Origin of the sequence: Tractidigestivibacter sp. (assembly GCF_050946515.1) — a bacterium.
Classification (GTDB): domain Bacteria; phylum Actinomycetota; class Coriobacteriia; order Coriobacteriales; family Atopobiaceae; genus Tractidigestivibacter.
In genome coordinates, this window is record NZ_JBMNUX010000014.1 from 1 (window position 1) to 57,671 (window position 57,671).

Annotated in this window: 50 protein-coding genes and 6 tRNA genes (1 of these 56 running past the window's edge); 36 read left to right on the forward strand and 20 right to left on the reverse strand. The window is 55.1% G+C overall.

Features of this window, described 5'->3' with window-relative positions; translation table 11 throughout:
* From ACOYJL_RS08465 to ACOYJL_RS08475, 3 genes are all read right to left on the reverse strand, one after another.
* A tRNA-Lys gene (locus tag ACOYJL_RS08465) sits at window positions 1-76 on the reverse strand.
* A 47-nt stretch (window positions 77-123) separates the two neighbouring features.
* Complete coding sequence (locus tag ACOYJL_RS08470; protein WP_433569848.1) at window positions 124-1,389, reverse strand: aminopeptidase; 1,266 nt, start codon at window positions 1,387-1,389, stop codon at window positions 124-126.
* Between the two features lie 103 nt (window positions 1,390-1,492).
* Window positions 1,493-1,567, reverse strand: a tRNA-Gly gene (locus ACOYJL_RS08475).
* A 368-nt stretch (window positions 1,568-1,935) separates the two neighbouring features.
* Between ACOYJL_RS08475 and ACOYJL_RS08480 the strand changes: the two genes are divergently transcribed.
* Window positions 1,936-5,286: a VaFE repeat-containing surface-anchored protein gene (locus tag ACOYJL_RS08480; protein ID WP_433569797.1), complete on the forward strand. Its 3,351-nt coding sequence runs from the start codon at window positions 1,936-1,938 to the stop codon at window positions 5,284-5,286.
* Window positions 5,287-5,351: 65 nt separating this feature from the next.
* On the opposite strand, the gene ACOYJL_RS08485 is transcribed toward ACOYJL_RS08480, so the two are convergent.
* Window positions 5,352-8,228 carry a M28 family peptidase gene (locus ACOYJL_RS08485; RefSeq protein WP_433569798.1) on the reverse strand — a complete coding sequence of 959 codons (2,877 nt, stop codon included), beginning with the start codon at window positions 8,226-8,228 and terminating at the stop codon, window positions 5,352-5,354.
* Between the two features lie 232 nt (window positions 8,229-8,460).
* Here ACOYJL_RS08485 and ACOYJL_RS08490 point away from each other — a divergent pair, with 232 nt between their 5' ends.
* Together ACOYJL_RS08490 and ACOYJL_RS08495 are read left to right on the forward strand one after the other, a co-directional pair.
* Window positions 8,461-9,474, forward strand: a complete 1,014-nt coding sequence (locus ACOYJL_RS08490; protein WP_433569799.1) for a helix-turn-helix transcriptional regulator — start codon at window positions 8,461-8,463, stop codon at window positions 9,472-9,474.
* A 271-nt stretch (window positions 9,475-9,745) separates the two neighbouring features.
* Window positions 9,746-10,429: a helix-turn-helix transcriptional regulator gene (locus tag ACOYJL_RS08495; protein WP_433569800.1), complete on the forward strand. Its 684-nt coding sequence runs from the start codon at window positions 9,746-9,748 to the stop codon at window positions 10,427-10,429.
* An 8-nt stretch (window positions 10,430-10,437) separates the two neighbouring features.
* Here ACOYJL_RS08495 and ACOYJL_RS08500 read toward each other — a convergent pair whose 3' ends face one another.
* Window positions 10,438-13,413, reverse strand: coding sequence for a helicase C-terminal domain-containing protein (locus ACOYJL_RS08500; protein ID WP_433569801.1), 2,976 nt, complete (start codon window positions 13,411-13,413; stop codon window positions 10,438-10,440).
* Window positions 13,414-14,385: a D-alanine--D-alanine ligase family protein gene (locus tag ACOYJL_RS08505; RefSeq protein ID WP_433569802.1), complete on the reverse strand. Its 972-nt coding sequence runs from the start codon at window positions 14,383-14,385 to the stop codon at window positions 13,414-13,416.
* A 105-nt stretch (window positions 14,386-14,490) separates the two neighbouring features.
* Between ACOYJL_RS08505 and rlmN the strand changes: the two genes are divergently transcribed.
* A complete protein-coding gene (gene rlmN / locus ACOYJL_RS08510) occupies window positions 14,491-15,555 on the forward strand; it encodes a 23S rRNA (adenine(2503)-C(2))-methyltransferase RlmN (RefSeq protein WP_433569803.1) in 1,065 nt (354 codons plus the stop codon).
* 99 nt (window positions 15,556-15,654) lie between these two features.
* On the opposite strand, the gene ACOYJL_RS08515 is transcribed toward rlmN, so the two are convergent.
* The 9 genes from ACOYJL_RS08515 to rpmH form a co-directional block, all read right to left on the reverse strand.
* Window positions 15,655-15,900, reverse strand: coding sequence for a hypothetical protein (locus ACOYJL_RS08515; protein WP_433569804.1), 246 nt, complete (start codon window positions 15,898-15,900; stop codon window positions 15,655-15,657).
* 3 nt (window positions 15,901-15,903) lie between these two features.
* A complete protein-coding gene (locus ACOYJL_RS08520) occupies window positions 15,904-16,716 on the reverse strand; it encodes a ParB/RepB/Spo0J family partition protein (protein WP_433569849.1) in 813 nt (270 codons plus the stop codon).
* Between the two features lie 31 nt (window positions 16,717-16,747).
* A complete protein-coding gene (locus tag ACOYJL_RS08525; RefSeq protein WP_433569805.1) occupies window positions 16,748-17,548 on the reverse strand; it encodes a ParA family protein in 801 nt (266 codons plus the stop codon).
* A gap of 640 nt (window positions 17,549-18,188) precedes the next feature.
* Complete coding sequence (gene rsmG / locus ACOYJL_RS08530) at window positions 18,189-18,941, reverse strand: 16S rRNA (guanine(527)-N(7))-methyltransferase RsmG (RefSeq protein WP_433569806.1); 753 nt, start codon at window positions 18,939-18,941, stop codon at window positions 18,189-18,191.
* Window positions 18,942-19,045: 104 nt separating this feature from the next.
* On the reverse strand, window positions 19,046-19,648 hold the full coding sequence (locus tag ACOYJL_RS08535; protein ID WP_433569807.1) for a protein jag: 603 nt from the start codon (window positions 19,646-19,648) through the stop codon (window positions 19,046-19,048).
* A gap of 115 nt (window positions 19,649-19,763) precedes the next feature.
* Window positions 19,764-20,525, reverse strand: a complete 762-nt coding sequence (locus ACOYJL_RS08540; RefSeq protein WP_433569808.1) for a YidC/Oxa1 family membrane protein insertase — start codon at window positions 20,523-20,525, stop codon at window positions 19,764-19,766.
* 20 nt (window positions 20,526-20,545) lie between these two features.
* Window positions 20,546-20,779 (reverse strand): membrane protein insertion efficiency factor YidD, encoded by a 234-nt coding sequence (gene yidD / locus ACOYJL_RS08545; protein WP_433569809.1) that lies wholly within the window; start codon window positions 20,777-20,779, stop codon window positions 20,546-20,548.
* 3 nt (window positions 20,780-20,782) lie between these two features.
* Window positions 20,783-21,103, reverse strand: a complete 321-nt coding sequence (gene rnpA, locus ACOYJL_RS08550; protein ID WP_433569810.1) for a ribonuclease P protein component — start codon at window positions 21,101-21,103, stop codon at window positions 20,783-20,785.
* Window positions 21,104-21,115: 12 nt separating this feature from the next.
* Window positions 21,116-21,250, reverse strand: a complete 135-nt coding sequence (gene rpmH / locus ACOYJL_RS08555; protein WP_433569811.1) for a 50S ribosomal protein L34 — start codon at window positions 21,248-21,250, stop codon at window positions 21,116-21,118.
* A gap of 355 nt (window positions 21,251-21,605) precedes the next feature.
* Between rpmH and ACOYJL_RS08560 the strand changes: the two genes are divergently transcribed.
* The 7 genes from ACOYJL_RS08560 to gyrA all read left to right on the forward strand — a co-directional run bounded on the left by ACOYJL_RS08560 (window position 21,606) and on the right by gyrA (window position 32,164).
* Window positions 21,606-22,610, forward strand: a complete 1,005-nt coding sequence (locus ACOYJL_RS08560; protein ID WP_433569812.1) for an ATP-binding protein — start codon at window positions 21,606-21,608, stop codon at window positions 22,608-22,610.
* A 117-nt stretch (window positions 22,611-22,727) separates the two neighbouring features.
* Window positions 22,728-24,275 carry a DnaA ATPase domain-containing protein gene (locus tag ACOYJL_RS08565; RefSeq protein ID WP_433569813.1) on the forward strand — a complete coding sequence of 516 codons (1,548 nt, stop codon included), beginning with the start codon at window positions 22,728-22,730 and terminating at the stop codon, window positions 24,273-24,275.
* Window positions 24,276-24,520: 245 nt separating this feature from the next.
* Window positions 24,521-25,618, forward strand: coding sequence for a DNA polymerase III subunit beta (dnaN, locus tag ACOYJL_RS08570; protein WP_433569814.1), 1,098 nt, complete (start codon window positions 24,521-24,523; stop codon window positions 25,616-25,618).
* A 1-nt stretch (window position 25,619) separates the two neighbouring features.
* On the forward strand, window positions 25,620-26,708 hold the full coding sequence (gene recF / locus ACOYJL_RS08575; protein WP_433569815.1) for a DNA replication/repair protein RecF: 1,089 nt from the start codon (window positions 25,620-25,622) through the stop codon (window positions 26,706-26,708).
* Window positions 26,701-27,204 (forward strand): hypothetical protein, encoded by a 504-nt coding sequence (locus tag ACOYJL_RS08580; RefSeq protein ID WP_433569816.1) that lies wholly within the window; start codon window positions 26,701-26,703, stop codon window positions 27,202-27,204. Before recF ends, ACOYJL_RS08580 begins: the two co-directional genes overlap by 8 nt.
* A 140-nt stretch (window positions 27,205-27,344) precedes the next feature.
* On the forward strand, window positions 27,345-29,312 hold the full coding sequence (gene gyrB / locus ACOYJL_RS08585) for a DNA topoisomerase (ATP-hydrolyzing) subunit B (RefSeq protein WP_433569817.1): 1,968 nt from the start codon (window positions 27,345-27,347) through the stop codon (window positions 29,310-29,312).
* 56 nt (window positions 29,313-29,368) lie between these two features.
* Window positions 29,369-32,164, forward strand: a complete 2,796-nt coding sequence (gyrA, locus tag ACOYJL_RS08590) for a DNA gyrase subunit A (RefSeq protein ID WP_433569818.1) — start codon at window positions 29,369-29,371, stop codon at window positions 32,162-32,164.
* Between the two features lie 163 nt (window positions 32,165-32,327).
* Here gyrA and ACOYJL_RS08595 read toward each other — a convergent pair whose 3' ends face one another.
* Window positions 32,328-32,858 (reverse strand): bifunctional nuclease family protein, encoded by a 531-nt coding sequence (locus ACOYJL_RS08595; RefSeq protein ID WP_433569819.1) that lies wholly within the window; start codon window positions 32,856-32,858, stop codon window positions 32,328-32,330.
* A gap of 218 nt (window positions 32,859-33,076) precedes the next feature.
* On the opposite strand from ACOYJL_RS08595, the gene ACOYJL_RS08600 reads away from it, so the two are divergent.
* The 6 genes from ACOYJL_RS08600 (at window position 33,077) to typA (ending at window position 37,187) form a co-directional block, all read left to right on the forward strand.
* A tRNA-Ile gene (locus tag ACOYJL_RS08600) sits at window positions 33,077-33,153 on the forward strand.
* 99 nt (window positions 33,154-33,252) lie between these two features.
* Complete coding sequence (locus tag ACOYJL_RS08605) at window positions 33,253-33,744, forward strand: flavodoxin family protein (RefSeq protein ID WP_433569820.1); 492 nt, start codon at window positions 33,253-33,255, stop codon at window positions 33,742-33,744.
* A 44-nt stretch (window positions 33,745-33,788) separates the two neighbouring features.
* A tRNA-Ala gene (locus tag ACOYJL_RS08610) sits at window positions 33,789-33,864 on the forward strand.
* Window positions 33,865-33,982: 118 nt separating this feature from the next.
* Window positions 33,983-34,561 carry an RNA 2',3'-cyclic phosphodiesterase gene (thpR, locus tag ACOYJL_RS08615; protein ID WP_433569850.1) on the forward strand — a complete coding sequence of 193 codons (579 nt, stop codon included), beginning with the start codon at window positions 33,983-33,985 and terminating at the stop codon, window positions 34,559-34,561.
* A 157-nt stretch (window positions 34,562-34,718) separates the two neighbouring features.
* On the forward strand, window positions 34,719-35,123 hold the full coding sequence (locus ACOYJL_RS08620; RefSeq protein WP_433569821.1) for a hypothetical protein: 405 nt from the start codon (window positions 34,719-34,721) through the stop codon (window positions 35,121-35,123).
* A 225-nt stretch (window positions 35,124-35,348) separates the two neighbouring features.
* On the forward strand, window positions 35,349-37,187 hold the full coding sequence (gene typA, locus ACOYJL_RS08625) for a translational GTPase TypA (protein WP_433569822.1): 1,839 nt from the start codon (window positions 35,349-35,351) through the stop codon (window positions 37,185-37,187).
* Between the two features lie 291 nt (window positions 37,188-37,478).
* Here the strand turns inward: typA and ACOYJL_RS08630 are convergent, their stop codons facing one another.
* A complete protein-coding gene (locus tag ACOYJL_RS08630; RefSeq protein ID WP_433569823.1) occupies window positions 37,479-38,219 on the reverse strand; it encodes a trimeric intracellular cation channel family protein in 741 nt (246 codons plus the stop codon).
* Window positions 38,220-38,379: 160 nt separating this feature from the next.
* On the opposite strand from ACOYJL_RS08630, the gene ACOYJL_RS08635 reads away from it, so the two are divergent.
* The 13 genes from ACOYJL_RS08635 to ACOYJL_RS08695 all read left to right on the forward strand — a co-directional run bounded on the left by ACOYJL_RS08635 (window position 38,380) and on the right by ACOYJL_RS08695 (window position 49,712).
* A tRNA-Ser gene (locus tag ACOYJL_RS08635) sits at window positions 38,380-38,470 on the forward strand.
* Window positions 38,471-38,515: 45 nt separating this feature from the next.
* A tRNA-Ser gene (locus ACOYJL_RS08640) sits at window positions 38,516-38,606 on the forward strand.
* Window positions 38,607-38,803: 197 nt separating this feature from the next.
* Window positions 38,804-40,018, forward strand: a complete 1,215-nt coding sequence (locus tag ACOYJL_RS08645) for a DUF4013 domain-containing protein (protein ID WP_433569851.1) — start codon at window positions 38,804-38,806, stop codon at window positions 40,016-40,018.
* 516 nt (window positions 40,019-40,534) lie between these two features.
* On the forward strand, window positions 40,535-40,828 hold the full coding sequence (rpsF, locus tag ACOYJL_RS08650; protein WP_433569824.1) for a 30S ribosomal protein S6: 294 nt from the start codon (window positions 40,535-40,537) through the stop codon (window positions 40,826-40,828).
* Between the two features lie 46 nt (window positions 40,829-40,874).
* On the forward strand, window positions 40,875-41,372 hold the full coding sequence (locus ACOYJL_RS08655) for a single-stranded DNA-binding protein (RefSeq protein WP_433569825.1): 498 nt from the start codon (window positions 40,875-40,877) through the stop codon (window positions 41,370-41,372).
* Window positions 41,373-41,421: 49 nt separating this feature from the next.
* Complete coding sequence (rpsR, locus tag ACOYJL_RS08660; RefSeq protein ID WP_433569826.1) at window positions 41,422-41,697, forward strand: 30S ribosomal protein S18; 276 nt, start codon at window positions 41,422-41,424, stop codon at window positions 41,695-41,697.
* 35 nt (window positions 41,698-41,732) lie between these two features.
* Window positions 41,733-42,815, forward strand: coding sequence for a DUF2232 domain-containing protein (locus ACOYJL_RS08665; RefSeq protein WP_433569827.1), 1,083 nt, complete (start codon window positions 41,733-41,735; stop codon window positions 42,813-42,815).
* Window positions 42,816-42,838: 23 nt separating this feature from the next.
* Window positions 42,839-43,366: a 50S ribosomal protein L9 gene (gene rplI / locus ACOYJL_RS08670; RefSeq protein ID WP_433569828.1), complete on the forward strand. Its 528-nt coding sequence runs from the start codon at window positions 42,839-42,841 to the stop codon at window positions 43,364-43,366.
* 509 nt (window positions 43,367-43,875) lie between these two features.
* On the forward strand, window positions 43,876-45,234 hold the full coding sequence (dnaB, locus tag ACOYJL_RS08675) for a replicative DNA helicase (RefSeq protein WP_433569852.1): 1,359 nt from the start codon (window positions 43,876-43,878) through the stop codon (window positions 45,232-45,234).
* Between the two features lie 142 nt (window positions 45,235-45,376).
* On the forward strand, window positions 45,377-46,657 hold the full coding sequence (locus ACOYJL_RS08680; protein WP_433569829.1) for an adenylosuccinate synthase: 1,281 nt from the start codon (window positions 45,377-45,379) through the stop codon (window positions 46,655-46,657).
* A 60-nt stretch (window positions 46,658-46,717) separates the two neighbouring features.
* Window positions 46,718-48,013, forward strand: a complete 1,296-nt coding sequence (purD, locus tag ACOYJL_RS08685) for a phosphoribosylamine--glycine ligase (protein WP_433569830.1) — start codon at window positions 46,718-46,720, stop codon at window positions 48,011-48,013.
* Window positions 48,014-48,163: 150 nt separating this feature from the next.
* Complete coding sequence (locus tag ACOYJL_RS08690) at window positions 48,164-48,886, forward strand: NUDIX domain-containing protein (protein WP_433569853.1); 723 nt, start codon at window positions 48,164-48,166, stop codon at window positions 48,884-48,886.
* Entirely contained in the window at window positions 48,879-49,712 is an 834-nt protein-coding gene (locus ACOYJL_RS08695) for a hypothetical protein (protein WP_433569831.1), read from the forward strand. Before ACOYJL_RS08690 ends, ACOYJL_RS08695 begins: the two co-directional genes overlap by 8 nt.
* A gap of 115 nt (window positions 49,713-49,827) precedes the next feature.
* Here ACOYJL_RS08695 and ACOYJL_RS08700 read toward each other — a convergent pair whose 3' ends face one another.
* A complete protein-coding gene (locus ACOYJL_RS08700) occupies window positions 49,828-50,718 on the reverse strand; it encodes a pyridoxamine kinase (RefSeq protein WP_433569832.1) in 891 nt (296 codons plus the stop codon).
* A gap of 206 nt (window positions 50,719-50,924) precedes the next feature.
* Here ACOYJL_RS08700 and purE point away from each other — a divergent pair, with 206 nt between their 5' ends.
* The 6 genes from purE (at window position 50,925) to purN (ending at window position 56,174) form a co-directional block, all read left to right on the forward strand.
* Window positions 50,925-51,392: a 5-(carboxyamino)imidazole ribonucleotide mutase gene (purE, locus tag ACOYJL_RS08705; RefSeq protein ID WP_433569833.1), complete on the forward strand. Its 468-nt coding sequence runs from the start codon at window positions 50,925-50,927 to the stop codon at window positions 51,390-51,392.
* 71 nt (window positions 51,393-51,463) lie between these two features.
* Complete coding sequence (locus ACOYJL_RS08710) at window positions 51,464-51,913, forward strand: GatB/YqeY domain-containing protein (protein ID WP_433569834.1); 450 nt, start codon at window positions 51,464-51,466, stop codon at window positions 51,911-51,913.
* Between the two features lie 53 nt (window positions 51,914-51,966).
* Entirely contained in the window at window positions 51,967-52,938 is a 972-nt protein-coding gene (srtB, locus tag ACOYJL_RS08715; RefSeq protein WP_433569835.1) for a class B sortase, read from the forward strand.
* Window positions 52,935-54,485, forward strand: a complete 1,551-nt coding sequence (gene purF, locus ACOYJL_RS08720) for an amidophosphoribosyltransferase (protein ID WP_433569836.1) — start codon at window positions 52,935-52,937, stop codon at window positions 54,483-54,485. Before srtB ends, purF begins: the two co-directional genes overlap by 4 nt.
* Window position 54,486: 1 nt before the next feature.
* Window positions 54,487-55,557 carry a phosphoribosylformylglycinamidine cyclo-ligase gene (gene purM / locus ACOYJL_RS08725; protein WP_433569854.1) on the forward strand — a complete coding sequence of 357 codons (1,071 nt, stop codon included), beginning with the start codon at window positions 54,487-54,489 and terminating at the stop codon, window positions 55,555-55,557.
* Window positions 55,554-56,174 (forward strand): phosphoribosylglycinamide formyltransferase, encoded by a 621-nt coding sequence (gene purN / locus ACOYJL_RS08730; RefSeq protein WP_433569837.1) that lies wholly within the window; start codon window positions 55,554-55,556, stop codon window positions 56,172-56,174. Before purM ends, purN begins: the two co-directional genes overlap by 4 nt.
* 615 nt (window positions 56,175-56,789) lie before the next feature.
* On the opposite strand, the gene ACOYJL_RS08735 is transcribed toward purN, so the two are convergent.
* Together ACOYJL_RS08735 and rlmD are read right to left on the reverse strand one after the other, a co-directional pair.
* A complete protein-coding gene (locus ACOYJL_RS08735; RefSeq protein WP_433569838.1) occupies window positions 56,790-57,611 on the reverse strand; it encodes a class I SAM-dependent methyltransferase in 822 nt (273 codons plus the stop codon).
* A gap of 13 nt (window positions 57,612-57,624) precedes the next feature.
* Window positions 57,625-57,671, reverse strand: the 3' portion of a protein-coding gene (gene rlmD / locus ACOYJL_RS08740; protein ID WP_433569839.1) for a 23S rRNA (uracil(1939)-C(5))-methyltransferase RlmD. The gene runs 1,126 nt beyond the window's last position; 47 of the gene's 1,173 nt are visible here — the last part of the coding sequence; its start codon lies beyond the right edge, outside the window; its stop codon occupies window positions 57,625-57,627.

Here is a 57,671-nt window from a genome sequence, read left to right on the forward strand (position 1 = left end):
TGGTGCGCCCTGAGGGGGTCGAACCCTCGACCTTGGGATTAAAAGTCCCCTGCTCTACCAACTGAGCTAAGAGCGCGCATTCAATCTGAGCAGAGCAATTCTACCACGCAGAAGCCCAGCCCCCTACTCCCAAGGCCACTGACCGTTAATGAAGACGGGAGTTTCCGTTCCATCAGCGGAGACGCCCCAAATGTTGAGGTCGTCAGAACCCACCATAAAGTCAACATGTATCGCGCTTTGGTTAACCCCTGCGGCCACAAGCTGGTCCTTGTCCATCTCAAGGCCACCACGAACGCATTCTGGGAAGCCCATGCCAAGCGCGAGATGGCAGCTAGCGTTTTCGTCGTAGAGCGTGTCATAGAAAAGCACGCCACTTTGGCGAATGGGCGTGTTCTTGGAGACGAGCGCGACCTCGCCCAAGCGCACGGAATTCTCATCCGTCTCAAGAATGTGCTTGAGCACGTCACGACCGAGCTCGGCATCATAGTCCACAACCGCACCATGCTCAAAGCGCAGCCAAAAGTCTCGCACAACCTGCCCATTGTGAACGAGAGGCATAACGGAGTGAACAATGCCGTCCACCCTCATGCGATCGGGAGAGGTGAAGACCTCCTCGGTAGGAATGTTGGGGAAAAAGACCGTGCCATCCTGGGTTCGACCTGCGCCGCCTTCCCAAATATGACCCGCGGTAAGCCCCACCGTAAGGTCCGTTCCGTTGGAAGAACGGTAGCGCAGAGCATCATAGTGCTTGCGGTTGAGCGAGCGCTTTGCGTGCTCAAACGAGGCGTTGTGGGTTTCCCAAGCGCTCTCAGGGTCCTCCCCGTCTGCGCGAGAGGTTTCGAGGATGGCAACCCAAAGGCGATAGACGGCCTCGGCGGGAGAAAGCTCAGGGAAGACCTCCTTGGCCCACGCCTCAACGGGCGCACCTGCGATGCACCACGCGTTGTAGCCAAAGTCCATGCCGTTTCGGTAGTCAATGCACTGCTCGTTATGCGCACGCGCAGCCAAAGCAGGCTTCATGGGGTCAATTCCCTTGAGCGACGAAGGATCTGCACCCTCAATGAACAAGAAGGCGGCCCCGGCCTTTGCCAAGGAGTTCAGCTGCTCGCGCTCCCAGCTTGGTACGGTCTTGAACCAGTCGGTGTCAACGTTCTCGTACGTCATGCGCGAGACTTCGTCGTCACGCCAGCGGACCGTCACGTGAGACGCCCCCGCAGCATAGGCCGCAGAAACGATGCGACGGGCAAAGTCCGCACGCTCAACGGGAATGGAAAGCACCAGCTCTTGGCCCTTATGCAGCGCGACGCCCTTCTTCACAATAAGGTTTGCGTAGTTGTCGATCTTCTCTGACAGAGCATTGGTTGCCAGCCTGCATTCCTCGTCGGTCATGGGAATGATGCCCACGGTTGCTCCCCTCTCATAGGCCCGTTCGCTATGTCTCGTTGTACTTTTACCCACAAAAAAGGCCCCCGTTTGGGGGCCAGAGTCTCCCTGGAGCGGGCAACGGGATTCGAACCCGCGGATGATGGCTTGGGAAGCCATTGCCTTACCACTTGGCGATGCCCGCATGCGTGGAGATTTTATCACAGAGCATGACCGTTTTTTGTCTCCTCATTTGAACGACCGCTAACCATCACACGCAAAACGTCCCTTGCTTCCTGCAGGGTGTTGAAAACCCAGCTCAGAGCCCGTAAGAAACGCGATAGATAGCCGATAGCCAGCGGCAAGAATGCCGAAAGGGGCCCTCGCTAAGCTTCGTGTCCCACAACGAGGCTAGGAGGGCTCATGAGAGTGTCACCGAACAACAAACAACTGAAGGCTATTTCAAAAAGATCCAGAGAGGAGAGCCGGCGCGTACCGCGCGCACGGCTTCTGGGAGGAGACCCCCTGCGCGGCGGTCCAAACGTCGGACCAGGTCACGCAGGGAGAATGTCAATGTCACACAGACTACCCGTGATTGTCGTAGCGGTGATTTCGACGCTCGGTTTTCTGCTTATTGCGGGAGGCACGGCCCCGGCATCTGCGGAAACGGGGGATGTGGCATACTTCTACAACGCATGCACGCCTGAGTCTTATCGTCCAGAGACTGCAGACGAAGCAGATGCTGGAGTCTTTCAGGAGTTTGCCGAGAGCATGGGTCTTTACCAGCGTGTCGGCGACCCGCACAAGACGGGCATCGCCTATTGCCTGGACAACACGTTGGGCGGACCAGGCTATGGAAAAATCGAGTACACCGCTACCGAGACGGCAAATCCTGGCATCTCCTACATACTTGCGCACGGCTATCCCGTGACAACCACGATTGAGGGAACCGACTACTCAAGTGGCGATGCGCGCATGATCACGCAAATTGCCATCTGGGATTACGAGCATGGTTTCACCATGAACACGACAAACGACGAGCAAAAGGCCGAATACGAAGTCGGACTTGCGCTCTCCGCAGAGGCAAAGGAGTATGCCCAGTCTGGTGGAGAGAGCCTTGGTGAGTTTTGGGTCTATACGCCGAGTACCCCTTCGGCACAGCGGATAGTGCTATGCGGTGCTGTCTTCGGAAAGCCCGAGATTGAAAAGAAATCCTTGGATCCAAACGTAACCGCTGATAACAGCAACTATTCGCTAGCCGGAGCAACCTTTGGTCTCTACTCCGACGAGAGCTGCTCAACACAGGTAGCAACGTTGACGACAGACGAAGAAGGCATAGCTTCCGCAGGAAGCATGATTCCTGGTACGTATTGGATAAAGGAGCTCACTGCACCGAAGGGCTATAAGCTGGACAAGAGCGTCCATAAGATAACGGTTGAGCCGGCACAGACTGCAAAGCTCACAGTAGAGGATGGCGCAATCTATGCCACGGCTACTGCATTGCTCAAGAAAGTCGATTCCACGAGCAATGCTCCGCTTGGAAACGCCGAATTTTCTGTCTCGTACTATGAAAACACCAAGGGCAACGCGGAGGGCACCCCCACAAGATCATGGACGCTGAAAACCGACAAAGACGGCATCCTTCGCGTGAGCCAAGACGCCCTTGTTTCCGGAGACGCGCTTTTCACCAATGCCGCTGGGGACGTCGTAATGCCTCTAGGCACGTACGTAATCCAAGAGTCAAAGGCTCCTGATGGCTACTTGCTATCAGACACGTCTTCCCATGTGGTTGTTGTTTCCACAGACAAAGACGGCAATGCGGTTGTCTCAGGCAACGAGAATCTAACGGTAAGTGACCAGCCCGTTCGTGGCGGGGTCAAGCTATACAAGATCGATGCCCAGACGCAAAGCACAACGCCAACCGGAAAGGCAACTCTTGAAGGGGCAACTATTGCCATCAGAAACGTCTCTGGTCATGCCGTTGTTGTGGACGGGAAGCGCTATGAGGACGGCGAGGACGTTATAACCCTTACGACAGACAAAAACGGTACCTGCCAAACTGCTCAGGATGCCCTCCCCTTTGGCACCTATGAGGCACACGAAACCCGGCCATCGCAGGGCTATCAGCTCAACTCCGCTTGGAAAGTCCGCTTCTCGATTACCAAGAGCAGCAAGTTCGTTGACCTGCAGAAAAGCGCCCTTCCCGAAAAAGTCATCCGGACTGACCTCAAGGGCGTGAAGGTAGCGACCGACACGGAAAAAGGCATGGCGAATGTACCTTTCCTCGTAACAAACATGGATACTGGCGAGAGCCACGTAGTAGTAACGAACGAGGATGGCGTTCTTGATACAAGCTCAGCGTCCTCGCCACATTCCAACAAGACGAACGAGAATGACAAGGCTTACAACGCAAGCACGGGCAAGATCGATGACTCGATGCTGGACAGCAAGGCTGGCGTCTGGTTCTTCGGCACCACTGAAGCGAAGGGGTCGGTTGACGACAACGAAGGAGCACTCACCTATGGCACCTACAAAATCGAAGAGCTCCGCAGCGAGGCGAATGCTGCCTATGACCTCGTTACGTTAAATGCGACTGTTTCGAAGAATGAGGCGACTGTCGATCTTGGCACCATTAGCGATGACTTGACGCCTGTGCCAGAGATTGCAACCACGCTCACAAATGCCGAGGGAGACAAAGTTGTTCCAGCAACTGAAGGCGCCGTTCTCATTGACAAGGTCCACTACAAGGACCTTACCGCCGGAAGCTCGTACACGCTTAAGGGCGAGCTACATCTTGTTGATGCAGACGGCAATGACGAAGGCGTGATAGCAACCGCAGAGCAAGAGTTCTCACCCAGCAGCACGGAAGGCTCTGAGACAATTACGTTCATATTTGATGCCTCGCAGCTCAAGGGATCGTCGGTTGTGTCATTTGAGACGCTCTATCAGGAAGAGAAGAAAGTCACGTCTCACGCCGACCTGGACGACAAGGGGCAAACTGTCACGGTGCCCTCCCTTTCGACGACGCTTGCCGGAGACGTTGACCATGAGTCCTACGCAGCTGCAGACCAGATTGTCCTAACTGACACCATCACCTATCACGGTCTTGAGGTTGGAAAAGCCTATACGGCAACGGGAACGCTCCATCTAGTTGCCGAGGACGGAAGCGACGCGGGCATCCTTTACGACAAGAACGGAGACGAGGTCACCGCATATGCAGACTTCACGCCTACCGCTTCCGATGGATCTGTGCAGGTGGTGTTCACGTTCGCGGCGCCGGACAATCTTGCGAATCAGAAGGTCGTGGCATTTGAGAGCATTGGCAAGGGCAGCACGACCTATGCAACGCACTTTGACATAAGCGATACTAACCAGACTGTGACTTTCCCAAAGATTGAGACTTCCGCCAGCGACAAATCGGATGGCGACCATGAAATCGTGGCTAGCAAAGACCAAGTTGTCGTTGACACCGTAAGATACGAGAACCTCTGCCCCGGCAAGGAGTACACGCTCAAAGGAGAGCTGCATCTGGTAAACGAGGACGGGTCTGATGGTGGCACGTTGCGGTCAGCAGAACAGGCTATTGTTCCTGAAGACGCTGATGGAGAAGCGAGCGTTGAGTTTGATCTAGACGCCTCTGAGCTAGCAGGGCGAACAATTGTGGTGTTTGAGACGTTGGAGAGAGATGGGAAAACCGTCGCGGCGCACTGTGACCTCTCCGACCCATCCCAAACCGTGAGCGTTTATGACGAAAAAACACCAAAGACATCCGTCACCGCGGGACCAACACCGCTACCCAATATGGGAGATGACTCGACGTCCGCCCTGCTCGTTGGTTTGGCTTCGCTAACCGTCATTTCTGGGGCAGGAATCATAAGCCACATGAGCAACAAAAAGAAGAGTCGAAGGTCCAACTGGAGGTAAATAAGGCCGAGCCATGCGGGAGCGCCATTTCCTGGTCGCTCCCGCACAAAGCTCTTTGATTCTCGCTAAGACCGGCGAATGATCTCTGTCACAAGCTGAGCAACGCGCTCAATCTGTTCAGCATCAACGTTTTCCCAGACGTCATTGGACTTGTGCGAAAGCGCAGGCAGTCCGTCGTCCCCCAGACCCATGATGGTGGCAGAACGCACTGAAGACCTCATTGCCAATGTAGCGTCAGTGTCAATCCAATCATATGGGGTGGAGCCAAGATCAATGTGCAGGTCCGAAGAGGTCTTTGTAAGCAGTCGAGCAATTCGGCGATCAATGCGGCGAGGGAACTCGGCACCCTCCCGCGTAAGAAGCGAGAGCTCGCCCGCGCCGACACACTCAAGGTTCACGAGGAACGCACCTCGAATGTCGCGACGATGCTCTGTCAAGAAGGCCTTCATACCCGCATTGCCAAGCTCAGAGGACCCCAGAGCGACAAACCAGATGTCGTGAGAGATGAGCTCGTCATATCCCATGTTCAGAACCTCATTGCGAAGCTCGTCCTCAGTAGGAACGTCGTTAGATGCCCCGTTGGGCTGGCTGGTTGCTGCCTGAGCATCCATGGGCTCATCGAGCTGATTGATGGCATCCTCAGGAGTCTGAGGCGCCTGTTGCTGGACGCCCTTGGGATCGTCGTCGACAAGCCTCAGATCTCCGCGCGGCGCAGCGCCACCCTTCCAGCTAGATCCTCCGCCATTCTTTGGAGAGCGACGCCGCTTCCTGCTTTCAGACTTGATGTCGTCTGGGGTAATGACATCAAGACCATCCTGACTTGGAGAAGCAGGGGCATTGCTCGCCCTGTTTGGCGCAGCACTGTTACGGGGGTAGCGGCTGTTCACAAGCGGCGTGCTCTGGACGCCGCGCTGACGCGCCGTCGGCGTCGTCGGCCTTTCGACACTAATGCGCGTTGCATTGGGGTCGGTGCCAAACGGATCTGAACTCTTGGAGGGATCAGGAAGATCATAGAGTGCTGCGCGGCGAGCAACGCTCGATATCTCGGGTCGATACGAAGATTGCCCCCACGTGGGATCGTCGGGTGCTGCGGGAGACGGAACCGGGTCAGCCGGAAGCGACTGAGTGTCGGCGGCATCATAGACGCCGTCTAGATTGTCCATTCCGCTCGTATCCCTCTCCCCCACGCTGCCAAGATCGTTCGAGTCTTCAGCAAACCTGAAGCGAGTTACCACGGTAGCCTGCGGATCAGCGGGCTCTGCCGTATGAGCGGGCGTGGATGAAATCGTGGGAACGTCGTTGAGCGTTTGCGAGGGCGCAAAGGCAACGGGCTCAGGGGCCGTAGCCTCGTCTGTCGGACCCCTGTCGCCCACGTTGGCGTTGGTCGCAACATTGGTCTCAACGTTTTGCGACACAGTAGCAGTGGGAACAACCGGAGTGCCCATGTTTACATCAGAGACGTCAATGCGTGGGGTGCTGTCGGAGGCAGAAGGCGCAGCAACCGTAGCTTCGGGAGATGGCTCTTCGCCTTTTGCGTCACGATGGAAAAGTGACGTCAGTCGATCCTTGAGAGAAGGACTTGAAGTCTTAGCGGGTGCCTCGTTGCTCTGCTGCTCAATATCCGCTGGCTCGCCACCAGAAGCCTCGCCTGTCGAGACCTTCTTGCGAGGAATGAGGTTTGAAATCTTCGGAAGGCGTAGCGTGTTTGTCTTCTCGGACTCGCTCTCTTCGGGCTCGATGTCGTCGATGTCGTCGATGTCGTCGTCCATCGGCGGCGCGTCAACAGTAGCGACAGGAGCGACGGTCGCCGGTATCGGTGCTTGCACAGGCTGGACGGCAGCCGAGGGCGGCACGTAGGTCTCTCCCCATACCTCGCAGTTATGCTCGACGTACGAAATCTCGCAGTTGGCGGGGAGGATGCCCATCTGTCGAATCATCTCCTCGCCATGGCGAACGCCGACCACAGGCTCGGGCTTGTCAGCGAGGGGAATCTGAGTTGTGGGCTCCGCAGCGCTAACGACGGTCTGATCAGCATCGCCTTCGGTCTCGGGCGTCTCGCCCTCATCGGGCTCAGGCTGCGAAGCAACTTCCGGAGCCACGCTCTCGGGTTCGGAGGGAGCGACAGGCGTCACGGCAGCAGCCGCAGCGACAGCCGAGGCATCACGCATGGCATGTTCGCGTTCGCGGGAGCGTCCAGAAACAAGGTGCTCCTCAGTCGGATGGACGTTCTCAAGAATTCCCATCATTGCAGCAACGCCAGACTTGTTGTCATTAGCGCCCAGCGTGCACGGGGAGAACCGCTGATATATGACGTCAATGCCCTCTAGAAGAATCGGAATCGCGCAAATGATGCCAACTATCCACATGACTTTGCGGAATGGGGTCGGCAAAAACGTCAGCACCTGGAGAAGCCCGCAGACGCCAACAATCAAGACGATAGCGGAGAAGTACTTCCGAACCTTAGGCAAGTACGCTCCGAGCGTAGACCCATAGATGAAGCTCTCGTGGGGCGCATCATAATGAGCCACGATCACGATTGGTCGCTTGCCCTTGGTAACAAGATCGCCCGTTCCCTTGTGGAAGGCAACGACGTTCTGGCTACGGACAGTAGGTCCAAGGTTAGAAAGGAAGCTTCCACCGATGCCAAGATGGTTGAGAACAAACAGCACTGCAGGCACAAAGGCGAGCAGCATGCCGATGATGGGAAGCGCTCCCGCATCAATTCCAGAAAACAAGATGCCAACGAACATCAAGATAAAGAGGATTGACGGAGTCAATCGCGCAAAGGAGTTAGCGTCAAACTCCTCGATCTTGGTGTCAACGTTGTGGTTTCGCATCAATTCGGCTATTGTCTCGGCGGCCTGTAACTCCTCTTGGCTGTTCGCCGGAGAGATGCCGATCTGGTCGTCCAGATAGTCCATGTATTCTTGTGTCGTGGCCATACTATATTGCCCTCCGCTGGTGCTCGTTCACGGTGCACATACGTGAATGAATGCACATATACCCGGTCAGTATACGTCTTGTTGTCACAGTTTCATTCCGCAAGACCCCTGTGAGGCCACATTTTGCCTGTTAAGATAACTTTCTTTACATCTTATGCGCGTATTTTGCGAAGCTGGTTTCAGTTATCGTGTCATGTACTGGCACCAACGATACGTGGCATGGAGAGCGCGCATGGCAGAAGAGACACACATAGACGATGGATTTTCAGAGTTAACCGACGACGACGAAAAGAGCAGGCGCGTTGCTTCAATCGCTTTGGCCTTTATGAATGCTTCGACTCTGTCAGACGATGAAATTTGGCACACCTACTACGAGGAGCTCGACAAACGGGATTCTTATCGAGTCGCCTTCAAGCGGGACAGGGCAACGCTTGCCGCCTGCGGAATTGTCCTTGAACGCGCTCACCTTGCTGATGGGTCCAACGCTTGGCATGTAAACGAGAAACTCTCGTTTGCCAACACGTCGGAGCTTTCAGACCAAGACGCCCTCGTTATAGACATAGCCTGCCTACCTCTTGTGGACGACCCGAACTTCCCTTACGGAGACGAGCTTCGCCTGGCACTCGCTAAGATTGATGACGTCTTTGACAATGAGGCGATCGAGAGTCTTAAGCCGTCTGTTCGCACTCCTGACAAGGTGCTCAATATCGTGCGAGGCTGCCTAGATGCTGGCACGGCCGTGCAGATTCAATACACCGACGCCTCAGGAGAAGCTTCAAAGAGAGTTGTTGCGCCCTATGGCATCTTCGGGCTGCGTGATAAGAAATACCTAGTAGCTCCCCGCATTGACGAAAGGGGCGACATCGCTTCAGGCTCCATGCGCCGCTATCGGCTTGACCGTATTTCTTCTGCGAAGCAACTTCCAAAGATCACGTTTGAACTCCCGGATGACTTCGATGTCCAAGACTGGATCAGCCTCCCCTTCCAAATTGGTCAGACGATCTGCAAAGGATCGTTTCTTGTTCCTCAGTCTCGGCAAAAAGAGCTGGAGCGCGACCTTGACCGCCTAGGAAAAGAGGCTGGCGAGCTTGAGCATGACCATGACCGCGTCATTTGGCACGTCAATGTAAGCAACATCGATGCGGCCGCTTCATGGGCAATCTCAGAGCAACTCAGGCCTCTAGACCCGCCCAATCTTGTCGAAAGTTACCGAACGTTGCTGAAGGGGGTCATTCAGAATGGCTAGCGCATCGCACAAGAAGAGCGGCCGACCGGGCAGCACCTTAAAAAGCCGCGAACTCACGGCCCTTATCGGAGCGCTAGACCAGGGCGGTGATGGCATTTCAGTCGACACGCTTTCTGCACGGCTTGGTATTACCGCCGAAGAGGTCAAGCGGCGGCTCCACCTTATCCTGACGGCAGGAGGCAATGAGTCAGGGCTGCCACTGCTCGAGAGCGATGATGGTGCCCGCCTCGCCCTTGCAAATGGAAGTGGGAATCGCGGCCGTCGCGTTCGCTTGACCAAGGAAGAGACAGTTGCTGTGCAAGCGGCTCTCAATTACGTGGGACTGCCGGAAAACGATCCTCTCCGCACCACCATTGACCAAGCGCTTTCGTCTACTCCCGTCGACAATGGCATCGTGCTCCGCGCCCTTGGAGGAATGCGTGGCCATACGGCAGAAGCTGACTCTCTCTCGGCATGCGCCCGAGCAATTGCAGATTTTGGTCTTTTGGAATTCTCTTACCAAGGCGTCTCTGAAAGCGCTTCTCGGGAAAGGCGCGTTGATCCAAAGGCTTTGCGCGTAAGCGGCGACCATTGGATTTTGGATGGGATTGACATGGACAAGCGCGCGATGCGTCATTTTCGCGTGGATCATATGTCCGACATCCTCCAAATCCCAGCTGAAGAAGAGGACGAGGCGGCCATGGTCGAAGACGCGCCGCTTCGTCAGGTAAGAGTTACTTTCCATAACAAGAGCTACCTCAGCATCTTCGACTGGCCAGGAGCTCGGTTAATTTCGGACGGTGACGATGGGACTACCATCGAGCTTCCCTACTTCGGCGGGATGTGGCTTCCACGTCGCCTTGCTGCGTGCGGTGGCACCTTGACTATCTATGACGAAGAACTAAAGCGACGCACAACTGCCTATGCGCAGGCGCTTCTGAACCAGCTTGGACAGAAAGCACCTGCACAGGCATAGACAGCGTTTTATTCGTGAGATGCCCTCCACATGCGGATGAAGCGTCCCACGTTTTCTGTTTCAAGCTCGCTGACAGCGTTTGAGGGCAGCGAAGAAGTAAACTGCTTGCCATAGCGCTTATGTGCCACGCGTGAGTCGGCAATCACCAAGACCCCTCTGTCGCTTGAGGTGCGGATAAGCCGTCCGGCGGCCTGCTTTACCGATATAACGGCCTCGGGAAGCGAATAGCGCCACCAGGCCCGGTCTTCGCGCGCCTCGCGCTCGCGAACTATGGGGTCATTTGGGCTCGCGAACGGCAGTTTGGGGATAACGACGCACCTTAGCGTGTCGCCCGTCGCATCAAAGCCCTCCCAGAACGACTTCAAAGCCAATAGGGACGTGCTCCTTTGCGCAAGGAACTGCTCGCGCAGCCGTCGCGGAGAAGCACCCCGCTCCTGACAAACAAGTTTGAGTCCCCTTTCGCCAAGCATAGGCTGCAGCTCTTCAAAGACTCGCTCCATGTCGCGTCGATTGGTAAACAGCGTGAGCACTGAGCCGTCCATCGCAATGTGCACGTCGTAGAGAAGACTGATGAGCTTATCAAGATACCTGCCATCATTTGGCGCAGGCATATCGGACGTTACCAGCACTGACATGCTATTGTCATAATCAAAGCTCGAATCAAGTTGAACGTCCTTGTGAGCGCTCTTGTCAAGGCGGTCAAGCCCTACGGCATGATCGAAGTGCGAGAAGTCATGACCGACTGCAATGGTTGCTGAGGTAAAGATCACGCTTTGCGTTTCGGGAAGCCACCGCTCCGCAAGGTCCGCGCCGACATCGAGCTTCTCAGCTAGAAGCTTTTCAGACCCAATACGCCTCTTTGATCGATAGAGCTGCGCCGAGTACACATAGGTCCTGTCTTCGCCCGAACAGATCAGACGAATGTTTGCCAAAAGGTCGGACAAAAAGCGTGAGGACTCAACGAGGTCACCCTGGTGTTTTGGTGACAGCTCCCCCACCTTCGTCGCAGCGCCCTCAAGCTGATGTACTGCGTCATCCAGACGCTTGCTGGCGACGTCTGCCGCCTCAACAACGTCAGCCCATTCATCGGTTGCCCGAATGTTCTCATCCAACCATAGTGTCACGCCATCATAGCCACTGCCACAGGGGGCAACGTCGACAAGTCCGTGGATTGCGTCAAAGAGCGCAGAGCATGCCGTGCTCGCTCGCGCTACGCTTGCCGCAGACTTGGCAAGCAGCGCTACAGCAGTTGTCGAGCCCTCCAATGCTGACATTGCAGTCATCACAGAATGAATCGTGCCCGTCTTGAGACCACCAAGCAGCTCAAAAGCCGAGCGAGCATTCTCACTTGAGACCTCCCGAGCCCACTGTCTGCGAGCCTCCGACTCGAGAGAGTGTGCCTCGTCCACAACCCAATGCCTGATAGGCGGAAGGATTTTGCCATCTGCCTCGACGTTTCTTAAGAGCAAGGCATGGTTGGTCACAACGACGTCGCTCTCGGAGGCGCGGCGGCGGGCACCGTGAACGAAGCATTCATTAGGAAAGAACGGGCAGCGCGTGCGCAGGCATTCGTCCGGAGTTGTCGTGAGCATGGCTCGAGGCACCGATCGCCACCTTATGCCAAGCGCGTCTATGTCGCCGTCAGGCGACTGGCACGCGTATGCGCTGCATACAGCAATCGCTGTCATCATGTCTTCAGCAATTGAACCGTCCGAGCGGCCGTCCGCTGCAGATGCAGATACCGGCAGCTCTTCACGCATGGCGCGCTCTACTCGATGCAGGCAAGGATAGTGATCGTACCCCTTGAGGCTTGTATAGGTGACCCCCTCGGGCAGGGCTCGATCGAGCGCGGGCAGCTCATGGGCAACCAACTGGTCAGTCAGCGCATTGGTCTTTGTCGCGACACCGACAGTCACATGGTTTGCCTGGGCGAACCTGACCTCTGGGAGCAGGTAGGCAATCGACTTGCCAACGCCAGTCCCCGCCTCGATAGAGCGATGCGTCGAGGTCGCTAGCGCGTCGGTGACCTCAAGCGCCATGCTCACTTGCTCGGGGCGGCTCTCATAGTTGCCATACATGCGACCAACGGGACCATCAGGCGCAAAATCAGCAATCACTTGCTCATGGGTCGGAGCGATAAGCTCCCCTTCCTTCTCCGCAGCGTCATCGCGAACGTCGGAGCTCACGCGAGCCACCAAACCATGGCGACAGGCCGCGAGCGAGAAGGGCGCAGGACCAGCCTCTTGCGCAAGGTGGGCCAAAATCGGCCGGAATGACCAGTCATATTCGCGGTGCATCTCTGAAAGGTCAGCGAGAAGCCCTGATGGAAGGTCTGAAAGCCCCAGAAGGATAATCCTCCAGACGCCACAAAGCGCGTCGACGTCATCCCCCGCTCGGTGCGTTACCGAATCGCAGCCAAACGCAGCTGCCAAGTCTGAAAGCCTATGGGAGGAGAGCCTTGGCAGCGCAATACGAGAAAGGGCCAGCGTGTCAATCCAATTGTCAGAGACCTCTTGACCTCCCCGCACCTTGGTAATAAAGGTATGGTCAAACGTAGCGTTATGTGCCAAGACCGGCATGCCGCCAACAAAGTCGGCAAGGCGCGCGACCGCTTCCTCTGGATCAGGGGCAGAAGCGACATCAATGTCGCGGATTCCCGTCAGCCTTGTTATCTCAGGTGGGATGGGCACTCCGGGATCGACGAACGTCTCAAAGCGATCAACCACTTTTCGACCGGATAGCCGTGCTGCAGAGATTTCGATAAGGTCGCAATCTTTAAACGAGAGCCCCGTCGTCTCTGTATCGAGAACGACGAGGTCCTCCTCGAGCAGGCCAAAATCTGTGTACTCTGCTCGCTCGGCCAGGCTTAGGTATTGTTCTTTGATGTCTTCAGGAGTGCCAGGAAGCAGCAGCTTCTCAAGAGTGGCCCGCGGCGCATCGGAAGCTGCTACACCCTTCTCGTCTCCCTTAACGGTCCTCGGCATTTATCGCTCGCCCTTGCCATGTGCCTCAAGCGCGAATTCGATGAACCTCGTGCATAGCTCTGGGAACTCGATGCCGCCATGACGTGCGGAATCAGGAAGCAGACTTCTCTCGGTCATGCCCGGAATAGTATTGGTCTCGAGAATAACTGGGGTGCCATCGTCCTTCACAATGAAGTCGCTGCGCGAAGCTCCGAGACAATGAAGAGCTTTGTGCGCCTTAATTGCGAGCTTTTGCGCACGGGCATAGACGCCAGCCTCAAGGCGGGCGGGAACTACGTGGTGCATGGAGGCGGGCTCGTACTTCACCTTGAGGTCGTAATAGTCCGCACCGGTCACAATCTCAACGATTGGCAACGCCTGAGGATCATCGTTGCCAATCACAGGAACGGTAATCTCGGTGCCCATGATGCGTTCCTCGATGAGAATCTCGGAGTCAAGCGCGGCAGCGTCAGCAATTGCCTTCTTGAGCTGGGTTTCTTCGGCTACAGAAGTCACACCAAAGCTTGAGCCATTGCTGACGGGCTTCACGAACAGAGGAAGCCCGAGTTCGTCGACAATCTGATCAAGGCGCTCGTTCGTCACCTCGTCGGTTGCCGCAAGCGTAACTCCTTTGGGCGTAGGAATCCCAGCGTCGGCATAAAGAATCTTCGCAACGGTCTTCTCGCAGGCAAGCGCACTGCCGAGAACTCCCGAAAAGGTATAAGGAATGTGAAGCGTCTCAAGAAGGCCCTGAATGCAGCCATCCTCGCCGTAGCTTCCATGCATGGCAACAAACACCACGTCATAGTTGCCAGCTAGCAAGCGCTGGATAAAGTCCGGCTCAGCAACGTCGACAAGGTCGACTCCCTTAAAGCCCGCCGCTGTAAGGGCAGCCTGGCAAGCCTCGCCAGACTGCATGGAGATGTCATGCTCAGATGACCATCCACCGGCCACGACAATCACCTTGAGCTGCAGTACCTCATCTCTTGTCATGTACGACAACCTGCCTCTCTCATCTAGTGCTGTAGACTCACGTAAATGCAGTTAACTAACTGAGAATACTCCTCAGACGTTATATATCAGAGGCTGGAGACAGAAATGCAGGGAACCAACGACATTCGACAGAACAAGAGTGACCTCAGGAGCATGACGCGCGGTCAGTTGGAGGCGCTTTTGGCAGAGCTTGGGCAGCCAAAGTTTCGTGCCAAGCAAATTGAGGAATGGGTCTGGACAAAGGGGGTAACCTCATTCGATCAGATGACCAATCTTCCCAAGACGCTTCGCTCAGAGCTTTCTGAACGCTTGACTCTTGGAGGTGTGGAGGAGATTGCTCGCCAAGTCTCACGGGATGGCAGCCGTAAGTATCTGCTTCGCTATCCCGATGGAGTCGCTGTCGAGTGCGTAGGCATGCCGACTAAAAACCGGCTGGCTGTCTGTGTTTCTTCGCAGGCTGGTTGCGCTATGGGGTGCGCCTTTTGCGCAACCGGTGCTGCAGGCTTGACGCGCTCTCTCACTGCAGCCGAAATTTACGAGCAGGCAATGCATGTGCGTGACGACTTCAATACTCGCGTCACAAGCATCGTCATGATGGGCCAGGGAGAGCCCATGATGAACTACGACGCTGTTCTTGATGCCCTTCGAAAGTTCAACTCTCCTGAAGGCATGGGTATCGGTGCACGACACATCACAGTCTCTACCTGCGGTGTTATTCCAATGATCAAGCGATTTTCAAATGAGCCCGAACAATTCACTCTTGCTGTCTCTCTTCACTCTGCTGTCCAGAAGACGAGAAACGCCCTTATGCCTGGTGTAAAGAAATACTCGCTGATTCATCTCTACGATGTCATGGGCGAATATGTCGACAAGACGGGGCGGCGTCCAACCTATGAATATGCACTTATCCAAGGCGTTAACGATACTGATGAGGAACTAGCAGCGCTTTGCGACTTCTGTCGCGGAACTCTTGCGCATGTGAACATTATCCAGCTTAACAACGTTGAAGGGTCGAAGTTCCGCCCCTCCTCAGCTGCAAGAGCTCAGGAGTTTGTCTCTCGCCTGGCCTCTGTGGGAGTAGAGGCTACCATTCGCAATTCCCGCGGCTCTGACATTGATGCTGCTTGTGGGCAACTTCGCCAACGCGCCCTTCGCTCTAAGGAGGCTTAGACTTCCCTCTTTGCTTCATTTTTTATGTGAGCGGCGACCCTCTGAATAGAGAGTCGCCGCTCACGAACATTTGTTCTATTTTCCATGTAGATGGCTTTATTAGTATCCTATATTCTCCCATTGTTGGCTTGTTGCCTGAACATTTGGCAGAGGCGCATCGTCATCCATTACCTCTCCCGTTATTTCTGTAACAATTTCTTTGATTCTCTGATACGACCGCTCTGTAGCCTTTATTGCTCGCTTGAGCTCTTCTTTTGCCTGGTCATTGAGGAGAAGCTCATATGCGGCGTACGCAGCTCCTGCCATTACTCCAATTGTTATGAGCTTTGCTCTTACTTTGGACATGAGCTACTCCCTTGTCAGTAAATCAACGATATGACTTAGCTGCTCCTCGCTATCAAACTCTATCTCGATTTTGTTCTTACCTCTGACATTCTTGACCTTTACGTTGGTGTCCAACGCTAGTCTCATCTCTCGAGCAGCACGTTTATATGACTGTGGTACTGGTAATCTGCGAACTGGTTCATCATCTTGATTGACAGAAAATAACGGAGCGAGCCTTTCTGTCTGTCTGACCGAAAGTCCTTCGTTTACAACCTTTTGCGCAAGTTTGATTCGACTTTCCTCTGTTGGTACCGCAAGAATTGCCCTTGCATGGCCTGCGGTGAGCTTTCCATCTCTCATTAGGTCTTGCACTTCAATTGGCAAATCAAGAAGGCGAAGTGTGTTAGTAATTGCCGATCTGGATTTGGATACTAGCTTTGCAACTCCTTCCTGTGTCAAATCGTTTTGGTCAATAAGCTGCTTGTAGCCCTGTGCCTCCTCAATCGGATTAAGATCAGATCTCTGAAGGTTCTCTATCAATGCGAGTTTAAAAACATCCTCGTCACTGATGTCTCTTATTACAACAGGAACTTCTTCTAGCCCTGCAAGTTTAGCGGCTTGATAACGCCTTTCTCCTGCTACGATCTCGTAGAAAGACCCCTTTTTCCTGACTAGAATCGGTTGGAGCACTCCGTTCTGCTTAATTGAATCAGTTAATTCTGCCAGTTCATCCGCATCGAAATTTTTTCTCGGTTGACCTTTGTTTGGCTTTATCTTCTTAAGTGGAAGTGTTGTATCAGCAGCTGTTCCACCAACTTCTGCATTGGCTTCTTCCATTAACGAGCCCAGCCCGCGACCTAAACCTTTCTTAGCCACGACGAATCACTTCCTTCGCAAGTTTTGTGTACGCAAGTGCTCCCTTACTCATTCGTGCATACTTTGTAACAGGAAGCCCATGACTTGGAGCTTCAGCGATCTTGACATTGCGTGGAATATAGGTCTTAAAAATTTCCTTGCCAAAGTAGTTTTCACACTCTTCAACTACTTCATGAGACAAGGTTGTTCTTGTGTCATACATGGTCATAAGTACGCCAAAGATTCTTAGGTCAGGGTTGAGTCGACTTTTAACCATTCGCATTGACTCAATAAGCTTAGTTACTCCTTCAAGTGCGTAGTATTCGCACTGTATTGGAATAAGAAGGCTATCCGCTGCTACCAGCGCATTGATTGTCAAAAGTCCTAATGAAGGCGGGCAATCAATAAAGATATAGTCAAATTCTTCTACAATGTCCTTAATGGCGCCTTTTAATATTGTCTCTCTGGACATTGTCGAAACAAGTTCAATTTCAGCCCCCGCTAGCTGGATCGTCGAGGGTGCTATAAATACATTTGGTTCACAGGTATCGACAATAGAATCCTGGATAGGGAAGTCTTGTAGGAGAACATCATACATATCATGCTCAAGATCTTCTTTTTCTATACCGAACCCGCTTGTCGAATTTCCTTGTGGGTCAAGATCAATTAGAAGCACTTTCTTCTTTGCTTCACCAAGTGCTGCTGAAAGGTTAATCGCTGTTGTTGACTTCCCAACACCACCTTTTTGATTGATTATTGCGATTACATGCGGATTTCTGTTGGGAAGACCCCTTTTTACATCTTTATATGACAATTTGTCCTCCATTATTCTTGGCGCATTTTCATCTCAGCAGTGTTTTCGCTCAAGAAGCACGTAACCATGATAGTTGATTGTTTCACGTGAAACTAGGCTGTCTATTAGATGTCTTCAATCTATATTTCAATCACTGTTTCACGTGAAACATAGCTTTTATTGGAATTACTAGGTATGAATCAAAATTATGTTATGTGATTCTGATTCAAAAACCGAACTATCTAATTTGCATCATTCAATTTGAATGCAATTTATGTGGTAGTGTCGAAATAAGGATTATGAATTAAGCAGATATATCAATCATTGTCTATCAATATTGATGGCAAGATTTCTTTTATAAACAAATCCTATTTTTATAAGGCTACGTTTTTACAGACTCCCGAGTCTTCAACAAATATGTTTCACGTGAAACATATGCAATTTTAGGACTATAAGATTGAGTAAGATTCTGAAATCAAATCGACTGTCTATAACAATATTCTTCAAATGTGTAAGCAAGTTCGGCTTCAATTGAGACAATGTGCTTTATCAGAACCATCTGACAGTTGATGCCTGGTACTCTCAAATAAAAATTATATGCATGATTAAAACGATGCGAAGAAACTTGTGTGATAGAACTGATGTTCTATCCCACAAGTTCTTATATACCAAGAGGGTGATTCTTTGCCATGCCAACCTTTCGTGGTAGTTTTATCTTGGGATACTTTTCTTTCATGAAAATAATGATTTCACGGTGACCAAAGCCAGAAGGTAGTTCATAAGTTTCACGTGAAACAAGCTTTAATCCACATATATCAGCAGCTACAAGAGAAGATGAGATTTCCTCATCAGAGGGATTCCCCTTGCTTACAAGAAGAAAGCCATTCGTATTAAGCAAGGGTGAAGCATACTCAACGAGTACATTCGTTGGAGCTACAGCACGAGCAACAACAAATTGATACCTCTGTTTAGAAATATTTGGGAGCTCTTCAGCACGACAATGAAAACAATCAATCTTTTTAGATAGACCAAGCTGTAGTGAGAAGTCTTCAACAGCTTTAACTTTTTTGCCAACAGAATCCAAGAGCCCAGAGTGACATCCAGTTGCAATTGTTAGAGGTATTCCAGGAAAGCCGGCTCCAGTGCCAATATCTAAAAGATTGTCTTCAGGAGAAATATCTATATTCGGAGGAGCGAGAAATAGAAGAGAATCGAGTATATGTAATACAAGGGCATCATCAGGATCGAGAATCCGCGTAAGGTTCATGACCTTGTTCTTTTCAATAACAAGAGCAAGATGCTTCACCATCAAACGAAGTTCGTCATCAGAAAGGGACAGGCAGGAAAGAGGAGGATACGTAGTAATCAAGTCTTTGAGCTTAGAAGTAAGACTAGAAATCTCACTTTTTTCCATAAAAGCCTCCTGCCAAAAACACACGCGACAAAAGAAATTGTCATACAAAAGGGGAGGGCACTCAACACCCTCCCCAACAGCAACACTATGATGTGAAGAACAATCTATTCTTCAGGGTCTTTCACAACAGTAATTACAACACGCCTCATGGGCTCTTCACCCTCAGAGTGAGTCATGACCTCGGGATCATTTCGAAGTGTTAAGTGGATGATTCTACGGTCATAGGCATTCATCGGTGCAAGGGCAACAGAAGATCCTTGGCGCTTCGCACGAGAAGCTGCAGACAGGGCCATTTGTTGCAGTTTTCTCTTGCTGCGACTCTTATAGCTTTCGATATCAACGACAATAGGGTAATAGAAGCGAAGGCGGCTGCTCATAAGAGATGACAAGACAACCTGAAGAGCATCTAGCGTGCGACCATGCCGTCCAATAAGAACAGCAAGATTGCCACCGGTAACATCAAGAATAAGCTCTCCATCGTCGCCGTCATACTCGTCAATTGCAGAATGGTTCTCACCAAAAAGAGACAAAATTCCTCTTAAGTAGTCAACAGCGACATCCGCAATTTTGTCTTTCTCATCATCCGTCAGAGTACCATTAGCCTCATAGTGCTCACGGATGGTTGAAAACTCATCTGCGCCAGATTGAGCCAGCGCATCGTCGGATGCAAGGACGTCTCCCTGCTCGCCGAGGTTTTCTTCCTCCATCATTACCCCTCACTACAATCCAATTAATATAAAATATTAAACTATTACATACCTTGCTTTAATACAAATTCAAGCCGTCGCGAAGACGGCTCGATAATAATAGAAATCAAGTGGGCTAGCTCTTCTTATGTGGACGAGGTTTCTTCGCTTTGCGAACGACATCTACCTGCACAGGCTTATGCGTCGCCTCGTACTCGGCCTTCTTCTTGGCTTCCTCAATCACATGCTTGGTCACAAGCTGCTGCTGCAGTATGCCCCAAATCGCCGACGCATTATAGTAAAGGACTGCCGCAGAAGGAATATTCCACGAGAACCAAACCATCATCACGGCCATGACAATGCCCATAATGAGTTGTTGCTGCTTCTGTTCAGAAGTCGTGCTGTTCTTGAGGTTGAGAGCCATCTGCAAAAACGTTAGCAACCCAAAAAGAAGCGCTGCAATCACATAGGGTGCGCCAGCAGCCCAACCGCCCTCAAGTCCACCAGCAGCAGACTGAGAAAGCGACGGAATAATATTAAAGAACGAAGCGTCTTCAGGTACGTGGTAACGGGCAACCGTGAAGAGGGCAAAGAAGATTGGCATCTGAATCAGGACTGGCAAGCAGCCCATGACAGGATTCACTTTAAGATCTGCGTATATCTTTCGGAGCTCTTCAGCTTGCTTTTCAGGATTATCAGCGTAGCGCTCCTGTAGCTCCTGAATCTTTGGCTGCGCCACCTGCATGCGCGCCGACGACTCGACCTGCTTGTTCATCAGCGGCATAATGATGATTCGGATAATCACGGTCAAGATAATGACCGCGAGACCCCAGTCCCCGCAGAAGCTCTCGATACCAGCAAGGATGCTGGCCATAAAATTAATCAACCAATCCCACATGGTTCCTCCGTGAGTTCCCCCTAGGGAACGGGATCGTATCCACCGGCATGAAAGGGATGACAACGCAGGATTCGCTTAAAAGCAAGCCAGCCACCCTTAGCAAGACCGTACTTAGCAATAGCCTGGCGTGCGTACTCAGAACAGGTTGGAGTGTATATGCAATGGGGTCCAAGAAGTGGCGAAATATAGCTCTGGTAGAAACGAATCGCTTTGTTGGCAGCCCTGGCAGGCAGAGACTTGCCCTTCTCGCTCATATACTACACACCGGCTCTCCTGAGCAATCCTCTAAGAGACACGGCTACTTGCTCGGGAGAGCTGTCATGAGTCCTGTCAGTTGATAAGAGAATTACGTCAAAGCTGCCTAGAGGAAGCCCACACGAACGCGCCGCCTCGCGGAGTACGCGCTTGCATCGGTTCCTATAGACAGCATTCCCAAGCCTCTTTGGTGCGACAAAGGCGACTCTTCCATGGTCGCCTTCATCCGTCCTTGCTACGCGAATACGCAGAAGGTCGCTTGAGTAGCGCCTTCCACGCGAGAAGACCTTCTCAAACTCTGAATTAGATTTGATGGTCTCCATGAGACGTGCCGATTAGACAGTCAGGCTCTTACGACCCTTGGCGCGACGACGAGACAAGACCTTACGGCCGCCCTTGGTCGCCATACGGGCACGAAAGCCGTGAGTAGTGGCGCGCTTGCGCTTGTTGGGCTGATACGTACGCTTCATTGTTAATTCCTCCCCAGACGGGTGTAATCGTTATGAGACGTGAGCTTTCGAATTGTACGTGTCAAGCCTTGTTCATGTCAATTGTCTATTTTTCATGCACGAATTTGCCAAAACATCGCCGTCTTGCGCTGAAAGGGGGCGAAAGGTTTCGTGCAAAGCGAAATCATTGTTCCAGAAGATAGATACAATGCTTTCTGTTGCTATACTTTTTAATCCGTTATCCTGAGATACAGCAGTTATCAACAAGTTTTTCACGACAGTTGAAAAGTTTCGTTCAATAGAAAACGGTCTGAAAGTTTTCGACGGTCTTTCAACCACAGGTAACCCAAAGACCAACGTTTCGAGAGGTAGAGGCATGGTTCACTCGTTCTATCCGTTTGTTGAAAACGGTGGAGAAGTGCCCAATGAGGAAGACAAGCCCCAGGGCGAACTAGGAACAGAAGTGCGCTACCCCGCTCGAATTGCGGTTTACGACGATGCGGCAGCGGCCCCACGTGTGGTCGTCGTCGAGCCAAACGACATTCGCAGCTATCTCGAAGAGATCACAGCAACCGTAAACAAGCTCGCGCACGAGCAAGGCGGGCAGATCCCATTCACGGTTATTAGGGAGATTGTTGAGAATTTTATACACGCGTACTTCATTGCCCCAACCATCACGATTCTGGACAATGGCAATACGCTGCGCTTTTCTGACCAAGGACCAGGCATTAAGTCAAAAGAGCTCGCTCTAGAATATGGAACGACCTCAGCAACGGAAGAGATGAAGCACTACATCCGTGGCGTAGGCTCGGGGCTTCCTTACGTGCAGCAGTACATGACCGACAAGGGCGGCAGCCTCACCATTGAGGACAACATCTCCGGAGGGACCGTCGTAACGATCTCAACCCGCCCCGGCAAGGACGCCATGGACATCACGCATGCGCAAGGCGGCGCAGGCGCCTCTCAGCAGCCGATGCAGCAGCAATTCCAACAAGCTATGCAGCCACAGCAGCCCCAGTTCCAGCAACCGATGCAGCCACAGGTCAGCCAAGGCTATTCGCAGACCTCCTATCAGCAGGTATATGCAGGAATGATGCCGCAGCAATCAATGCCGCAGATGCCACCCAGCCAGCAATACGTGCCTGCGACCCCGACTCAGGCGCCGGTCGCGCAGGGCGCGATTGCGCTCTCAGAGCGCGGCGCTCAGATTCTGAAATATCTCTCAGAGCACGAGATGGTTGGACCGTCTGACCTCGTGAGAGCCTACGGCCTCTCGGCGCCAACGTGGTCGCGCGAGCTTGTAACGCTTCTCCAGGCGGGTATCGTTAAAAAGGTAGGGCAGAAGTACCATCTCACGAAAGCGGGAGAGATGCTGATTTAGTCCGCTATTGCCGAGGAGTTGAAGTTTTCAACATTCGAGGCAAATGAGCTTCTGAGTTTTCAACAATCCACCTATAATGGGCATTCCCATTGTCTTTCGAGAGGAATGCCCTAGGAGATGGAACCAGAGTTCGAATCAGATGCGGATGCCGTCTGGCAGGATACCCTTGATCTTGTGAGCGAGAAGAATCTCCCAGGGTCCATACTTGCAATGCTTGGGAGCTGCCATCCTGTCTCACTTGAGAATGGCGTCCTCCGTGTTGAGACACACAGTCGCATTGTCACGTCACGCCTGTCCAAGAACAGTTCAGTCATTGACGAGTGCCTGACGCAGGCGGCCTTTGAGCCAACCAAGATTGACGTGCACTTCGTGCCTGACCCGGCAAGAAAGCCCATAGCCACTGCCTCGACGGTAACTGCCGAGGAGGCGCGCGAATGGATTGAGCCGGCTCAGCGCGCAACAGCGACCCCTTCTCCAAGGGCCATCTCCTCAGAAGATGACTGGCAGCGCGCTGCGGCAGAGCGCGAGGAAGACGCACAAAGCCGCAGGAAGGCAAATCCATTAGTAGATGACATCTCAGAGAACGATTCTCGCCTAACGTTTGACCGCTTTGTCGTAGGCGAAGAAAACACCTTTGCCTATCAAGCGGCTTTGCAGGTGGCAAATGGAGAGAACCACAACTACAATCCACTCTTTATTTATGGGAAGAGCGGGTTGGGCAAGACACACCTCCTACGTGCCATCCAAAACTACATAGCGACAAACGACCCGTCACGCGTGTGCGTATACAAGGACGGATCAGCGTTCATCACAGACTACACAACAGCCATGAGCCATCGCGAGAAGTCAGCCCCCGAGATTCTCCGCGAAAACTACTACGACATCGACGTTCTTATCATCGACGACATTCAGAAGCTCTCAGGCAAGACCGGCACCGTTGACTTCTTCTTTGACGCTTTCAACCATCTGACCTCAGCGGGAAAACAAATTGTGCTCGCGGCCGACCGATCGCCCTCGCAGCTTGGCATGGGCCCAGACGGCATGGACGAGCGCGTTACCAGCCGCCTTGACTCTGGATTTTCTACAAGCATCCAGACGCCAAGCTATGAGCTTAAGCTGCGCCTTATCAACACGTTTCTCGAGCGGATGAAAAATGATGGCGAAAAGGAGCATGTGCCCAATTGCTCGGGAACCATCTCAAAAGACAATCAGGAGTACATGGCGAGCAAAGCAGGAGCCAATATTCGCGTAATCGAAGGCTTCTGCCTGCGCTGTCTCACCACCGAGAGCCTTCGCGAGGAATCAGGCAAAGAGCTGACGCACGAAGACATCAACCACTTTGTCAAGATCTCCTGGCCCAACGGAGAGCGTGACTATCAGATAGAGGACATCCAACGCGCCGTCGAGCAGTACTTTGACATCTCTCACTCCGACCTCATTGGTCAGAAGCGCAACAAGGAGATCATGGAAGCGCGTCACATTGCCGCTTGGCTCTCCAAGGAGCTTTGTGATGTCACATACGCCGAGATTGGGGCACACTTTGGTGGACGAAACCACGCGACACTGCTCCATAGCGTTCGCGTGGTCGAGGAAAAAAGCAAGAAGGACAAGCTTTACTATGACCGTCTGATGCAAATAAAGGAGAGCATCACGGGCAGCGCGTAACAGACGGCTTGTCAACATACGTTGTGAAAAGGTCTGAAAGAGATGATGAAAAGTCAGCGCGGAATGTGGAAAGTTTTCTCAACATGTTTTCAACTGTTGGAACATAGGAAAAGCCAGTAGCCTCCCAAGTCGATAAACTATCCCTTCTACCTGCACAAACGCCTGTTATTAACTTATTCACCGACCTTATTATTACTATTGTTCTTGATATATATAAAAGAACTACTAAAAGAGAAAGGGCAACCATGAAGTTCACCGTCAGCCAGTCATCCCTCTTGAAGGCCCTTTCTGTTGTGTCAAAGGGTCTTGGCTCAAACTCGACGATTCCCATCATGTCGGGCATCTATATAAAGGCAGATCAAGGAACTTTGGAGTTCCAGACCAATAACCTTGTGATTACGGTTCGTCACCGCATACCCGCAAACGTCGAGGAGACCGGCGAGACCGTTGTCTCGGGCAAGGTACTGATGAACATCGTGAAGACTCTGCCTGACTCTGCCGTTGTCTTCGACGGAGGCCAGCGCACGATTTCTATTTCGTGCGAGAAGTCCTCCTTCCGCCTGAACACGCTGAACCCTGCAGACTGGTCTGAGTTCCCCGAGTACTCTCTGGAGTCTGCGACCGAGTTGCCGTGCGAGCTTCTGTCCGAGATGGTAGACAAGGTCTATCGCCTGACCTCAAAAGAAAGCTCTCGTCCCGTGCTGCAAGGCATTCTGCTGACGGCAGGGGACAACACTATTCGCCTTGTTGCCTCTGACTCGTATCGTCTGGCCGTCTGCGACGCATCTGCCGAGACTGGCGACGGTGACTTCAGCGCTATCGTTCCCGGCAACGTCTTCCATGAAGTGCTCGGTATGACCGATGGTGCCGAGAAGATTTCGATCGGCATCACTGATAGCCAGGTGGTCTTCTCGTTCGGCAATACGACACTCGTGTCAAGCAAGATTGGCGGCACGTTCCCCAACTATCGCCAGCTGCTTCCTACGAGCTGCTCTACGTCGGTAAAAATAAATATTGCTGAGTTCTCCGCGGCGCTGCGCCGCGTGACCTCCATTGCCACCACCAATGCTGCGGTTAGGCTCGATATTGATGCCGACGGAAAAGTTATGCGCCTTTCAACCAGCTCTCCTGACCAAGGCGAGGCCACCGAGGTGCTCCCTGTTGAAGTTGAGGGCGAGTCTTGCTCCATCGGCCACAACTACCACTATGTCTTCGATTGCATGAACGCAGTCTCCGACAAGAAAGAGATCACGCTTGAGCTGCAAACCAGCATGAAGCCTGGCGTCTTCAAGACAAATGGCAAGATTAACTACCTTTACATCCTGATGCCGGTGCGCCTGTAGCGTGGGACTCCTTGTCAAGACACTCTCGCTCCAGTCGTATCGAAACTTCCGCGAGAGGGAAGTGAGCTTCTCCCCGGCCACAACGATACTTGTAGGGAGAAACGCGGTGGGAAAGACCAACACCGTGGAGGCTCTTCAGATGCTGACCGCTGGGCATTCCTTCAGGCACCCGACTCCCGCAGAGCAGGTGCTCGAAGGTGCCGAGCAGGCCCGCATTGGGGCGCGCCTGGAAGGCGACGGGCGCGTGATAGACGTTGCCTGCGAGATTTCCCCGGGGCGGCGGCGCTTTACAAAAAATGGCAAGAAGTGTGTCGCTGCTGACCTTTCAGAGACGCTGATGTCGGTCCTCTTCTGTCCGGATGACCTTTCCCTTGTCAAAGGCGGCGCGGCAAATCGTAGAGGCGAGCTCGATGATTTTGGCTGCGAGGCAAACAGAGGCTATTCGAAGCTGCTTAGTGCCTATCTCCGCGCTGTCGAGCAGCGCAACCGTCTTCTGCGAGACGAGTATCCGGACCCGTCTTTGCTTGCTGCATGGGATGCGAGCGTAGCCGTCGGCGGGGCCACGCTTCTTCAAGCGCGCTGCCGTCTCTACCGGCGTCTGAGCGAGAAGATCGAGCAAATCTACGAGAACATTGGGGGAGGGGAGAAGCTTACGTGCTCGTACAAGAGCACCGTGGCTGACGACCCCCTCTCGCTCTCACGTGACGATCTTGCTGATGTGTTTCTCGCGCGTCTGGAGGCCGCTCGCGACATTGACCTACGCCGCCAACAGACAACGATTGGACCTCATAGGGATGACGCGATCTTTGCTATCGAGGGGCGTGATGCCCGGGCTTTCGGCTCGCAAGGCCAGCAGCGCTCGATTGTCCTCGCTCTCAAGATGGCAGAGGTACTGGTGTCTGCCGAGGTCACAGGGTCCCGCCCGCTGCTATTGCTAGACGACGTAATGAGCGAGCTTGACGAGGGCCGCCGCCAGTCGGTAATAGAGTTTGCCCAGCGCGGAATTCAAACGGTCATCACGACAACGAACCTTGGCTATTTCACGAAGGAACTGCTCGATAGCTCGTTGGTGGTGAGCTTTAGTGAGTGATGACTTCACAAGCATCTCTTCGCTTCTTGGCAATCTTATGGGAGACGGTGGCCTTCGCCGCGCTATGGGCAAAAACCAGCGTGCGGCCATAGCCTGGAGGGCCGCGAACGGAGACATCGAGCGAGAGCACACCACAGGCGTGTTCGTGAAGGACGCTCGCATGCCGGGTCGGCCTCCCGTACTGGGAGTCTACGTTGATTCGCGAATGCGGGCGGTGGACTTTCGTGCAAACCGTGAGGTCTATCTCGCGCGGCTCTCCATGGCTGGCTATGAGTTCTCGGACATCGAGTTTCTCGTCACAAAGTATGGAAAGAAGAAGCCTACAGAAAAGAAGAAGGAATCTGCTGCGCAAGAGGAGCTTCCCCAGCTGTCCGCTTCCGAAGAGCAAGAATGCCGCGATATGGTTTCTGGTCTTAGCGAGCCTCTGAGAGACAAGGTCTACAAAGCCCTATGTCTCTCAAAACGTCGTGTAAAGATTCAACACACTACAAAATAAAGATTGCCGCTCAAATTCGTTCTCAGCGGCTCCTGTGAGTATTTCGTCTAAAAATGATAGGCTGAATCACTTTCGGCACAGAACAATTTGAGGGCGACTAAACTCTACTCTGTAGCTTTCTACCATAGAGGGGAAGTCACGTGGCAAAAAAGAACAACAACGAATACGACGCGAGCGAAATTAAGGTCCTCGAAGGTCTTGAGGCCGTACGCAAGCGCCCGGGCATGTACATTGGCACTACGTCGTCTGCTGGACTGCACCATCTTGTGTGGGAGATTGTCGACAACTCCGTTGACGAGGCTTTGGCAGGCTACTGCAGCAAGATCAAGGTCACCGTACATCCTGATAACTCTGTGACCGTTGAGGACAACGGCCGCGGCATCCCTGTTGCCAAGCACCCGCAGAAGAAGATTTCGACGCTGGAAGTGGTCTTGACGATTCTGCATGCGGGCGGCAAATTCGACAATACCGCCTACAAGGTTTCCGGCGGCCTCCACGGTGTTGGCGTATCTGTCGTCAACGCCCTTTCCAAGAAGCTCATCGCGACGGTCAAGCGCGATGGCGCCATCTGGGAGATGCAGTTTGAGCGCGGCAAGACCACCGAGAAGCTCAAGAAGGTCGGCACGACCAAGACAACGGGAACAACCATCACGTTCTGGCCTGACGACACGATTTTTGAGACGACGGTCTACGACTACGACACGCTGCACGACCGCCTGCAAGAGACGGCTTTTCTGAACAAGAACCTCAAGATCATTCTTACCGACGAGCGTGAGCTCACCCCACGTGTCGATGAGTTCTGCTATTCAGGCGGCATCATTGACTTTGTCAGGTTCCTCAATGGCTGGAATGGTCAGAAGTACGAGAAGGAGATCCTTCCTGGTCTCAACAAGCCCATTTACATCGAGGGCAAGTCTGATCCCGACGCCCCAGTTTCGCAGATGGGCGAGGTCGAGGTCGCCATGCAGTGGAACACGGGCTACTCGGAGCACACGCTTTCCTTTGCAAACGACATCTACACCGAGGAAGGCGGCATGCACCTTGAGGGCTTCCGCTCTGCCCTCACCAAGGCTGTGAACGACTACGGTCGCAAGTCAGGCATCCTGAAGGAGAAGGACTCAAACCTTACAGGCGACGATATTCGCGAGGGTCTGACGGCAGTCATTTCGGTCAAGCTGCCTGACCCGCAGTTTGAGGGCCAGACCAAAGCCAAGCTGGGAAGCTCCTATATGCGCACGCTCACCAACCGCATCGTGAGCCAGGGCATGTCGGAGTACCTTGAGGAGCATCCCAACCAGGCGAAGGAAATCCTGAAGAAGGCTAGCCAGGCTGCCAAGGGACGGCTTGCTGCGCAGAAGGCCCGCCAGGCTACGCGCCGTAAGGGGCTTCTCGAGAGCGCGAGCCTGCCTGGAAAGCTTGCCGACTGCTCTGTGCGCGACCCCGAGATGACTGAGCTCTTCATTGTCGAGGGAGACTCTGCAGGCGGGTCCGCAAAGATGGCGCGCGACCGCTCCATCCAGGCGGTTCTCCCGCTTCGCGGCAAGATTCTGAACGTCGAGCGCGTCCAAGAGCACCGCGCCCTTTCGTCTGATACGATCATGGCCTTGATTACGGCTATCGGCACTGGCGTTGGTCCAGAGTTCGACATCTCGAAGGCGCGCTATCACAAGATCGTTATCATGACCGATGCCGATGTCGACGGTGCCCATATCCGCATTCTGCTTCTGACTTTCTTCTATCGCTACATGCGCCCAATGATCGAGGCTGGCTACATCTACGTCGCTCAGCCGCCTCTGTATCAGCTGAAGCCGAAGGGCAAGAAGCATGGCAAGTACATCTACACCGACGAAGAGCTTGCCATAGAAGCTAGCAAGTACGAAGACTCCACCAAGTACACTGTTCAGCGCTACAAGGGTCTGGGCGAGATGGATCCTGAGCAGCTTTGGTCCACAACGATGGAGCCCAAGAACCGCATCTTGCTGAAGGTCAATATCGATGATGGCATGGCTGCGGAGCGCGCTGTTTCCGACCTAATGGGAACGCAGGTGGAGAAGCGCAAGGACTTCATCCAGACACACGCAAAGGATGTCCGCTTCCTGGATATCTAGCACCAGCTGGTCTTTGCATGTTAGCTTTGCCGAGCGAAAGACAAGAAAGGTAACTCGTGGCAGACGATAACAACAAGAACAACGGCGTGGACGACGAGGACAGCAACCTCGGCGATCGCGACGACGAGTTCGAGGACGACGTCGACAACGATGCCGACCTCGACGATAGCGATGAGGACTTCGACGACGAGGACTCAGGCAATAGCGAGGAGGAGCTTGCCAACCTTGCCGGAGCAAATCTCGACCATACGATTTCTGACGAGGCGGGCACCCGCCTTGACCTTTCTGACATCCATGGCGGCACGCTGAAGCCTACTGATATGGCCACCGAGATGAAGCAGTCATTTCTCGAGTACTCCATGTCGGTTATTGTGGCGCGCGCCCTGCCTGACGTGCGCGACGGCTTGAAGCCCGTCCAGCGCCGTATCCTCTATGCCATGAACGAGGCCGGCATCACACCCAACAAGCCTCACAAGAAGTCGGCATGGACTGTCGGCGAGGTCATGGGCAAGTACCACCCGCATGGAGACTCCTCCATCTACGAGGCAATGGCACACATGGCCCAAGACTTCTCGATGCGCTTGCCGCTCATCGATGGTCACGGAAACTTTGGCTCCATTGACGGCGATCCCCCTGCGGCAATGCGTTACACCGAGAGCCGCCTGACGCGCGCTGCCATGGAGATGCTCGCCGATCTCAACAAGGAGACCGTCGACGTCCAGCCCAACTATGACGAGTCGCTCACCGAGCCCGCCGTCTTGCCCGCGCGCTATCCAAACCTGCTGGCGAACGGTTCTCAGGGCATCGCTGTCGGCATGGCAACCAACATTCCCCCGCACAACCTGCGCGAGGTGGCCGCAGCCGTCGACATGCTGATTGACAACCCCGACGCCACTACCGATGAGCTCATGACCGTGCTTCCTGGGCCCGACTTCCCCACGGGCGGCATCATCATGGGCACCGAGGGCATCCATGACGTCTACGAGACTGGTCGTGGCTCAATCACGGTGCGCGCTAAGGTGCACGTCGAGAACATTGGCAAGGGCGGTCGCCAGCGTCTTGTCGTAACCGAGATCCCCTATCAGGTTAACAAGGGTCTTCTCCAGGAAAAGATTGCTCAGGCGGTTAACGAGAAGAAAATCGAGGGCATCTCTGACCTGCGCGATGAGACCAACCGCAAGGGCATGCGCATCGTCATCGATCTTAAGAGCGGTGCCGTGCCGCAGGTAGTTCTTAATAACCTGTACAAGAAGACGCAGCTACAGACCAACTTCAACGCCATTGACATCGCGCTTGTTGACGGAGTCCCTCGCACGCTCTCCCTGCGCGAGATGCTGCAGTACTACATCGACCACCAGATCGACGTTGTCACGAGGCGTACGCAGTTTGACCTTGACAAGGCTCTCAAGGACGTCCACATCAAGGAAGGTCTGCTGATTGCTGTCGACAACATCGACGAGATAGTGCACATCATCCGCTCCTCGCATGACGACGCTGAGGCAAAGAGCCGCATGCACGAGCGCTTTGGTCTGGACGACATCCAGGGCGAGGCAATTCTCCAGATGCGCCTGCGCCGCCTGACCGGCTTGGCCCGTGACCAGCTTGTCTCTGAGATTGACGAGCTGCACAAGCTTATCGCGTACTACCAGGACCTGCTGGCGCATCGCGAGAAGATCCTGGGCGTCATCAAGGACGAGCTCGGTCAGATTGTTGATCGATTTGCCGACAAGCGACGCACCACCATCACCACGCAGGAGGCGCAGGACCTCGACGTTGAGGACCTGATTGCCGAGGAGGACATGGTCGTTACGGTGACGCACGCCGGCTACATCAAGCGCCTCCCGGTTGCCACCTATCGTTCCCAGAGGCGTGGCGGCAAGGGCATTCAGGGTCTGTCGCTCAAGGGCGGCGACTTTGTCGAGGACCTGTTCGTGGCATCTACGCATGACTACGTGTTGTTCTTCACCAACTTCGGCAAGGTCTACCGACTGAAGGTCCACGAGCTGCCGATTGGTAGCCGTCAGGCGCGCGGCACCGCCATCGTGAACGTGCTGCCGCTTGCCGAGGGAGAGCACCCCACGGCTGTCATCACCTGCCGCGACTTCCCTGCGGACGAGTACCTGATGTTTGTCACAAGAAACGGCATGGTCAAGAAGACCGCCATGAGCGAGTACGACCGCTCCCGTCGTGATGGCATCATTGCCATCAACCTGAAGAAGGGCGACGAGCTTGTTAACGTCCGTCGCGTGCGCGCGGGCGAGAAGGTCATCCTTGTCTCTACCGACGGCAAGGCGATTCTGTTTGATGAGTCCGACGTTCGCGCCATGGGTCGCGGAACTTCCGGCGTGCGCGGCATCACCCTGAAGGGCGACGCCAGGATGCTCGGCATGGAGATCTCAAACGGTAACGGCGACCTGTTCGTGATTACCGAGAAGGGCTATGGAAAGCGCACGCCCGTCTCTGAGTACCCGGAGCACAAGCGTGGCGGTCAGGGCGTCTACACCATCGCTATGACGACAAAGAAGGGCAATCTTGCGGCGTGCCGCGTGGTTGGCCCTCAGCACGAGCTGATGATCGTGTCTGAGGAGGGCGTGGTCATTCGCGTCAAGTCCACCGAGATCTCCAAGCTTGGCCGATCAACACAGGGCGTCAAGGTTATGAACCTGACCGAAAGCGATAAGGTCTCTGCTGTCGCGCGCATGGTAGCTCACAAGAAGAAGGCACCAAAGCATGACGAGAACCAGGCAACTCTTGATTTGGCAGCCGCAGGAGAGCGCGAGCCTGACGAGGAAGATTCGGTCGACGTCGGTGGCGAGGAAGAGATAGGGACCGACCTTCTCGACGAAGAGTAAGCATTAAGAAAAGCAGCATCTTTTAGGGCACCTGTCTTTGCAGGTGCCCTTTTTTGTTGCAGCTGCTGGGCAGCCTCCTCCATGCCTTTATGGCTGGCAAGACAAAAAAAGGGAACGACCGCATGCTTGGCCGTTCCCTCATTGCTCTTGTTTGAGCTGACACCTACGCGTGCTTCTCGCCAGGACCTGCGACGTTGAAGTCGTCAGGAGAGAGACCCTCCACAAAATCGTGGAACTCCTTCATCTCGTGTTCCTGCTCTTCTTCCTTAATCGCATCGAAGTCAGGCATTCCTGCAACGTCCAGAACGTCGCTTTCGGCGTATATGGGCGCTCCACAGCGCACGGCAAGAGAGATTGCGTCAGATGGACGGCAATCCACCAATACTTGTTCACCTGCGGAATTTATGATGTCGAGGCTTGCATAGAATGTTGTCCCCTCGACGCGCGAAATAATCACGCTGCGTAAATGGCCGCCAAGCTGCTCCATCACGTTCTTCAGAAGGTCGTGAGTCATAGGACGAGAACCCTCGGCGGGTTCGACGCCCATGCTTATCGCCGTGGCCTCAACTGAGCCAATGCGAATTGGCAAGCTTGCTGCGTCGCTCTCATCTCCATCTGAGGTCTTGAGCACGAGGAGCGACGTGACGGGTCCACCACCGATAACAATCGTCTTGATGTCCATTCTTCTGAGCATCGTCCACCTCCGTTCTTTGACTGTTTGCCTATCCTACCCATTCGCTTGAGGATGGTACAGACGATATTTAAAACGTAACCGGGTGCGCATTACGTTTCAACAACTTGGCGACTTTCAATGGCCTCCGCTCTTGCCAAAATAGATTTTGTCATATTCAAATTTTCCCCAATTTCTTGTTGACTCACCCCTTGGGTTTAGGTAGTATTCACTCTTGCGTTGGGCCTGTAGCTCAGTTGGTCAGAGCGTCCGGCTGATAACCGGGAGGTCACAAGTTCGAACCTTGTCAGGCCCACCACCTTCTTTTGATAATAACCACCCCAGCGCTAGCCGAGTCGCCGCTGGGGTGGTTATTCGTTTATTGCGGTAAGTAGCCAGCTGGAGGTCAAGAGCACCAATGCCGGACACCAAGAAAACAGTCATTGTGTATTATTCCCTCACCGGAAATTGTGAGGCCGTGGCAAATGAGCTTGCAGACGTACATGGCGCTGACAAGATTCGCCTGCAGCCAAATACTGAGCCGCCCAAGAACGGGATTGGAATGTATGCAAAGGGAGGAGCTGCGGCGCTCAGGGGCGCGCGCCCGATGCTGATGAATTCCATGCTCGATGTGAGCGGCTACGAAAACGTCATTCTGGTAGCTCCCGTTTGGGCTGGCAAGCTGGCTCCTGCCATGGGCTCTTTTGTTGAGCGTGCCATGCCAAGTGGCAAGAAGGTAGGAATTGTTGTCTGCTCAAAGTCAGGTCGCGGCGATGGGGTAATTTCTTACCTTCGCGAGAAGATCGAGCCAGGCAGCAAGGTGGTTGCCGCTCTCAACCTGGTCGAGCCCCTTTCCAATATGGAGGCTATGAAGAGCGAGCTGAAGGATTTTGGAACTGAACTTTTCTAAGCTTTCCTTAGCGGTCGATTTCCGTTACAATGGCTTCTGCTTTTGGGGACATAGCTCAGCTGGGAGAGCGCGGGCTTTGCAAGCCTGAGGTCGTGGGTTCGAACCCCATTGTCTCCACCATGAACATAAGGGCCAGGGAGCAATCCCTGGCCTTTTTGCTAGCTCTCATATTTTCAACGTCGCACAGAGATTCGGCGCTGTAGTCAAGGGAGGCCGCGCGTTGCCAGCCAAGGGACTGTTGAACACCGGAAGCAGCGAAAAACGGCGACTCTTCTGCGCGATTGCGCTTGACGGGCCTACTCGTCTTGCTCTTGCTCGTGCGCAAAATGACCTGCGCTCCGGGAGACCAAGCGCCCAAGAGAACCTTCATTTGACGCTGGCGTTTCTCGGTAGCTGCACAAATGCGCAGGAACAGGCCGCCCGCTCTGCGCTTGATGCGGCTTGCCTTCTCTCGAGGTCCTTTGACCTTACGATTTCTGGCATAGGACGCTTTGACAAGAAAAAGGGGTCAATCATCTGGGCTGGAGTCTCAGAGGGGCAGGGAAAAGACGAGCTTCTCTCCTTCCAGAAGCGCCTTGTTGCAGAGCTGTTGGCACGGGGCTTTGAGCTCTCGGGTGAATATACCCCGCACATCACTCTGGCGAGGGGAGCCAAGCTTAGCCGCACCGCGCTTGATGAGGACTGCTCCCGCGCCGCGCGCGACATTGGAGAGCGCATTGTTAGTGTGCGAGAGGCCCATCTAATGTGGAGCCATCATCCCAATGGCGGCGCCCTTACCTATACCTCTATCTATTGCGCACCGTTTGGCGGAGCTTAGTTGCAGCCGCCCGCGCAATTGCCTGCCCCGCAGTTGCCGTCGCGCTTGGGTATAGTCTTATGGCGACGATAGAGGGCGCAACGAGGAGACGGCTATGACCAAGCGCGAGCAAGAACAGCGAATTTCTCCGGAGCTAGACGATTTGTCCAGCACACTAATGGGACAAGCGTTTGACGTGCTAGCCGAAGGGGAGGAGCTCGACGTTCTTCTTGCCGTGGCTGATGAAGCCGGAACCGTTGCAAGCTACACTTTTTCCGACGATGGCGCAGAGGAGTGCTTAAAGGCCGCTCGCGATAAGGCTCGCTCTCTTGCAAGGGCGCATGGCGACAAGAGCGCTCATTTGCAAGATCCCTGCTACTATGCAATTGCCTATTTTGGGGCAATTGCCGATGAGACCGGGGCCTATCAGGACGCGGTCATCCTTGAGTTTGGCGAGAAGGGCAGACCAGCCTTCTCGGCATATTCGTTGATCTCTGGACGTGGAAAGGGCAATGGCTTCGCCTGGACCGATCCTGCCCCAGCAGGCGAGGTCGAGAACCTGCTTGATCCGAGCATACGGTAGAACTGCTTCTGACAAAGTCGTAGATTCATAACTTTCTTTGCCGCATAGCTGGAAAAGGGCAGCCATCGCCGAGCTGCAACGCCTGGCGAGCCACGACCCCGCTCGTCGTTTATTACGTGGAACAGCCCAAACCTGAACACGAAGAACCGTGAGCTGGTATAAAGTTGCCACGAAATCGGTAAGCGTTAACGTTCATTGCGCAGACGCATAAGACGAGAGGTGCGCATGCTTCAAGAGCAGATTAGAAACATTGCAATTATCGCCCATGTCGACCATGGCAAAACCACGCTGGTCGACCAGATGCTCAAGGCCACTGATGCATTCCGTGCAAATCAGCAGGTCCAAGAGCGCGTTCTTGACTCCAATGACCAAGAGCGCGAGCGAGGCATCACGATTCTCGCCAAGAATATTTCCATTGAGTACAAGGGCATCAAGATCAACGTTATCGATACCCCGGGCCACGCCGACTTTGGCGGCGAGGTCGAGCGCGTTCTGAAGATGGCTGACGGTGCGCTGCTTTTGGTCGATGCTGCCGAGGGCCCTATGCCGCAGACTCGCTTTGTGCTGCGCCATGCCATCGATGCCGGTCTTGCCATCATGATGGTGGTCAACAAGATTGACCGCGATGGTGCGCGCCCCGAGGAAGTTGTGAACGAGTCGCTCGACTTGATGATGGACCTTGGCGCTTCCGATGATCAGCTTGAGTTCACAATGGAGCATGTCGTGTATGCATCGGCGGTCAACGGCTTTGCCCGTCTTGATCCCAACGACGGCAACATGGACATGTACCCACTGCTAGACATGATTATTGATGCCCTGCCTGCTCCTGACGTTGACCCAGACGGTCCGCTTGCCATGCAGTGCGTGACCATTGACCACTCTGACTATGTCGGTCGCATCGGCATCGGCCGTGTGTATTCTGGCACTATCCATGACGGCGACAAGATTCTTGTGGTGAAGAACGACGGCAGCCGTGCCATGAGCCAAGTGAAGCAGCTCTTCACCTTCGATTATCTTGGTCGCAAGGAATGCCAGGAAGTTGTTGCCGGCGACATCGGCGCTGTCGTGGGCGTCGACTCCACCGATATTGGCGACGTCTACACCGATCCTGAGAACCCTGTCGAGCTTCCTCCCATTGAGATCGATCCGCCAACGCTAGCTGTTGTCTTTGAGGCATCTACCTCGCCGCTCGTTGGTCGCGACGGCGACATTGTGGGCGGACGCCAGCTCAAGGAGCGCCTTGAGCAGGAGCGCGAGAACAATGTCACCATGCGCATTGAAGAGCTGCCTGACAAAACCGGCATTGAGGTTGCGGGCCGTGGCATCTTGCACCTTTCAGTCCTGATGGAGGAGATGCGGCGCGAGGGCTACGAGTTCCAGGTTGGTCGCCCGCGCGTTCTCTTCAAGAAGGACGAGAACGGCAATCGCCTTGAGCCAATTGAGCAGGCCGTTGTTGAGTGTCCCGGCGAATATTCTGGCAAAGTGATTGAGGTCTTCGGCAACGCCGGCGGCACTATGGTCTCTATGGACACCGGCACCACTCAGACGCACCTTGAGTTCAAGATTCCCACGCGAGGAATCATGGGCCTTAAGAACCGTATCCTCAATGTTACCCACGGCGAGGCTGTGTTCTATCACACCTTCCTTGAGTACGGTCCCTTTGCTGGTGACATCGGGAGCCGTCAAAACGGCGCCATGATCTCTATGTCCACGGAAAAGGCCGTTGCCTACGCGCTTGGCAATCTGCAGGAGCGCGGCCAGCTGTTCATTGAGCCTGGTACTGAATGCTATGAGGGAATGCTTGTGGGCGAACGTTCCAAGCCCGGTGACATTGTCGTCAACATCGCTCGCACCAAGCAGTTGGGTAACCAGCGCTCCTCTACGGCCGACATCGCAGTCCAGCTAACGCCGCCGCGCACCTTTACGCTCGAAGAGGCTCTTGAGTACATCATGGATGACGAGCTCGTTGAGGTAACGCCCAAACACATTCGCATGCGCAAGCGTATTCTCTCTGAGGTAGACCGTCGTAAGTGGGCGGTTCGCAATGGTCTCGTTAAAAAGTAGACCTTCATAGGGGATAGACTAAGCGCCCCCGAAAAGCGTTTACACGCTTTTCGGGGGCGCTTTTCGTATATGAAGTGGCTTTCGCACTAGTACCACTGAGGTTGCTGCAGAGATTCTTCGGTTGTAGGTCTTTTTACAGGAGGTTGCTAAGTATCACCGAAATAGTGCCATTTAACTACCTGCTGCGCAGCAAAGAGTTAGCCTTTTCGTACTAAGCATCTCTGTTATGAAAGACCTACAACCGAAGAATCTCTGCAGAGCCTCCGACGTTGAAAGCAATATCTCCGTTGCTTATCTATTCCTTCTACGCCGGGAGGTCGTGTTTGTGCGGGATGCAACGCGCCGGAGTTTGCGGACGCTTCCTACAACGCGGGGGGCGAGGTCAATGTCCGCTTGTGTAGCCACGTTATAGTGGAGCGACCAGCGACGAAGACCAACTGTGGCGGCAACGCAAAGAACGGCCGCCCAAGGCTTGCCCAGCCAAATGAACATGACCATGACGTAATAGACGGTAGAGCCAGCGACGGCGCAGAGGGCATAGTAGTTACTGGGGCGAAAGATTCTCGGAACGTCTCCTAGGAAGACGTCTCGGAGCATGCCGCCGCCAATGCCCGTGAGCGTGCCCATCAGGATTGCTGAACAGGGGAGTAGACCATAGACAATTGCCTTGTCGGTGCCAACAAGGGCAAAGAGGCCAACGGTAAGAATGTCTGACCATTCAAGCAGGTTGGGGAAAAGGGTGAACGGCTTTGGAAAGTAGTACGCGACAAGCCCGAGAATGACTGCGGCTGGGATTGCGTAGGGGCTCGAAAGCATGTATACGTCTCCAACCTGCATGATCATGTCGCGAATGAGGCCGCCGCCAAGGCCGCAGAGCATTGCTAGTCCGATAAAGCCAACCAAGTCTAGCTTGCGCTCTCTTGCTACGAGCACCCCTGAGATAGCACCCACGATAAGCGCAGCAAGGTCTAGCCACGCAGGAAGCGAGACAGCCGCAGTCTCAGGACCAAATTGCGAGAAGAGCTCGGGCATAAGCGATCACTTTCTAGTGAATGTTTGTTCTGAAGACAATGCGCTTCACAATAGTCCAATTTCGTCCAATTGCGCAGGTCTTTTGAACAAAGAGTAGGTAACTCAGAAAAAGTTGTCGCATTACATCGGAACATGGGATATACTAACCGACGCGGTTCATGGAGAGTTGTCCGAGTGGCCGAAGGAGCACGATTGGAAATCGTGTATACGCCTAAAGCGTATCCTGGGTTCAAATCCCAGACTCTCCGCCAGTAAATCCGGCGGCGTCCCCTCTGGGGCGCCGCTTTTCACCCCACGGAGGGGTGGCAGAGTGGTTGAATGCGGCGGTCTCGAAAACCGTTTACCCGCTATGCGGGTACGAGGGTTCGAATCCCTCCCCCTCCGCCATAGTTGGCTACCAAGGTCGACCTCGGTCGACCTTTTTTATTTTGTTGAGAGAATGCTCATAGCTCCTTTACCTTCTTTGGGTAGTCTTCTCTTACAATTACTGTCTGCAAGTCTCCATTGAGGAGGTTCTTATGGATGACGACAGCCTGAATGGCTATAGACATGACCACTATTTTGCGAGGTCGTGGAAGCTCACCATGCTCAATGGTGGCTACAAGACAGTGTTTCTTTTGGCCCTTTGTGCCTTAATTCCTATCGTGGGCCCGCTGTTTATGCTTGGCGGGGCTCTTGAGCATGGACGCCGAGTGGCGTGGGGTAGCAACGAGGGACCTGTCAAAGCCGGTCCCACCAAAGAAGGCATTGGAATGAAGACGTGCCTTGCTAGCGGATGGAAGGCCTTCGTTGTTGATCTAGGATGGGTTGCCGTAATCGCTATTGCCAAGGCACTGCTCTTGAACATTCCTGGGCTTGGCGATTCGGAGGTTTTCAACAGTATCCTGAACGTTCTTGAGGCGATCTTGTGCTTTGTGGTAGCGGTCGCGATGCTTCGCGCGACTATCTATCAGCACATTGCTCCTGGCTATCGCGTCTCTACCATCTGGAGCATGATTAAGCACGACCCCGCCGGGCTCCTGCGTCTTTTTGGCATGCGGGTCCTGATGATGGCCGTTGTCGCGCTGACGGTAATTCTTATCTTGGCCGGTGCCTTCGCTAGCGTATGGCCATGGATTCTCGAGCTCGTTTATATCGCAAGCGTAGGATATGCTTCCGATTACTATCTGCTTTACTTGATTGCCCAGATGATTCAGGCGCTGTTCCTTCCTCTTCTTGCAGTTATTCTCTTGGGCATCTTTTTGGTGTCTATCGTCTGCTGCATCATGTTTACTGGCTTTGGCCTTTGGATGAGGCAGTTCAACGTGCCAGCCTGGGGATCGGACAAGGATCCGCTTCCCTCCTTTGTGAACGAGACTTCCGACAGCAACCAAAACGGCCTCGTGGGGCTTCCAATGACCACTTCCGAAGGTTCGCAATCACCTGATGCGCCTGTGGCAAATCAGACTGACGAGCCCATTGGCACGCCTCAACCGCAGGCGCCCGTGGCGCACGAGAAGGACGAGCCCGCAGCAGCAGAGGGGCAGACACAAACTGAGCCCGCGCCCCAAGCTGGGTCCGATACTCAGCGGGTGAGCGAAATGACGGCTGCTGCGGCAGCAACGCCTGACGTATCCACCTCCGCCCAGCCCGAGCCTCAGGACCAAGTGTCTTCTTCGGAAGAGACAAGCTCCAATGACGAGGAGTCTGCCGAGCTTGACCCAATTGCTGTAGACCCCATTGAAGCTCCGGAGGAAATCGAGCCGGAGGATCTCGGCGCGAAGAAGGACGGTGGCGCGCAAGACAGCGCGCAAGAGTAGATTAGCCCACATAGCGACGCTTTAGAGATGCCCAGGTTGCCAACAGTCTGTGGCATCTCTCCTTTATATAAAAGCTTGTGCAAGTACAATGCACGACGCTTCGGTCGAGGCTTCAATCCAATCTTCTGTCTGGTCAATTTTTGGCAACGGGGTTTCTTATATAGGAGAATCAAACAGTTTGCGGGCAATAACAAGGCAGAAAGAAAGGCGGTCCTTGCATCCGTCCAAAATGGAACTCACTTGCTTGTGGAGAGCTCGTGACGAGGCATTGCTAATTTCGGAGGTCTCAAGAACGCGACAAGGCTTCTAGCAGCGAGCGTTTCCGCAGGTGAAAGATGTTGGAAAGACAGCCGAAAGGTTGATGTTCGGGTCTTAGGGTATCCTTTCTTTAGTGGGGGCGCGTGGAGCAGTTTTCGCTGGTACAGGAAGCATTGTGATATTATTTCCCTCTGACCTTTCCTGCCCCGAGTGCAAACCTTCACGTCTCGGGGCCATTAGCCCAGAGGAGGTGACAACATGAAGGCTTATGAACTGCTGTATTTTGTCGATCCTGCGTCTAACGAGGAGACCCGCGCGGGCGTCATGAAGCGCATCGAGGTCGCCGTTACCACTGATGGTGGCACCATCGATAGCGTTGAGGACTGGGGCAAGCGCAAGCTCGCCTACGAGATCGACAACCTGACCGAGGGTGACTACACCCTCATCAACTTCCACGCAGACCCCACCCAGATTGCCGAGCTCGACCGAGTTCTGCGCATCAACGATGCCGTGAAGCGCCACATGATCGTGCGCCGTTCGGACAAGGACTAGTTGTGGAAGCCGGGCATACGCCCGCTGATGAGAGGTAGTGAGCAGGATGAGCATTAACAGAGTTAACATTTCGGGCAACCTCACGAGAGACCCTGAGCTTCGTGCCACCGCTGGCGGTACGCAGGTGCTTGCTTTTGGCGTAGCGGTCAATGATCGGCGTCGCAATCAGCAGACTGGCGCTTGGGAGGACTACCCCAACTTTGTCGATTGCGTCATTTTCGGCACGCGTGCCGAAGCGCTTGCGCGCTACCTAAGGAAGGGCTCCAAGGTTGCAATAGAGGGCAAGCTCCGCTATAGCTCCTGGGAGACCAAGGACGGTCAGCGTCGTAGCAAACTCGAGGTTGTGGTAGACGACGTCGATTTCCTCTCTTCGAGGAACTCGCAGAACGCAGACGGTGGCTATAGCGCCCCCTCTCAGCGTCAGCAGCCCACCTATTCGGCACCTGCTCCATCGGTTGCTGCATCGCAGCAGCCCCAGCAGGCCCCTCAGGTTGTTCAGGCGCCGCCCTCGCCTGACGTCTATGACGAGGACATTCCGTTCTAATATTTCGGTAAGACGGTCAACGTATCGTCTGTAGAAAGGCAACGAAGACATGGCTCAGCAGAAGAAGCAAGAATTTCAGCGCCAGCCGCGTCGCAAGTACTGCCAGCTTTGCAAGGAGAACGTCGAGTTCATTGATTACAAGGACACTCAGCTCCTTCGCAAGTATATGACCGACCGCGGCAAGATCAAGCCGCGCCGCGTCACTGGCGCTTGCACGCAGCATCAGCATGACATCGCGGTCGCCATCAAGCGCGCTCGCGTTATGGCCCTTCTCCCGTACACGGTTCCCGTGGTTTCCAGCCGCGGCGGCCGTAACCGTGGGTAGAATCAGGTCGTAGGCTTCAAGAAGGACCTCGGGCAATGAGTGGCTGCAACGGAGTAGAAGACAAGCAGTGGGGATTCTCAACTCGGCGAGGGAGCGTCCAGACGGGCGATTCTAACGGCGGGTCGATAGTTCCTGCCGGTGGTCAGGCTCCTACACCTGCGCCCAACGGAAGGGCAACGCTGATTGGCGGCATCATTTCATGCCTCATCGGCGGAATTCTTACTGGTTTTTTGCCTGTCGTTGGGTGCATGCTCGTCGCGTATGGGCTTGTGTTTGTCTGCTCCGGCAGAGGCTTGGGCTACGCACTCGGCACGCTTGTGGCAACTGCTGCGGTTGTGACGGCAACGGCGTTTTTTGCCGGCACCGTGTACGTGCCTGACGCAATCATTGCCGCACTGCTGGCTTTTGCCTGCGCCTACTCAATGGTGCGCAAGCGGCTAACTCCTACGGTTGGGTTTCTTGTGGTGGTTGGCGGTACGCTAGGGCTTATAGCCTCGAGTACCATCTACCTTTCACAGGCGGGAAGCTCCATCCAAGAGGTTATTCAGCAGGTTATCAACCAGTATCTCGAGGTAGCGGCTTTGCAGTCTGCCGCCATGGTGTCGGCGGTTCATGCTGTGGGGGATTATTGTCTGCAGTATTGGCCGTCGCTCTACCTCTTGACGGCAATAGCCTTCTTTGGCTTCGCCTATCTTGGGGTGCGCGTTGCTGCCCCAAAGGCAAATCCAAAGGTGGAGCTCCCCGACTTCACCCAGTACGACGTTCCCCTGTGGCTCGTTGGGGTGTTTGTGGTTACGCTTTTGGCGCTCTCGGCCAATGCAGTTAATCCCACGTTAGACGACGTGGTGACAATTGTTTGCGACAATCTTCTTGTTGCGCTCAGGATTGCGCTTGCGCTGCAAGGTCTTGCGATTGTCGCGTGGGTTGCAAAGAGCAAGAAGGCAGCCACGCCTATGAAGGTTGCTGCATATGTAGCGGCCGTCTTTCTTGAAGTTGAGCTTTATTTCATGGCTATCCTCGGTTTCGTGGATGTGTGGGCCAACTTCCGTCACCTCGCAAGAGGTGTGGGCAAGACCACTATCCAAGAAGACGATGGCCAAGATAATGGATCGGTCTAGCCGATTGTTCTAAGGAGTATCCCATGAAAGTCATCCTCTTGGATGAGCTCAGGGGCAAGGGTGGCGAGGGCGACATCGTAGACGTCGCCCAGGGCTATGCAGAGAACTATCTGTTCCCCAACAAGATTGCCCAGCCTGCGACCCCCGGCAACATCAAGCAGCTTGAGGAGCGCCGCCATAACATCGCAAAGCGCGAGGAGAAGCGCATTGCTGATGCCGAGGCGACCAAGGCCGTTCTTGACGGCAAGTCTGTGAAGGTTGACGCCAAGATTGGCGATGAGGGCCAGCTCTTTGGCTCTGTCACCTCTCAGCAGATTGTCGACGCCATCAAGGCTCAGCTTGGCGTTGAGCTTGACCGCAAGCGCATTGCTCGCGGCGCAACCATTAAGACCTCTGGTGCCCACAAGGTCGAGGTCAACCTCTATCGTGACATCAACGCCACGATCACCGTGCTCGTCGGTGTCGACGCAGCCGAGCCCGCGCCCGAGAAAGAGCCCGAGGCAGAGGCTGAGGAGAATGCCGAGGAGAATACCGAGGCTGTTTCTGAGTAGCTTGTCAAGTTTTGAACAACCACCATTTCTAGCTGGGGATTTCAACAATAACCACAGGTAGAGGGCTTGGTTGTAAGCGGAAAATTCCGCTATGTTCTTTTCGTGATTGCCCCGTGAGTGAATTCGCGCCGCGGGGCAATCTTTTTTACTGAATTTCTTTGTGCCATTTACCTGCGGAAACGTTAGACGAACGGATAGGCAGCAATAAAATCGTAGGAAAACGCAGCTCATTTTGCATAAATGTGAATTTGTCCGGTTTACGGGGGCTTGACAAATCAGAACAGCGGAAAAAATTGTTGAAAACGTTGAAAACTCGAGAAACCCCCGCTATTAGGCGTGGACCATTAACAATCTCAGTGGATGGTTGCTCATGGCCTCGCCGCACTCGTCCGCTGGCATCCCTATATTTGATGTAGCATCCTCAACACAAGCGTTTCTACGCTCACAGAGAGACTGAGAAAGAGAAGGACCCCTTGCCTCAAGAAGACTTCGATATCAACCCAACGAGAATGACCGCAACGCACGAGACCGCAATGCCGCAGGACCCGGAGGCAGAGGCCTCTGTTCTCTCGGCCATGATCTTGTCTCGTGACGTTCTGCAAGAGTGTCTTGTTGAGCTCGAGCCGGATGACTTCTACATTCCTTCAAACCAGAAGATCTTCTCTGCAATCTCAGAGATGTTCTCTCGCAATCTGCCTGTAGACACCATTTCCCTCGCTGACTATCTCAAGACGCAGGGCGAGCTTGAGCGTGTCGGTGGCAGAGCTTATCTGCTTGACCTTGGCAACAACACGCTGGCGCTGGCGGGCTGGCATAACCACGTTGACATGATTCGTCGCGACTCTACGCTCAGACGCATGATTTCGGCGTCTGCCCAGATCACCGCCTTAGCCTACGACGCCCCCGAGAATACAAAAGAGGTTGTCGACAGGGCTGAGAAGCTCCTTCTGGACGTGACCAACCGAGATGTCCGCAACAGCTACCAGTCGCTCGAAGAGATTATGGGCGAGTACTATGAGCAGCTGGGCGAGCTCTGCGCCGACCAGTCGAAGAAGCTTGGCGTAAGCACGGGATTTCCCTCCATCGACGCCATGCTTCTGGGCCTTCGCCCTGGTCAGATGGTTGTCGTCGGCGCCCGTCCTGGTGTCGGTAAGACATCGTTTGCGCTGAACCTTGCTGTCAACGCTGCTGCTGACGGCGCGAGCGTCGCGTTCTTCTCTCTTGAGATGAGCAAGGTCGAGATTGCGCAACGCTTGCTCTCGTCGCAATCGGGCGTCTCTCTGCAGGACATTCGCGCGGCGCGCATTCGTGACAACCAGTGGCCAATGCTTCTCCAGGCCACCGACGACCTCTCGCGTCTCGATATCATGATTGACGATACGCCTGGCACGACAGTTACTGAGATTCGCGCAAAGGCGCGTCGCATGCTTCACGGCAAAGAGCTTGGCGTGGTTATTGTCGACTACCTGCAGCTGCTTTCCCCGCCCGTCGGGGGGCACCGTGCTGACAGCCGTGCCACTGAGGTCTCCGAGATGTCTCGTGGCATCAAGATCATGGCCAAGGACCTCAACTGCCCCGTCATTGCGCTCTCTCAGCTCAATCGTCAGGTCACCGATCGAAAGGGCCAGAAGCCCCAGCTCTCCGACCTGCGCGAATCCGGCTCCATCGAGCAGGATGCGGACATCGTTATCCTGCTTGACCGCTCGATGACCGAGGACGAGGCCGCGCGCGACGACCGTCCCGACGTTGGCATCACCAACTTCATAATCGCAAAGAACCGCTCCGGCGCGCTCGGCGAGGTGCCCCTCACCTTTGTGGGCAACAAGACCAAGTTCCTCGAAGTAACCAATCGTTATCCAAACGACTAGCGGAGTCATCATGGCGACCGCCGACCGTCGCTGCGCGGGCTCGTTCATGCCGTATACTTACATAATGCGGAAGACCGACTGCGGGCTTTCGTGGTTGCCGGCATGAGCCGGCGCCATTCTCACAACAATCGAAGGAGAAGCAATGCCGGCTACAGTTCTCGTGGGTACTCAGTGGGGCGACGAGGGCAAGGGCAAGGTGACCGACCTTATTTCTGGCGATTATGACGTCGTTTGCCGCTATGCCGGCGGTGCCAACGCAGGTCATACCGTCATTGCTGGCGGTCATAAGCTAGCCCTTCACCAGGTTCCCTCTGGCGTTATGTACAAGGGCGTCTATCCCGTCATCGGCAACGGCTGCATCGTTGACCCGGAGATTCTTCTGAGCGAGATTGACATGCTCGAAGAGCAAGGCATCTCTTGCGATGACCTCAAGATCTCGGGGAACGCTCATATCGTGATGCCCTATCACAAAGACCTTGATGGCGCGCACGAGAAGAAGCTCGGAAAGAACCTCATCGGCACCACCAAGCGCGGCGTTGGTCCTACCTATATGGACAAGATGAACCGTATCGGTCTGCGCATTCAGGACATGCTGGACGAGAAGATCTTCCGCGAGAAGCTCGACGCGGCGCTGTCTTACACCAACCCCATTCTCGAGAAGGTCTATGAGCTCCCCACCTACACGGTCGACCAAATCTGCGAGACCTATCTGCCGTATGCCGAGCGCATCCGCCCCTACATCGTCGAGAGCTCCATGTTCTTGAACGAGCAGCTCGAGGCCGGGAAGAACATCCTCTTTGAGGGCGCCCAGGCAACGATGCTGGACATCGATCACGGCACCTATCCGTTCGTCACGAGCTCCAACTGCACCGCTGGTGGAGCCGTCACCGGCTCGGGAGTTGGTCCCACCCAGATCTCTCGCGTCCTTGGCGTTGCAAAGGCGTACCTCACGCGTGTTGGCTCCGGTCCTTTCCCGACAGAGCTGTTTGACGAGGTTGGCGACAAGCTGGGCGAGGTTGGCCATGAGTATGGCGTTACTACTGGTCGCAAGCGTCGCTGCGGCTGGTACGATGCCGTTGTTGTCAACTACGCCGCCCGCGTGAACGGTCTTACCGACCTTGCCATCACCAAGCTCGACGTCCTCGGCTGCCTGGACGAGATCAAGGTCTGCGTTGCCTACGAGTGCGACGGCAAGACCTACAAGACCGTCCCCGAGTTCCAGGGCGTCTTCTACCACGCAAAGCCCGTCTACGAGACCCTGCCAGGATGGAAGTGCGACATCTCCAACGTTCGCAACTTCTACCAGCTCCCCCGCGAGGCCAAGGACTACATCGACTTCCTCGAGCAGCTCGCAGGCGTGCGCGTCTCCATCATCACGGTTGGGCCTGACCGCGAGCAGACCATCAACCGTGGCTGGAAGTAGAGCTCTTTATGCTGATGCCGGCGCCTGTGCGCCGGCACAGCTTGTTAGGGAGGCCCATCCATGAGCGATTCAAAGATTGACATCCTGCTGCTTGGCGCCGGCGGTCGTGAGCATGCGCTGCTCACCAAGCTTGCCGAATCTCCCCGTGCAGGCAAGTTGTGGGTTGCGCCGGGCAATGGCGGCATGTACGCAATAGCCGAGCGAGCCGGCATCAATCAGAATTCTCCAGTCGAGGTTGCAGACTTTGCCCGCAAGCAGGGCATTGGCCTCGTGGTCATCGGTCCCGAGGCACCGCTTGTCGAAGGCGTGGCAGACGCGGTGCGCTCAGCTGGCGTCGCCTGCTTCGGCCCCAACGCCTCTGCGGCTCGCATGGAGGGCTCCAAGAAGTTTGCCAAGCAGGTCATGGCCCGCGCTGGCGTCCCTACGGCCGCATGGCGCTCGTTCACCGACGAGCAGTCCTGTGCCGATTATGTCAAGCGCATTGGCGGCCCCTGCGTCGTGAAGGCAGACGGTCTGGCGGCTGGCAAAGGCGTCATTGTTGCCTCAACCACTGATGAGGCGCTAGACGGCGTTCACGAGTGCTTCTCAGGTCACTTTGGCGAGGCTGGCAGCACCGTTGTGATTGAGGAGACCCTTGAAGGGCCCGAGTGCTCTCTTCTCGCTCTTACTGACGGCCATACGCTGGTGCCGCTTGCCACCTCGCAAGACCACAAGCGCGCCCTTGATGGAGACAAGGGTCCCAATACTGGTGGCATGGGCGTCTACTCTCCTGTCCCGCTGGTGACTGACGAAGAGCTTTCCGCGATGATTGCAATCGAGCAGCGCGTGGTTGATGAGCTTAACTCTGAGGGCATTACCTACTCTGGCTGTCTTTATGGCGGCTTCATGCTTACCAAGGACGGTCCCAAGGTGCTTGAGTTCAACGCGCGCTTTGGCGACCCCGAGACCCAGGTTGTTCTCCCGCGCATGCGTGGCGACCTCCTCGAGGCGTTTCTTGCCTGCGACAATGGCACGCTTTCTCCTGACATGGTTTCTTGGGATGATGACTGGGCGGTCTCTGTGGTGCTTACCAGCGCCGGCTACCCCGGCAAATACGAGACGGGCAAGCCCATCACGGGAATCGAGAATGCCGAGAAGCTCGAGGGCGTTACCGTCTACCATGCGGGTACTGCGCTTTCTGATGACGGGCAGCTTGTGACTGCCGGTGGTCGCGTGCTGGATGTAACCGCCGTGGCAGACACCTTCGATGATGCCCGCAAGCAGGCCTACGCCGCCTGTGACCTCATCAACTTTGAGGGCAAGACGTTCCGTCACGACATTGGCATGAAGGCAATTCTCGGCAGGCAGAACCTCTAGAGGGCATCTAGTATTGAAAGGGGCGCAAGGCGCTTGACGGCCGATAGCAACAAGAACATTCAGAACAAGAACGAGAAGGACGAGTCCACAAGCCAGTCAACGGATGAGCCTGTCTCTGCGTTGCAGACAGACTTCTCTGCAAGACCCACAATGGACGACCTTCGCGACGCCGTCTCTGACATGCGCTCCGTTGCAAACAGCCTTACCTACGACGGCGACCGCACGAGGCAAGACCACCTGTCCGGCGAGCCCGTCGCTCGTCGCCTTGTCTTGGGTGACGAGGACCCGCGTGACGCCAGTCTCTCTGAAGTGCCCGTCTCTGAGGATGTCGCCTGGAAGGGTCGCATCTTTAACGTCAACCGCCTTCGTGTTCGTATGCCAGACGGTCGGATTGCCCTTCGTGATGTGGTGCGCCATCCCGGAGCCGTAGCCATTGTTGCTCTTACTGACGAAGGTCGCATCTGCCTTGTTCGCCAGTACCGCACGGCGCTTGGCCGCGTGACGGTAGAAATTCCCGCTGGCAAGCTGACGCCTGGCGAGGACCCCCTTGAGGCGGCAAATCGCGAGCTGCTTGAGGAAACCGGAATGGTTGCAGATAAAATGGCCTATCTGACTACCATTGCCACGTCTGACGGATTCTGCGACGAGCTCATTCATATCTACATGGCATCGGGCCTGATTTTTAAGGGCTCCAGTCCCGATGCCGACGAGTTCATCAACGTTGACCTCGTTGAGCTGCCAGATCTTGTCGACGCCGTCCTTGACGGTAAGATTGAAGACGCTAAAACTGTGGTAGGCGCCCTCATTTGTGACGCTGTGTCGCACAGGCTTACCATGACTAATCCCAGCGACGGGGAGAGTTTCAATGGCTAAGAAGTACGAGGTAGCACGCAGACAGACAAACGCCTTGACCGAAGACGAGGCCGAGAAGCTCTTTGAGACCGTCGACGAAACTGGTCACTCAAACGAAGAGCGTGCTCGTCGTGAAAAGAAACTGCGCAGCGAAAAAGGACAGGGAGAGGAATTTGACCCGCTGTCTGCCGGAGACCCCTCAGGCTCGAACGTTGGCCAGGTCATTGCAAAGACCGCTGTCGGCGTTGTTGTAACGCTCCTCGTCGTCATTGTCGCCGCACAGGTTATCTATGGTTTGGTGCGCCGCTCCAACACGGCTGACCTTTCGAGCAACGTTACGGTTTCTACAGTTGCCTCTGCCCTGCGCGGCGGAGTGGAGTGGGGCAACGGTTTCACGCAGTTCCCCGAGGACTTCTCCGTCCAGGAAGCCGACGAGAACACGGGAACCGTTGAGGTCACGGTCATCGACACATCCTCTGAAGACGCTCTTGAGTGCTTCGCTGGCTCGCAGGTGCAAGCAGCCGCATTTTCGGTCAACTGTCTGCTCAACCCCAATATCGACACCGTCATCTACCACGTGAACGTCCATATGGACTCTGAGGGCAACTTCCAGCAGTCCTCGTTCTTTGGCTTCTTCAAGCCGACGGGCGACGTCACGTCGTTCATGACCTTCGTCTGGACAAAGACTCAGTCGTCTGATGGCGTGTACTTCAATTGTTCGATTACGGGCGTCAACGACGACGTTCAGGACGAGCTGCGCGACGCCATCACCACGTCGTTCACTCCGGTGCAGATTATCTCTGACCTCACTGGCTCGTCTTCGTCCAGCTCGTCTGACAGCCAATAGCAGCAGCGTCCGCTACGAGGCGGCGCGGATGGGCTTCCAACAAGAAGCGGGCGGTCCCTTCTCGACGTAGTGAGGGACCGCCCTTATTGCTTGTCGCTTTTTTGGCGACGATTGCCTAGGAGCGGGGGACTTCCGGTCGGGGCACTAGCTCGGTGACCTCCCCGAGAATGCTTTCAAACGACACTCCGCGCGCAACGTTGTCTGGCTGGTAACGCGTCAAGATCATAGACTCGCGGACAAACCCGCTGGCAAACTGCACCGCGTCGCGCAGCCCCTTCCCGCACATGATTGCGCCGAGCATGGCCGAGGCAAAGAGGTCGCCGGTGCCGTGGCACATGTACGGGAGCTGCTCGATGGCTACCTCAACACGGTCAAAGTCTCTGCCTGCGATAAAGTTGCGAAGCGTTCCGTCATTGCGCATGACGCCCTTCAGCACAACAGCCTTTGCGCCCATCTCGATCATTGCATCGAGGTAGGCGTCCACCTCGGCATCAGAAAGGTCCGTGCCGTGATAGTCCATGCCGGTCAGAATGTGCGCCTCGGTAAGATTGGGCGTCAGCACGTCTGCATCCTTTACCAGCTCGCGCGTCTTGTCGCAGAGCTCCTTTGTATAGGTGGGATAGAGGATGCCGTCGTCGCCCATCACGGGGTCAACGATGCGAAGTGCCTTGGGGTGCTCGCGGTATAGGCGCTTGATGCTTTCCACTTGCTCTGCAGAGCCAAGGAAACCAGAGTAGATAGCGTCCAGCTCGACGCCTTCTTTAATCCAGGCGTCCAGGTAGTCATTGAGCATAGAAGTGGTGTCATGCATGTAGAAAATGGGGAAACGCGTGTGAGCCGAGAAGAGCGACGTGGGCACAGGGCATACGTCGCAGCCTGCTGCGGAAAGAACGGGGATGGCGGTGCCAAGCGAGCATTTGCCATAGCCGCACAGATCATGGACTGCGGCCACACGCGGAATATAGGCGCCTTTGCGCTGGTAGAGGACGGGATTGCTTGAAGTCATTATGTCCCTCTCAAAAAAGCGAACACTTTGAGCATCCGCTGACGAATACCGTTCCTCATAATAACTGCCGACAGGGAGGAGCGAGAGCCGCAGAACGACACATGCTTCTAACCTGCGCAGATGCGAAGGCTTTTTGACCTTCTCGCCGTCATTGACAAGGTGCAACTATACTGAAGAAGTCTATGAGACAACATCAAGGAGGACGCATGGCAGACGCGATCGCACCGCTTGTTGGAATCATCATGGGGTCAAAGTCGGATATGCCGGCAATGGAGGCCTGCACTGCAGAGCTCGATGAGCTTGGAGTTCCCTACGAGCTCGTCGTCGCGTCGGCTCACCGCGCACCAGAAAAGGTCCATGAGTGGGCAACGACAGCCGCAGATCGCGGCATCAAGGTAATCATTGCCGCAGCTGGCAAGGCTGCGCACCTTGGCGGCGTCGTTGCCGCCTATACCCCGCTGCCCATCGTTGGCGTCCCCATGAAGACCAGCGACCTTGGCGGAATGGACTCGCTGCTCTCGATGGTTCAGATGCCGTCAGGCGTACCCGTGGCCTGCGTAGCAATCGGGGGAGCAAAGAACGCCGCTATTTATGCAACGCAGATTCTTGGCGCAACAATGCCCGAGTACCGCCAGAAGATCGTTGACCTTAAGCGTCAGATGGCCGAGGCATAAAAGACTGCGGCTGCCCGGCGGGAGCGCCCGCCGGGCTTCTGTTTCACTGCACCATGAAAGGAAGTCGTTCCGTGAAGAAGGAAGAGCTGCTCGAGCAAATTAAGGGAGCCATGAAGGCGCGCGACAAGGTGCGCCTCTCCATTCTTCGTCAAGTAAATCAAGGCGTTAAGCAGATTGAGGTCGATAACCGCCGCGATGCAACCGAAGCTGACGTAACTGCGGTTGTTAAGAAGCTTCAAAAGGTCATCGCCGAGGAGCTGGATGGCCTGCGCAAGGCCGGCACTGAGAGCCATGCCGACCGCATTGCCGAGCTCACTGAGCAGGCAGAGATTCTCGATCAGCTGCTTCCTGAGCAGCTTGCGGGCGATAAGCTTGAGCGCGTGGCCGATGACGTCATCGAGAAACTCGGAGCAAGCTCCAAGCGCGATATGGGCAAGGTCATGGGCGAGCTCACCAAGATCACAAACGGGAACCTCGACAAGCGCGCCGCTGCCGCATACGTGGGCAAGAAGCTCAGCTAGTCTCCCCGCGCTCCGCGCTAGGACTAGGACTACCAAGAAAGGCATTACGTTTCATGGCAAACAGCCAAGGCAAGCACTTCAGCAACTCGGAAAACAAGCCCGCGCACGCGAACTCGGCGCAAGGCTTCATTCCTGTCGTCTCAAGTGATTCCGAATCGAACGATGGGGCTTCTCGCGCCTCGCGCAACAGGCGCAATCGCCGCGTGAAGACAGATGCCTATCGCGAGACCGATCCGTATGACCTTTCGGGCAAGCGTTCGCGCGACCCTAAGAAGCGTCGCAACCGCATCATTTCAACCATCCTGTTCGCCGTTGGCATCGGACTGCTTGTTGTTGCGGCCGGCATGTGGGGCTACAAGCAGTGGGAGTATAAGCAGCAAGACGAAGAGAACGAGAAGCTTGCGCAATACGCAACGGTAGACGATGAGGGAAACAATCCGCCGGTTGTCGACTGGGCTGCGCTCAAGGCGATAAACCCCGACATTGTCGGTTGGATTCAGATACCGAATACTGTCGTGAGCTTCCCGGTTTTCCAGGGGGATGACAACGACGAGTACCTGCATACCAACGCAGAGGGCAACTACTCGCTTGGCGGACAGGTGTTTTTGGATGCCGAGAACACGGCTCCTGGCATGCAGGACCAGCAGTCCATCATCTATGGGCACCATCTGCGCAACGGCGCCATGTTCAAGCCAATCGCCGACATGGACAACCAAGAGGCGTTCGATTCCGTCTCGACTGTTTGGTATGTGACGGAAGACGCAACCTATGAGCTGGAGCCGCTCTTCGTGTATTACACAGACGAGAACGACACCAATGTGCGCATCTTCGACTGGTCTTCGGAAGATGAGTTCCACCAGTATCTCAGCGACCTTCTGGGAAAGTCGGTCACGAGCCGTTCGGATGCGGCCGACATCATTCCTAACGTGAGCCACGTGCTTACGCTCTGCACCTGTAACTACATCGACGGCTACGGGCGCACCATCCTCGTGTGCGTCCCGAAGGGAGAAGTGAGCGGCTCGTGACAGAACAGACCTGTGGGGTTCGGGATGTCGTTGACCTAGGTCAAGACGACGGCGACACCGCAGAGATTCATGACGAGTGCGGCGTCTTTGGCGTGTGGGCACCCAATCGCGATCCGGCGCGCATGACGTACTTTGCCCTCCGTGCGCTGCAGCACCGTGGCCAGGAGTCGGCTGGCATTGCGGTGGGCGACGGGAAGACCGTGCTTGTGCGTAAGGACCTCGGTCTTGTTACCCAGGTCTTCACTGAGGCCGATCTTGCCGCAATGCCCGGAAAGGTTGCCATTGGCCACTGCCGTTATGGCACTGCCGGCGCAAAGGGATGGGAAGCCGCGCAGCCGCACCTCTCGACCATCGATGACACAATCATTGCGCTGGCTCACAATGGCACGCTGGTCAACTTTGACTCGCTTCGTCGCGAGCTCATCGAGATGGGCATCCCATTTCGCTCAAACACCGACTCTGAGGTCGCGGCAAAGCTGATCGGGTACTTTACGCAGCGCGGTCATCGCCTGCGTTCGGGCATCGCGCATACCATGCGAATGATCAAGGGCGGCTACGCAATGGTGCTCGCGCGCGAAAATGCGCTTTACGCGTTCCGCGACCCTCACGGAATTCGTCCTTTGGTGTTGGGCAAGCTTGGAGAGAACGAGTGGGTAGTCGCTTCGGAGACGTGCGCGCTCGACATCGTTGGCGCTACCTACGTGCGCGACGTCGAGCCTGGGGAGATCATCCGCATCTCTGACGATGGAATGCGCTCGGAGCGCGGGCTTCCGCCTGCCGACCGGCATGACTGCATCTTTGAGCACGTGTACTTCTCGCGGCCCGACTCCATCAAGGACGGCAGCTCGTTCTATCTCATGCGACACAATATGGGCCGTCGCCTTGCACGCGAAACTCCTGTTGACGCCGACCTCGTGATCTCTGTGCCTGACTCTGGAACGCCAGCAGCCGAAGGCTATGCCGCTGAGCTGGGGCTTCCGTATGGCACTGGCCTCATCAAGAACCGCTATGTAGCTCGCACGTTCATTCAGCCCACGCAGGAGCTGCGCCAGCGCGGCGTGCGCCTGAAGCTGAACCCATTGCCTGACGTGGTGCGTGGTAAGCGCATTGTGATGGTGGACGACTCCATCGTGCGCGGAACAACCTCAAAGCAGATTGTTCGTATGCTGCGCGAGGCGGGCGCTACCGAGGTGCACGTGCGCAGCGCTTCCCCCATGGTCAAGTGGCCTTGCTTCTATGGAATCGACACGGCCAATCAGGATCAGCTCATTGCCGCAAACATGGAGCTCAAGGAGATCTGCTCCTACATTGAGGCGGATACGCTGGGGTTCCTCTCGATTGAGGGGCTACTCTCCTGCGTGCCGTCCGGAGGCTATTGCACGGCATGCTTCACGGGGGACTATCCCGTCGAGATCCCCAAGTCCTTTTATGAGGAAAAGTTCCTTCCCGGATATACGCCACACAATCCCGACCCAAGCGCTTCGGACGCTAGCATAAGCATTTCCGATATCGCGTTCGACCTCAAGGAATCGGAGAATGGAGACTGACATGGCCGAGAATCCCAAGCATGTGTCGTATGCAGACGCGGGCGTGGATGTAGATGAGGGTGCCCGAGCCGTCGATCTTATCAAAGATGCGGTTAAATCGACCAATCGTCCTGAGGTCATCGGTGGTCTGGGAGGATTTGGATCGTGCTTCTCGATGGCAGGCTTCAAAGACATGGAAGACCCGGTGCTGGTCTCTGGAACCGACGGCGTTGGGACCAAGCTTGCCATCGCCCAGCTGCTTGACCGGCACGACACGGTTGGGCAGGACCTTGTGGCCATGTGCGTTGACGACGTGGTTCCCATTGGCGCCGAGCCGCTGTTCTTCCTTGACTATGTTGCCATTGGCAAGCTTCGTGCCGAGCACGTCGCCCAGATTGTGAAGGGCATTGCAGACGGCTGCCGCATGAGTGGTTGTGCGCTGGTGGGCGGCGAGATGGCCGAACATCCGGGCGTCATGAATCCCGACGATTACGACCTTGCCGGGTTTGTGGTCGGCGTCGTAGACCGTCCCAAGATGATTGGTCCGCACCTAGTTCATCCGGGCGACGTCGTGCTCGGCCTTCCCAGCTCCGGCATTCATTCCAACGGCTATTCGCTGGTACGCAAGGTTGCGATTGAGGGCAAGACGGTCGAAGAGCTTGAGACCCCGCTTCCCGAGCTAGGCGGCGAGAGCCTGGCGGACGCCGTCATGCGTCCTACCACCATCTATGCGGGAGGCCTTGTGGCCGCCCTTAAGGCAGGCGCCCCTATCCACGCGATGGCGCACATCACGGGCGGCGGCATTACCGAGAACCTGAACCGAGCGCTCCCCGCCAACGTCGACGCTGTCGTGGACCGCGGCGGCGAGGACGGTCCCGCGTGGGACGTGCCGCCCGTCATCACGTATATGGTGAAGGTCGCCGGCCTTACGCCGGACGAGGCTTACAAGACGTTCAACATGGGCGTCGGCATGAGCGTCATTTGCGACAAGAACGATGTCGACGAGACTTGCGAGGCGCTTGTGAGCCAGGGCTTCTCGCCGTTTGTGATGGGCGAGTGCGTTGAGGGCACGGGCAAGGTGGTGTATCGATGAGCATCAAGCTTGGCGTTCTTATTTCCGGAAACGGCACCAACCTCCAGGCAATCATTGACCGCATTGCGGCTGGAACGCTGGACGCCACAATTGAGCTGGTAGTGAGCTCGCGCCCGAGCGCGTACGGCCTGAAGCGTGCGGAGTCCGCTGGAATCCAGACGCTGACGCTTTCCAAGGAGACCTATCAAGACCTGGATGGGCTGATTGCTGACCAAGTGATTGCGGAGTCGCTCAAGGCGCGCGACGTTGACTATGTGATCATGGCCGGCTACATGCGCATGGTTCACAAGCCGATTCTTGACGCGTTCCCCAACCGCGTGGTCAACCTGCACCCGGCACTTTTGCCAAGCTTCAAGGGTGCGCATGCCATTCAGGATGCCTACGACTACGGCGTCAAGGTGACCGGCGTAACCGTGCACTTTGCTGACAGCAAATATGACTGCGGACCGATCATTGCCCAGCGCCCGGTTTTGGTCGAGGAGGGGTGGACCGTCGACGAGCTTGAGACACACATCCACGAGGTCGAGCACCAGCTGTACCCCGATGTAATTCAGATGCTTGCCGAAGGTCGCGTCCACGTGGGCGACGACCGCCGCGTGAAGATTGACCCAGCGTAGGCGCGCCGGCAGCCCCGCCGCGCACCGAGCCCCGCACGATACAGGGCCCCATACGGTATGAAGCCCCACGCGATACGAAATTTCCTATCGTGCGGGGCATATTTTCCCGCCAAGCGGAACCGCCTATGCCGAGTTCCACACAACAGGAGACTTTACCTGCGGAAACGCAGCCTTCTCCCACACGACGCGCTTCCGGGCAGCATCACGCGGCGGGGCTTTAATGGGGCTTTTCCATCGTGTGGGACACACTTCTCTGTTGTGTGGGGCTGCTCGCCCCTTTTCCTGCGCAGTCCCGCACAATGAGCTGCATGACCTGCGGAAGCATGGCGCCTGCCCACACGATTGGCTCATCTCTGTAGAGGGTCCCTTTGCCGAGTCCCACACAATAGAGGAAGGCTCGCCCTGCTCCCACATAACGCGTCATGTGACCTGCGGATCTATCGAGAAGCCCCGCACATCGCGAAAGTCGAGCTCCACACAACAGCAGCGCTCACATTGTGTCGGAGGCTCTCATGGGAGCTCCCAAGCTGGCAAAGGCGTCCACGCCCTTGTCGTGCGGGGCATGGGCACTCGCTGCCCTCACATCGCCCCCATTTGAAGCGAATGCCAAGGGACTCACTTCAGCGCCTTGCATCTAAGACGGACATAGTCGGCATACCAGGCTCCATCTTGATACAGGCAAGGTCTCAGATCCTCCACCACCTCATCGATGATTTGCTCGGACTCTCGTTCGGGAATTCCTTCGAAGGGCTTCTTTATAAACATCCGAATCCAGTCATGAAGCCCATTCGCGCCCGTGAGCTTTGTCTTGCGGTCAAAGAGCAGCATGGTTCTCACCTCAAAGCCAGCCGTTTCCATCAATGAGGCGTATTCGCCAATCGTGGGGAAATAGAAGGGAAGCGCGTAGTTGCGACCATGCCTTGCAAACGCCTTCTCCAAACTCCTATGGATGAGCGCGTTGTTTCCTTTCCCGCCAAACTCGAACACAAATTGTCCGCCAGGCTTTAACGCCCGGTAGACGCATCCAAGCATGTCGGGCTGCCCCTCCTTGTCGATCCAGTGAAAAACGGCATTGGAAAAAACCAAGTCCACTGGTCGCTCCAATGCAAAGTCGCAGGCGTTGCCTTTGAAGAACTTGATATCCGGATGGTCCTGCCTTGCCTTGTTGACCTGGTCGATCGAGTCGTCCATGCCCGTCACGTCGAGGTCCGCTGCTTTTAGCCTTGCGGTAAGCGAGCCGTTTCCGCAGCCAAGATCAAGGCAGGTCATTCCTTCTCTAATATCAATCATGTCGAGAAGCGAGCTGCCATATTCCGCCACAAACGAGAAATGCCCCGCATAATCATCTGCGTCCCACTTGATGTTGCTCATAGCAATCGCTTCCGATTCTTCCTTGCGATCATGACGCCGAGCGCTGGCAAGGAGCCACGCTCTCACAGGGCTTGGTCCACTATCGCTCTAGCGATACCACGGTCTCGATGTGCTTCGTGTGCGGGA

Bases quoted from the DNA above. Each gene is read 5' to 3' on its own strand.
- ACOYJL_RS08470 (WP_433569848.1), bottom strand. From the start codon at position 1,389: ATGACCGACGAGGAATGCAGGCTGGCAACCAATGCTCTGTCAGAGAAG.
- ACOYJL_RS08480 (WP_433569797.1), top strand. From the start codon at position 1,936: ATGTCACACAGACTACCCGTGATTGTCGTAGCGGTGATTTCGACGCTC.
- ACOYJL_RS08485 (WP_433569798.1), bottom strand. From the start codon at position 8,228: ATGGCCACGACACAAGAATACATGGACTATCTGGACGACCAGATCGGC.
- ACOYJL_RS08490 (WP_433569799.1), top strand. From the start codon at position 8,461: ATGGCAGAAGAGACACACATAGACGATGGATTTTCAGAGTTAACCGAC.
- ACOYJL_RS08500 (WP_433569801.1), bottom strand. From the start codon at position 13,413: ATGCCGAGGACCGTTAAGGGAGACGAGAAGGGTGTAGCAGCTTCCGAT.
- ACOYJL_RS08505 (WP_433569802.1), bottom strand. From the start codon at position 14,385: ATGACAAGAGATGAGGTACTGCAGCTCAAGGTGATTGTCGTGGCCGGT.
- rlmN (WP_433569803.1), top strand. From the start codon at position 14,491: ATGCAGGGAACCAACGACATTCGACAGAACAAGAGTGACCTCAGGAGC.
- ACOYJL_RS08515 (WP_433569804.1), bottom strand. From the start codon at position 15,900: ATGTCCAAAGTAAGAGCAAAGCTCATAACAATTGGAGTAATGGCAGGA.
- ACOYJL_RS08520 (WP_433569849.1), bottom strand. From the start codon at position 16,716: ATGGAAGAAGCCAATGCAGAAGTTGGTGGAACAGCTGCTGATACAACA.
- rsmG (WP_433569806.1), bottom strand. From the start codon at position 18,941: ATGGAAAAAAGTGAGATTTCTAGTCTTACTTCTAAGCTCAAAGACTTG.
- ACOYJL_RS08535 (WP_433569807.1), bottom strand. From the start codon at position 19,648: ATGGAGGAAGAAAACCTCGGCGAGCAGGGAGACGTCCTTGCATCCGAC.
- ACOYJL_RS08540 (WP_433569808.1), bottom strand. From the start codon at position 20,525: ATGTGGGATTGGTTGATTAATTTTATGGCCAGCATCCTTGCTGGTATC.
- yidD (WP_433569809.1), bottom strand. From the start codon at position 20,779: ATGAGCGAGAAGGGCAAGTCTCTGCCTGCCAGGGCTGCCAACAAAGCG.
- rnpA (WP_433569810.1), bottom strand. From the start codon at position 21,103: ATGGAGACCATCAAATCTAATTCAGAGTTTGAGAAGGTCTTCTCGCGT.
- rpmH (WP_433569811.1), bottom strand. From the start codon at position 21,250: ATGAAGCGTACGTATCAGCCCAACAAGCGCAAGCGCGCCACTACTCAC.
- ACOYJL_RS08560 (WP_433569812.1), top strand. From the start codon at position 21,606: ATGGTTCACTCGTTCTATCCGTTTGTTGAAAACGGTGGAGAAGTGCCC.
- ACOYJL_RS08565 (WP_433569813.1), top strand. From the start codon at position 22,728: ATGGAACCAGAGTTCGAATCAGATGCGGATGCCGTCTGGCAGGATACC.
- dnaN (WP_433569814.1), top strand. From the start codon at position 24,521: ATGAAGTTCACCGTCAGCCAGTCATCCCTCTTGAAGGCCCTTTCTGTT.
- ACOYJL_RS08595 (WP_433569819.1), bottom strand. From the start codon at position 32,858: ATGCTCAGAAGAATGGACATCAAGACGATTGTTATCGGTGGTGGACCC.
- ACOYJL_RS08605 (WP_433569820.1), top strand. From the start codon at position 33,253: ATGCCGGACACCAAGAAAACAGTCATTGTGTATTATTCCCTCACCGGA.
- ACOYJL_RS08620 (WP_433569821.1), top strand. From the start codon at position 34,719: ATGGGACAAGCGTTTGACGTGCTAGCCGAAGGGGAGGAGCTCGACGTT.
- typA (WP_433569822.1), top strand. From the start codon at position 35,349: ATGCTTCAAGAGCAGATTAGAAACATTGCAATTATCGCCCATGTCGAC.
- ACOYJL_RS08630 (WP_433569823.1), bottom strand. From the start codon at position 38,219: ATGCCCGAGCTCTTCTCGCAATTTGGTCCTGAGACTGCGGCTGTCTCG.
- ACOYJL_RS08645 (WP_433569851.1), top strand. From the start codon at position 38,804: ATGCTCAATGGTGGCTACAAGACAGTGTTTCTTTTGGCCCTTTGTGCC.
- rpsF (WP_433569824.1), top strand. From the start codon at position 40,535: ATGAAGGCTTATGAACTGCTGTATTTTGTCGATCCTGCGTCTAACGAG.
- ACOYJL_RS08655 (WP_433569825.1), top strand. From the start codon at position 40,875: ATGAGCATTAACAGAGTTAACATTTCGGGCAACCTCACGAGAGACCCT.
- rpsR (WP_433569826.1), top strand. From the start codon at position 41,422: ATGGCTCAGCAGAAGAAGCAAGAATTTCAGCGCCAGCCGCGTCGCAAG.
- ACOYJL_RS08665 (WP_433569827.1), top strand. From the start codon at position 41,733: ATGAGTGGCTGCAACGGAGTAGAAGACAAGCAGTGGGGATTCTCAACT.
- rplI (WP_433569828.1), top strand. From the start codon at position 42,839: ATGAAAGTCATCCTCTTGGATGAGCTCAGGGGCAAGGGTGGCGAGGGC.
- dnaB (WP_433569852.1), top strand. From the start codon at position 43,876: ATGACCGCAACGCACGAGACCGCAATGCCGCAGGACCCGGAGGCAGAG.
- ACOYJL_RS08680 (WP_433569829.1), top strand. From the start codon at position 45,377: ATGCCGGCTACAGTTCTCGTGGGTACTCAGTGGGGCGACGAGGGCAAG.
- purD (WP_433569830.1), top strand. From the start codon at position 46,718: ATGAGCGATTCAAAGATTGACATCCTGCTGCTTGGCGCCGGCGGTCGT.
- ACOYJL_RS08690 (WP_433569853.1), top strand. From the start codon at position 48,164: ATGGACGACCTTCGCGACGCCGTCTCTGACATGCGCTCCGTTGCAAAC.
- ACOYJL_RS08695 (WP_433569831.1), top strand. From the start codon at position 48,879: ATGGCTAAGAAGTACGAGGTAGCACGCAGACAGACAAACGCCTTGACC.
- ACOYJL_RS08700 (WP_433569832.1), bottom strand. From the start codon at position 50,718: ATGACTTCAAGCAATCCCGTCCTCTACCAGCGCAAAGGCGCCTATATT.
- purE (WP_433569833.1), top strand. From the start codon at position 50,925: ATGGCAGACGCGATCGCACCGCTTGTTGGAATCATCATGGGGTCAAAG.
- srtB (WP_433569835.1), top strand. From the start codon at position 51,967: ATGGCAAACAGCCAAGGCAAGCACTTCAGCAACTCGGAAAACAAGCCC.
- purM (WP_433569854.1), top strand. From the start codon at position 54,487: ATGGCCGAGAATCCCAAGCATGTGTCGTATGCAGACGCGGGCGTGGAT.
- purN (WP_433569837.1), top strand. From the start codon at position 55,554: ATGAGCATCAAGCTTGGCGTTCTTATTTCCGGAAACGGCACCAACCTC.